The sequence below is a fragment of the Neobacillus paridis genome, from assembly GCF_016765675.1.
Taxonomy (GTDB): domain Bacteria; phylum Bacillota; class Bacilli; order Bacillales; family Cytobacillaceae; genus Neobacillus; species Neobacillus paridis.
The window spans coordinates 1-50,737 of record NZ_JAESWB010000171.1; the positions used below are offsets into that span (position 1 = coordinate 1).

General features: G+C 41.5%; 36 protein-coding genes and 2 riboswitches. Of the genes, 12 read left to right on the plus strand and 24 right to left on the minus strand.

What is annotated here, in order from left to right:
* Positions 1 to 59: 59 nt before the first annotated feature.
* From JK635_RS12805 to JK635_RS24285, 5 genes are all read right to left on the minus strand, one after another.
* Positions 60 to 1,607, minus strand: coding sequence for a recombinase family protein (locus JK635_RS12805; protein ID WP_235888082.1), 1,548 nt, complete (start codon positions 1,605 to 1,607; stop codon positions 60 to 62).
* 57 nt (positions 1,608 to 1,664) lie between these two features.
* Positions 1,665 to 1,868, minus strand: a complete 204-nt coding sequence (locus JK635_RS12810; RefSeq protein ID WP_024833073.1) for a transposon-encoded TnpW family protein — start codon at positions 1,866 to 1,868, stop codon at positions 1,665 to 1,667.
* Positions 1,869 to 1,943: 75 nt separating this feature from the next.
* Positions 1,944 to 2,843 carry a phage major capsid protein gene (locus tag JK635_RS12815; protein ID WP_202654366.1) on the minus strand — a complete coding sequence of 300 codons (900 nt, stop codon included), beginning with the start codon at positions 2,841 to 2,843 and terminating at the stop codon, positions 1,944 to 1,946.
* Between the two features lie 271 nt (positions 2,844 to 3,114).
* Positions 3,115 to 4,011 (minus strand): DNA primase family protein, encoded by an 897-nt coding sequence (locus JK635_RS24280; protein ID WP_235888083.1) that lies wholly within the window; start codon positions 4,009 to 4,011, stop codon positions 3,115 to 3,117.
* Positions 4,008 to 5,417: a phage NrS-1 polymerase family protein gene (locus JK635_RS24285; RefSeq protein ID WP_235888084.1), complete on the minus strand. Its 1,410-nt coding sequence runs from the start codon at positions 5,415 to 5,417 to the stop codon at positions 4,008 to 4,010. Before JK635_RS24285 ends, JK635_RS24280 begins: the two co-directional genes overlap by 4 nt.
* A 649-nt stretch (positions 5,418 to 6,066) precedes the next feature.
* Here JK635_RS24285 and JK635_RS12825 point away from each other — a divergent pair.
* The 5 genes from JK635_RS12825 to JK635_RS12845 all read left to right on the plus strand — a co-directional run bounded on the left by JK635_RS12825 (position 6,067) and on the right by JK635_RS12845 (position 13,038).
* Positions 6,067 to 6,288: a helix-turn-helix domain-containing protein gene (locus JK635_RS12825; RefSeq protein WP_202654367.1), complete on the plus strand. Its 222-nt coding sequence runs from the start codon at positions 6,067 to 6,069 to the stop codon at positions 6,286 to 6,288.
* Between the two features lie 4 nt (positions 6,289 to 6,292).
* Complete coding sequence (locus JK635_RS12830; RefSeq protein ID WP_202654368.1) at positions 6,293 to 7,861, plus strand: type I restriction-modification system subunit M; 1,569 nt, start codon at positions 6,293 to 6,295, stop codon at positions 7,859 to 7,861.
* On the plus strand, positions 7,858 to 8,973 hold the full coding sequence (locus JK635_RS12835) for a restriction endonuclease subunit S (protein ID WP_202654369.1): 1,116 nt from the start codon (positions 7,858 to 7,860) through the stop codon (positions 8,971 to 8,973). Before JK635_RS12830 ends, JK635_RS12835 begins: the two co-directional genes overlap by 4 nt.
* Complete coding sequence (locus JK635_RS12840; protein ID WP_202654370.1) at positions 8,970 to 12,071, plus strand: type I restriction endonuclease subunit R; 3,102 nt, start codon at positions 8,970 to 8,972, stop codon at positions 12,069 to 12,071. Before JK635_RS12835 ends, JK635_RS12840 begins: the two co-directional genes overlap by 4 nt.
* Positions 12,072 to 12,141: 70 nt before the next feature.
* Complete coding sequence (locus JK635_RS12845; protein WP_202654371.1) at positions 12,142 to 13,038, plus strand: abortive infection family protein; 897 nt, start codon at positions 12,142 to 12,144, stop codon at positions 13,036 to 13,038.
* Positions 13,039 to 13,134: 96 nt separating this feature from the next.
* On the opposite strand, the gene JK635_RS12850 is transcribed toward JK635_RS12845, so the two are convergent.
* The 8 genes from JK635_RS12850 to JK635_RS12885 all read right to left on the minus strand — a co-directional run bounded on the left by JK635_RS12850 (position 13,135) and on the right by JK635_RS12885 (position 23,194).
* Positions 13,135 to 13,407 carry a hypothetical protein gene (locus JK635_RS12850; RefSeq protein WP_202654372.1) on the minus strand — a complete coding sequence of 91 codons (273 nt, stop codon included), beginning with the start codon at positions 13,405 to 13,407 and terminating at the stop codon, positions 13,135 to 13,137.
* A 149-nt stretch (positions 13,408 to 13,556) separates the two neighbouring features.
* Complete coding sequence (locus tag JK635_RS12855; protein WP_235888085.1) at positions 13,557 to 14,579, minus strand: protein-glutamate methylesterase/protein-glutamine glutaminase; 1,023 nt, start codon at positions 14,577 to 14,579, stop codon at positions 13,557 to 13,559.
* Between the two features lie 24 nt (positions 14,580 to 14,603).
* Positions 14,604 to 15,425, minus strand: coding sequence for a CheR family methyltransferase (locus JK635_RS12860; RefSeq protein WP_202654373.1), 822 nt, complete (start codon positions 15,423 to 15,425; stop codon positions 14,604 to 14,606).
* Positions 15,426 to 15,600: 175 nt separating this feature from the next.
* Positions 15,601 to 17,955: a methyl-accepting chemotaxis protein gene (locus tag JK635_RS12865; RefSeq protein ID WP_202654374.1), complete on the minus strand. Its 2,355-nt coding sequence runs from the start codon at positions 17,953 to 17,955 to the stop codon at positions 15,601 to 15,603.
* A 2-nt stretch (positions 17,956 to 17,957) separates the two neighbouring features.
* Positions 17,958 to 18,464, minus strand: a complete 507-nt coding sequence (locus JK635_RS12870) for a chemotaxis protein CheW (protein ID WP_202654375.1) — start codon at positions 18,462 to 18,464, stop codon at positions 17,958 to 17,960.
* Positions 18,465 to 18,480: 16 nt separating this feature from the next.
* Positions 18,481 to 20,526, minus strand: a complete 2,046-nt coding sequence (locus JK635_RS12875) for a chemotaxis protein CheA (RefSeq protein WP_202654376.1) — start codon at positions 20,524 to 20,526, stop codon at positions 18,481 to 18,483.
* A gap of 132 nt (positions 20,527 to 20,658) precedes the next feature.
* Positions 20,659 to 20,746: riboswitch (cyclic di-GMP riboswitch) on the minus strand.
* A 286-nt stretch (positions 20,747 to 21,032) separates the two neighbouring features.
* Positions 21,033 to 22,928 (minus strand): methyl-accepting chemotaxis protein, encoded by a 1,896-nt coding sequence (locus JK635_RS12880; protein WP_202654377.1) that lies wholly within the window; start codon positions 22,926 to 22,928, stop codon positions 21,033 to 21,035.
* 86 nt (positions 22,929 to 23,014) lie between these two features.
* A complete protein-coding gene (locus JK635_RS12885) occupies positions 23,015 to 23,194 on the minus strand; it encodes a hypothetical protein (protein WP_202654378.1) in 180 nt (59 codons plus the stop codon).
* Between the two features lie 298 nt (positions 23,195 to 23,492).
* Between JK635_RS12885 and JK635_RS12890 the strand changes: the two genes are divergently transcribed.
* From JK635_RS12890 to JK635_RS12915, 6 genes are all read left to right on the plus strand, one after another.
* Positions 23,493 to 24,041 carry a cytochrome b family protein gene (locus JK635_RS12890; protein WP_202654379.1) on the plus strand — a complete coding sequence of 183 codons (549 nt, stop codon included), beginning with the start codon at positions 23,493 to 23,495 and terminating at the stop codon, positions 24,039 to 24,041.
* 104 nt (positions 24,042 to 24,145) lie between these two features.
* Positions 24,146 to 24,907, plus strand: a complete 762-nt coding sequence (locus JK635_RS12895; protein WP_202654380.1) for an acyl-[acyl-carrier-protein] thioesterase — start codon at positions 24,146 to 24,148, stop codon at positions 24,905 to 24,907.
* 398 nt (positions 24,908 to 25,305) lie between these two features.
* Positions 25,306 to 25,914: a TetR/AcrR family transcriptional regulator gene (locus tag JK635_RS12900; protein ID WP_202654381.1), complete on the plus strand. Its 609-nt coding sequence runs from the start codon at positions 25,306 to 25,308 to the stop codon at positions 25,912 to 25,914.
* 135 nt (positions 25,915 to 26,049) lie between these two features.
* Entirely contained in the window at positions 26,050 to 30,303 is a 4,254-nt protein-coding gene (locus tag JK635_RS12905; protein WP_202654382.1) for a 2-hydroxyacyl-CoA dehydratase, read from the plus strand.
* Between the two features lie 303 nt (positions 30,304 to 30,606).
* Positions 30,607 to 30,816, plus strand: a riboswitch (cobalamin riboswitch).
* Between the two features lie 238 nt (positions 30,817 to 31,054).
* A complete protein-coding gene (locus tag JK635_RS12910) occupies positions 31,055 to 31,606 on the plus strand; it encodes an ATP:cob(I)alamin adenosyltransferase (RefSeq protein ID WP_202654383.1) in 552 nt (183 codons plus the stop codon).
* Positions 31,603 to 32,550, plus strand: a complete 948-nt coding sequence (locus JK635_RS12915) for an ABC transporter substrate-binding protein (protein WP_202654384.1) — start codon at positions 31,603 to 31,605, stop codon at positions 32,548 to 32,550. The genes JK635_RS12910 and JK635_RS12915 overlap by 4 nt, the downstream gene beginning before the upstream one ends.
* 142 nt (positions 32,551 to 32,692) lie before the next feature.
* Here JK635_RS12915 and JK635_RS12920 read toward each other — a convergent pair whose 3' ends face one another.
* Both JK635_RS12920 and JK635_RS12925 read right to left on the minus strand, forming a co-directional pair.
* The gene (locus JK635_RS12920; protein ID WP_202654385.1) at positions 32,693 to 33,217 is read right to left on the minus strand and encodes a CBO0543 family protein; all 525 of its coding nucleotides are present in this window, start codon (positions 33,215 to 33,217) and stop codon (positions 32,693 to 32,695) included.
* Positions 33,218 to 33,384: 167 nt separating this feature from the next.
* The gene (locus JK635_RS12925) at positions 33,385 to 34,740 is read right to left on the minus strand and encodes an APC family permease (protein WP_202654386.1); all 1,356 of its coding nucleotides are present in this window, start codon (positions 34,738 to 34,740) and stop codon (positions 33,385 to 33,387) included.
* A gap of 184 nt (positions 34,741 to 34,924) precedes the next feature.
* Here JK635_RS12925 and JK635_RS12930 point away from each other — a divergent pair, with 184 nt between their 5' ends.
* Positions 34,925 to 35,845: a Na/Pi symporter gene (locus tag JK635_RS12930; RefSeq protein ID WP_202654387.1), complete on the plus strand. Its 921-nt coding sequence runs from the start codon at positions 34,925 to 34,927 to the stop codon at positions 35,843 to 35,845.
* A 291-nt stretch (positions 35,846 to 36,136) separates the two neighbouring features.
* Here JK635_RS12930 and JK635_RS12935 read toward each other — a convergent pair whose 3' ends face one another.
* The 9 genes from JK635_RS12935 to baiCD all read right to left on the minus strand — a co-directional run bounded on the left by JK635_RS12935 (position 36,137) and on the right by baiCD (position 50,018).
* The gene (locus tag JK635_RS12935; protein WP_202654388.1) at positions 36,137 to 37,675 is read right to left on the minus strand and encodes an acyl-CoA carboxylase subunit beta; all 1,539 of its coding nucleotides are present in this window, start codon (positions 37,673 to 37,675) and stop codon (positions 36,137 to 36,139) included.
* Positions 37,676 to 37,730: 55 nt separating this feature from the next.
* Positions 37,731 to 38,516: an enoyl-CoA hydratase gene (locus JK635_RS12940; RefSeq protein ID WP_202654397.1), complete on the minus strand. Its 786-nt coding sequence runs from the start codon at positions 38,514 to 38,516 to the stop codon at positions 37,731 to 37,733.
* A 259-nt stretch (positions 38,517 to 38,775) separates the two neighbouring features.
* The gene (locus JK635_RS12945) at positions 38,776 to 40,416 is read right to left on the minus strand and encodes an AMP-binding protein (RefSeq protein WP_202654389.1); all 1,641 of its coding nucleotides are present in this window, start codon (positions 40,414 to 40,416) and stop codon (positions 38,776 to 38,778) included.
* Between the two features lie 15 nt (positions 40,417 to 40,431).
* Positions 40,432 to 41,574: an acyl-CoA dehydrogenase family protein gene (locus JK635_RS12950; RefSeq protein WP_202654390.1), complete on the minus strand. Its 1,143-nt coding sequence runs from the start codon at positions 41,572 to 41,574 to the stop codon at positions 40,432 to 40,434.
* 60 nt (positions 41,575 to 41,634) lie between these two features.
* Entirely contained in the window at positions 41,635 to 42,285 is a 651-nt protein-coding gene (locus tag JK635_RS12955; protein WP_202654391.1) for a TetR/AcrR family transcriptional regulator, read from the minus strand.
* Positions 42,286 to 42,632: 347 nt separating this feature from the next.
* Positions 42,633 to 45,449 (minus strand): cation-translocating P-type ATPase, encoded by a 2,817-nt coding sequence (locus JK635_RS12960; RefSeq protein ID WP_202654392.1) that lies wholly within the window; start codon positions 45,447 to 45,449, stop codon positions 42,633 to 42,635.
* A gap of 265 nt (positions 45,450 to 45,714) precedes the next feature.
* The gene (locus JK635_RS12965; RefSeq protein WP_202654393.1) at positions 45,715 to 46,299 is read right to left on the minus strand and encodes an HD domain-containing protein; all 585 of its coding nucleotides are present in this window, start codon (positions 46,297 to 46,299) and stop codon (positions 45,715 to 45,717) included.
* 124 nt (positions 46,300 to 46,423) lie between these two features.
* Complete coding sequence (locus JK635_RS12970) at positions 46,424 to 47,599, minus strand: C40 family peptidase (protein WP_202654394.1); 1,176 nt, start codon at positions 47,597 to 47,599, stop codon at positions 46,424 to 46,426.
* Positions 47,600 to 48,089: 490 nt separating this feature from the next.
* The gene (gene baiCD / locus JK635_RS12975; RefSeq protein ID WP_202654395.1) at positions 48,090 to 50,018 is read right to left on the minus strand and encodes a bile acid Fe-S flavoenzyme BaiCD; all 1,929 of its coding nucleotides are present in this window, start codon (positions 50,016 to 50,018) and stop codon (positions 48,090 to 48,092) included.
* Positions 50,019 to 50,737: the final 719 nt, after the last annotated feature.

A 50,737-nucleotide genomic window follows, 5' to 3' on the forward strand; every position in this document is an offset into this window, starting at 1 on the left:
AAGCATTAAAAGAGTTGGCCGGTTTTTAAAAAAGACAAATTTTCTATCAAGAGAGCACTCTAAATAAGTGAATCCGCTTTCACTTCTGTGGAGATAAAAAAACTGCCCACAAATACTTGACTCAAACGGTCGGTATTGAGGGTTTGTTCATTTGCTGTATCAATGGTATGCTTTAATTTAGTTATCCTTTCTTCCAGCGTCTTCTGTTCGGCTTCATATTCAGCCGACATCTTGTAAAAACGCTCTTCGGGAATTTTGCCCATCACATTATCCTCATATAGCTTTCGAATGATTTTGTCTATGTCAGCAATGCGAGTCTGTGCTTGTTCATACTCCTTTTGACTTTGGCGGAGTTCTTTGGCAAGTTCCTTTTCTGAATTATTCATAACTATACGGATGAATTCCTGTTCATGGTCTTTGGCAAAGGAGGTTACACGTCTTAAGTCCTCTAGCAAAAGCTGTTCCACTACAACATTGCGTATCTGATGTGAACTGCACATACCCTTTTTCTTGCGGTAAGTAGCACAAACGAAGTATTCCTTATCGTGTGTCCATCCCTTGCCTCTAACCTGATACAGCTTTGCTCCACAGTCGGCACAAAACATCATGCCAGAAAGCATTCCCATTTCACCTAATCGTGATGGTCTTCGCTTGCCATCTCTGATTTTCTGCACTGTTTCCCAAGTCCCCTCATCAATAATTGCTTCATGGGTATTTTTGAAAACCAGCCAATCTTCTGGATTGTTCAATATCTTAACTTTGCTCTTATATGACTTTTTAGAAGTCTTGAAATTTATCGTGTGACCTAGATATTCCATTTTAGCCAGAATATCTGCTACGGTACGAGCCGACCAAGCATATGGGTTTTCAGGTGGTCTTGCTGGAGTGTTAATACCCATTTTGCGAAGATGAACCGTAGGTGTATCAATGCATCGCTTTTCAAGTTGCTTTGCTATCTGCGTGGGTCCAAAGCCAGCCATGCACAGTCGGAAAATATCTCTGACCACCTCGGCGGCTTTCTCATCTATAATCCAGTGCAACTTATCTTCAGGGTCTTTAATATAACCGTAAGGCGGATTGGTGCAGAGCGGCTTACCAGATTGTCCCTTGGATTTGAACACGGCGCGGATTTTCTTGCTAGTATCCTTAGCATACCATTCATTAATAATGTTAAGAAACGGTGTAAAGTCACTGTCTGCTTGGTTTGCACTATCAATACCATTGTTAATAGCAATGAATCGTACATCTGCTTCAGGAAACATAATCTCTGTGTAATAGCCTACTTTGAGGTAATCCCTGCCGAAACGGGACATATCCTTGATGATAATCGTTCCGATTCTACCGGACTCTACATCTGCAATCATGCGGTTAAAGTCTGGTCTATCAAAAGTTGTACCGCTGACCCCATCATCCACATAAAATTCGATGTTGCGAAAACCGTTGTCCTCAGCATATTTTTTTAGAATTGCCTTCTGGTTCACTATGCTGTTGCTGTCTCCTGCAAGCTCATCATCACGTGAAAGCCTGCAGTAAAGAGCAGTAAGTTTTGCTTCTTCAAATGCTAATGTTGATTTACGTATAGTGCTAAATGTTGACTGTCTATTCATTTTTATCCTCCATTTCCGACAGTCTTCAAGCGGTTTAGCACTATGTATATTACCGTACTACCTTGAAGAAGTCGAGTTGATTTCCGTGGGTTTATATGAACTATCTGATAACTTTGAAAGGCTTTTTGCGTTGACTGTAATCAGTCGTTTCAGCTTGGAATATGCACTTTCCTTTGCTGAATCACTTACTCGTGATTCCACCACATAGACCGTACCTCCGATATCGGATTTGGTTGTGCGGCTGTTACTTTGATTCTCCATATCGTAACCTCCTGTCCTATGTTTTGAAGGAACTGGCACTGAGCTGAATTGATGACTCAGTGCCTAATCCATTATTTAAGCTTTTATTTGTAATATTTTCAGAGCATCCGGTTGAATTAGCTTGCCATCCAATCTCTCGTAAGCAGAAAATCCAATTTGCCCCTGCAATGCATATAACTCATTTAATTTTTTTATTGTTATTGGCTGACGCTCAATCAGCCAGTAATAAGATAAATCTCCAATTACAATGCTTTTTGCTCCTGCTGATACTGTAGGCATATATGGAGAGGTAACTACAGGCTTTCCGAAGATGGTGTTATCTGAAGGATTCCACAGATAACTGCCGCTTGTATCCTTAAGGGTTCTAAGAAGCATAGCTGTATTATCGTGCATGATAAACACAGCGTTATTTCGGTATTCATCTTTTAATGAAAAATACAGAGAGATAATCTCATCAAAAGAGATGGTAGCACTATCTGCTGTAGTTACATCTCCATCTGCTGTAAGGATACCTGTTGGCTGTGTTGTGCCATTTCCATTAAGCAATGCATTTTCCTCAGCCTTGCCAAAACGCTTCGCAAAATCACCCATCAGATATTTTTCTAGATTAAAGTTCATATCGGTGACGAATGAGCGGTTTAGCTTGACAAGAGATGCCAGCTTGTATGATTTCACCAGAAACTGTGTAAATGTATCGGCACTTTCAGGGATTGGATCTCCGTTTTCAACCCAATCTGCTGTACCCGTTGAGGATACCGCTTGAATTTTACCTTCTGCAGAAGATAGATTGATAACAGTAGCAAATCTGCGGAATATATTCTCCTTTGCCAAAGCAGTGTTAAAGCCTTCTCTGAACTCATCTGGTGCGACATAGGCTCCTGCATTATCAAAGCCCTCGCTTAGATTTTGATTATTTTCTTCTTTTCCTTTCATAACATTCCAAAACGCTCTATTATAAGTTGTTGATGTTGCCATAATCGTTTACCTCCTAAATTTTATTAAATGTGGGGTATATACCCTGTTTGAAACCGCGTTTTTTTACGCGTTGCCCCACGCCCGTTATCCAGATGAAAAGGTGTGGAGATTTGACCTCCCCTAGGGCAGGTATTAACACATGAAGTTGTATCCAGTGGTTTTAGTGGTTTTAAGCTTTGTAGCAAGATGTAGCAGGTAAAAACTAAACTCTCTATACGAGAGCGATTTTTTATATAACCTGTTTTTCTTGCTACAAGCTGCTACACTGTGTTTAAATAAGAAAAAATTCTTCTTCTGTCAGCTTATATCCGATAAGCATTGTGGTCATTCCACCACCAGAACGTGGTCGTTTCCGTTCTACACGGGCGATAGCTGTTAATGCTTGTTTGAAGTTTCTTGCATTCTCCGAATAACATCCATTGGCACTACACCAACGCTGATACCGGGCATACACTTCGGATGTCCGCACCTCACTGTTAGGACTTTCCTCCAAGGCATCCTCTAAAAACAATGCTATTTTATCGCTGTCACGTTTATAAGCCTCCGTTGCTGTCTTAACGGAATCAGGTAAAGTCAAGCCTTCCTTCTTTAACAACTGATAGCCTTCAATTAGCCAGTTAAGGATAGCACTCTGATTCTTTGGTTTGGCGAATTCACGTTTTAGGTTTTTATCCTGCTCGCTTTCATCGAAGTGTCGTTCAAAAGGAATAATCACCACTCTGCCACTGGAAAACAGCGTCATATCCGTAATAACTGGCAGATAATTGGTGTTGATATACAGCTTAAACTTTGGCGAAAAGTCAAAAGAATTCTCATGTAGAAACCTTGCGTTGATGGTGTCACCACCCGTCATGCTTTTTACCTGTGCAGCATTTAGGACAAGTCCTCTGCTAGGTTCGGAGATATTCACAAAGCGAACTCCTGCAAGCCGGGCAATATCTTCACTTGGACTTGAACTGTTATTGTTCTTTTTCAGACTGATAGTCTCTGGCCTTGCGGTACAGCCATAACTGCCTAATACCTTAAGAATGCTCTCACATAGCGTACCTTTACCGTTTCGAGTTGTAGCACCATAGAGAACAAACAGGCATTCATACCGAGTGTCTCCGCTGATACTGTACCCAAAGGCTTTTTGGAGGAATTTTGCCTTTTCCTCATCTCCGCTCATAATCTCATGAATAAATCTATCCCATCGCTCGCTTTTGCTTCTGGATCATATTTAACGCCAGATATCTTTGTGAGTCTGTCCTCGCTGTTGTGGGGATGAAAATCCATGGATATTAAAAACAAGGTGCCATTAGCACAGTTGAGCATAAGCGGGTCTTGGTCAAATTCAGCCATTGATATGGGATATACGCTCTGTGCATCTTTAAGTACCGTTTCTCGGTATCTTCTTGACTGCCACTTACTGCAATAGTCAATGTATGCCTTTCTTTGATGTTCATCCTGAATAGTCAAAGCATAGGTTAGTAGTTGGTTAGCCAATGATTTACACATTTCCATTACTTTGAGATTACCGACATCAGGAATCCAAATACCATTCTCGTAGCAAAACCACATCTTCCTTTCGGGAACATAGCGGGCAAAAGATTTATAATAATCAGCAAACAGCCTGCTTGCCCCAATATCCGTCCAAGGGTAGCGATCGTTACTCTCAGGCTTAAAGCCAGTAAGGGAACATTCACCAAAATCTTCTGTAGTTGATGAATGTATACCACCTGGTTTATATATTTCAGTAGCATTTGCGATAGCTTTTTCTATGGTTATCATTCCATAAGTACTGCCGGACTGTGGTCTATTCCATTTATCCCGCATTAAGCCGCTTTTTTGGAAAAGTCTGTCCATCTGCCCAATATCCCTGCCACACCAAAATGCCAGCATACCGCAAAGTGCCAAATCAGCTTCACTGGCAGAAGCATAACCAGATGTATCTCCCTGCCACAATGCTTTGAACCTTTCTCCGTTTGACGATTTTAATGCCTTCTCAATAACAGACTTGTCAGACAGATAGGATTTACTTTCTGTATCCAGTAGTTGCTTCACAGGGGTAGGACGCAGCATATATTTGTCTAGTATCATCTGTAGTTCATTCGATTTCTTCGGTATATCACCATCTGCAAATACATTGCCCGTTACGGTAACAAAGCGGTTTGTTGCTCCAGCCACATAGACCTCAACTCCCAGCTTTCTGTTGTTGATATAGTATTTTGTTTTGTCAAAGTTAAAGCCTGTGGCCTTAAAGAAAATATGCAACCCTTTTTCAGATGGACTGTGTTCCATATAGCAACCACTGAAAGCGTCTACAACACTTTGGGAAATAGGCTTAAGCTTACCGCTGCTATCAAAGCAATCATCTAAGTCGATAACACATATGTCATTACCTACCAAAAATCCGATACCGTCATAATAACTTACAGCAGCTACCGCCGAACTAAAATCTTTAAAAGTACCCTGTTTATCTGCTTTTGCCCTTTTTCCTGTTACTGGGTTATAGGGAACTTTGGTTTTTCTGCCACTTCTTTCCTCATATTTCCAACAGCAAAACTGTGGCTTACTTTTAAGTATCTGTGGCAAGTTCTCATATTGTGTTTTCAGTTACTTCACCTCCTTGACTTTTATAAATGATCCGAAACGCTACGGTTCCAGAGGGTTTGCCTTGTATGACACAACCTCGTTATCTTTCAAGAATTACGCTCGGAATTATCGTCATGGCATATTCACCTTGAAGTATCTCTTGCATTTCGGGGTATTCAGTTGTCAAGGAGCAGTGAGAGAAAAACTATGCTTTTATTGGGGGATTATTTTTCCTCTCACCTTATAGCCTTGGTAAAACACATTAATTGAGGATTTTCTAAAAATATTTTTTCTTCCTCATCCATAAGCGAAGAATCCTATTGATTCGAACCCCTAAAATAAAAAAAACAGCCTGTCTTTTTTCTAAGGTAAAGACGGCTGTAATGATTGTGCTTTTGCTCAAATTTGAGCGAAAGTGGTATTAAATTTAAGAAGGCTTAATGTTATAACTTTGACTTTGGTTTTACAAATAGACTTACAGACATTTTTGTCTAAAAGTATAAAAATCAAAAATAAAGGCATACACAACTATCATTCTATCATTATCTTTGTTAACATTGTAAAATTACTTCACAAACACAGAATTATCATGTTATTTTTGAAGAAAATGTGCTATAATGGAAAAAACATATATAAAGAGGTGACCAAAGTGTCCGTTAGCTATAAAAAGCTTTGGAAATTGTTGATAGACCGCGATATGAAGAAGAAAGATTTACAAGCTGCTGCGGGAATAAGTCCATCGTCAATTTCAAAGCTTTCTAAAAACGAATATGTCAGTATGGACGTTCTTGTAAAGGTTTGTACGGCACTTGGCGTTGATTTTAAAGATATCATGGAATTAGTGCCCAATATGGTTGAAGAAAGGAAGTAGAGTTATGGAAAATAACAGAAAAGAACAGGAACGGGCGGAATTACACCGCACGATATGGAATATGGCAAATGATCTAAGAGGCAGTGTAGATGGATGGGACTTTAAGCAATATGTTCTAGGAATGCTTTTTTACCGTTACATATCTGAAAATATTACTGCCTATATTAACGCCGGAGAATGGGAAGCTGGTAATAGGGATTTTGATTATACCAAGTTATCCGACGAAGAAGCAGAACAGGCACGAGAGGATTTAGTTAAGACAAAAGGCTTCTTTATTTTACCCAGCGAGCTTTTTGAAAATGTCCGAGCTCGTGCAAAGGACGATGAAAACTTAAATGAAACACTGGAACAGATTTTCAGTAATATAGAAGCATCTGCCCAAGGAACAGAGAGTGAAGATAATTTCAAAGGCCTGTTTGACGATATTGATGTTAACAGCAATAAGCTAGGAAACACTGTAGTAAAGCGTAATGAAAAGCTGGTTAAGCTAATGAATTCTGTTGGAGAAATGAAGCTGGGAGATTACAAAGACAATACCATAGATGCATTCGGTGATGCTTATGAATTTTTAATGGGTATGTATGCATCCAATGCAGGAAAAAGTGGTGGTGAATACTATACGCCGCAGGAGGTTTCTGAACTCCTTACCCACTTAACATTAGTAGGAAAAACTGAAGTCAACAAGGTATATGACCCCGCTTGCGGTTCTGGCTCTCTACTGCTAAAGTTTGCAAAAATCTTAGGAAAAGAAAATGTACGTCAAGGTTTCTTCGGTCAAGAAATCAACATTACAACCTACAACCTGTGCAGAATTAATATGTTCCTGCACGATATTGATTATGACAAATTTGATATTGCCCTTGGTGACACGCTAACAGATCCGCAACATTGGGATGATGAGCCTTTTGAAGCCATTGTATCAAATCCACCTTACTCTATTAAATGGAAGGGCGATAATGATCCTATTTTGATTAACGATCCCCGTTTTTCTCCAGCGGGAGTATTGGCTCCTAAATCCAAGGCAGACCTTGCTTTTATCATGCATAGTCTTTCTTGGCTTGCAACAAACGGAACAGCGGCTATCGTTTGTTTCCCCGGTGTAATGTACCGCGGAGGCGCTGAAAAGAAAATCAGGCAGTACCTGATTGACAATAACTATATCGACTGTATCATTCAGTTACCGGATAACTTGTTCTATGGTACCAGCATTGCTACCTGCATTATGGTTCTAAAGAAATCTAAATCAGAAAATAGTACCTTATTTATCGATGCATCTAAGGAATTTGTCAAGGTTACGAATAACAACAAACTAACACAGGAAAATATTGAGACCATTCTTAACGCATTCAAAGATAGAAAAGATATAGAGCATTTTGCTAGGCTTGTGCCAAACAGCGAAATTGCTGAACAAGATTATAACCTGTCTGTTTCTACCTATGTTGAACAAGAGGATACGAGAGAAAAGATTGATATTGTCGCCCTCAATGCTGAGATAGAAAAGATTGTGGCGAGAGAGCAGGTTTTGAGGGAAGAAATAGATAAGATTATTGCGGAAATTGAGGTGGGCAAATGAGTAAGTTAGATGAATTGATTGCTGAACTTTGTCCAGATGGAGTGGAGTATGTGCGACTTGCGGAATGTTGTGATATAGAGGACAACAAACGGAAGCCTGTTAAATCATCATTACGCATACCAGGTGACACCCCGTATTATGGTGCTAACAATATCCAAGATTATGTTGAGGGGTATACGCACTATGGACAATATGTACTAATTGCAGAAGATGGCTCTGCAAGTCTTGAAAATTATTCTGTACAATATGTAGATGGTTTCTTTTGGGCTAACAACCATGTCCATGTTATAAAAGGCCGTAAGGATTTAGATACCAAGTTTTTATATTACTACTTAACAAGTTTTAATTTTATCCCCTTCTTGACCGGAGGAACAAGAGCTAAACTAAATAAGGGGAATATGGAGGAAATCCAAATCCCCGTTCCCCCTCTGCCTGTGCAGCAGGAAATTGTCCGTATTCTGGACAATTTCACAGAGCTTACAGCAGAGCTTACAGCAGAGCTTACAGCAGAGCTTACAGCAAGAAGAAAGCAGTATGAGTATTATAGGGATTTGCTGCTGACGTTTGATGATGATGTGCCAAAAGTAAGGTTGGATAAGGTTACGACAATAACGAGGGGAGTTCGTGTCGTAAAAAGCCAACTTACAGAAACTGGAACATATCCAGTTTTTCAAAACAGTATGACACCTTTAGGTTACTACGAAAAAAGTAATTTCAATAAAAACACAGTTTTCATAATCGGTGCAGGTGCTGCTGGAGAAATAGGTTATAGTAAAATAGATTTCTGGGCTGCAGATGATTGCTATTGTCTAACTTGTTCAGACCGTTTGCAAAGCAGATTTCTATATTATGCAATACTGTGTCAAAAAAGTTATCTTTTATCAAGAGTTAGAAGAGCAAGTGTACCACGATTGGCTCGTTCTGTTATTGAAAGACTAGAAATTCCCGTCCCCCCTCTCAAAGAACAAGAGCGCATCGTATCTATCCTAGACCGCTTTGACGCTCTCTGTAACGACTTAACCAGCGGCATTCCTGCTGAAATCGAAGCACGGCAAAAGCAATATGAATATTACAGAGATAAACTGTTATCTTTCAAGGAGGTGACGGGATGAGCATTTACAACATCGTTGCCAGTACTGATGAAGCAACGGTTGTTGCTGAATATGCAGCTGAATATAATGTCCGTCCTGAAAAGTATCAGAGCGAGGCAGAACTTGAGCGGGAGTTTATCAGGCAACTAACTTCACAAGGATATGAATATATTTCAGTACACAATGAAGCTTCATTGATAGAAAATCTCCGAAAGCAACTTGAACTGCTTAATGATTTTACATTTACTGATAGTGAATGGGATAAATTTTTCACAGAATGTATTGCCAATACAAATGAAGGAATTGTTGAAAAGACCAGAAAAATTCAGGATGACCATATCCAGATTCTAAAACGTGAAGATGGAACAACAAAGAACATATACCTTTTGGATAAGAAGAATATCCATAACAATCGTTTGCAGGTTATTAATCAATACGAAGAAGTGAGTGGCAAGCATGAAACCCGATATGATGTAACAATCCTTGTAAATGGACTTCCACTAGTTCATGTAGAGTTAAAGCGTCGTGGTGTTGCTATCCGTGAAGCTTTCAACCAGATAAAAAGATACCAGCGTGACAGCTTTTGGGCGGCTTCTGGTTTATTTGAATATGTACAAATATTCGTAATCTCCAATGGCACCCATACAAAGTATTATAGTAACACCACAAGAAATGCTCATATCAAGGAGCAAAGCAGCAGTGAACGTCGAAGAAGCAAAAAAACAAGCAACAGCTTTGAATTTACCAGCTTTTGGGCAGATGCAAATAACAAAATTATTCCTGACCTTGTGGACTTTACTAAAACATTTTTTGCCAAGCATACCCTCTTAAATATACTAACAAAATATTGTATCTTTACTTCTGAAGATCTGCTCCTTGTAATGCGTCCTTATCAAATAGCTGCTGCAGAACGTATATTATCACGTATTGTAGTATCAACCAACTACAAGAAGATGGGCACAACTGCAGCTGGAGGATATATTTGGCATACAACAGGCTCTGGTAAGACATTGACCAGTTTTAAGACAGCCCAATTAGCTTCTGCCTTGCCTTACATAGACAAGGTACTGTTTGTTGTTGACCGTAAAGACCTAGACTATCAGACTATGAAGGAATATGACCGTTTTGAAAAGGGGGCAGCTAACGGTAATACGTCCACAAGAGTTCTTCAAAGACAATTGGAGGACAGGGATGAAAAAGGAAATCCTCATGAATACAAAATCATTGTAACCACTATTCAGAAGTTGGATATATTTATACGTAAAAACAAACAGCATGATATTTACAAGAAACATGTGGTATTGATTTTTGATGAGTGTCACCGTTCCCAATTTGGTGAAATGCATCAAGCTATTACGAAGAGCTTTAAGAACTATCATATCTTCGGCTTTACGGGAACCCCAATTTTTGCTGCCAATGCCAGTTCAGGAGGTAACCCACTGCTTCGTACAACAGAGCAGGCTTTTGGAGAAAAGCTACATACTTATACCATTGTAGATGCCATCAATGATGGGAATGTTCTGCCTTTTAGAATAGATTTTATCAATACCATTAAGATGCCTGATTACGTTAATGATAAAAAAGTCTATAGCATAGATAGAGAAAAAGCCTTAGCAGATCCACAGCGAATCAGTGAAATTGTTTCTTACGTTCTTGAACACTTTGATCAAAAGACGAAGCGCAATAGTTATTACACATTCTCTGCGAAATGGGAAGAAGCAGATAAGCACAACCCTAAAAAGATGATAGAAAAGCGTGAAACAAGGCGAGTTGCCGGTTTCAACTCCATATTTGCTGCTGCATCCATCCCAATGGCAATCAGATACTATAATGAGTTTAAGAAGCAGATAGCGGAAAAAAACCGTAACCTTACCATTGCAACTATTTTCAGTTTTAGTGCAAATGAGGAGGAGCCAGATGGACTGTTGCCTGAAGAGGATTTTAATATGGAAAACCTTGACCAGAGCTCCAGAGATTTTCTTGAGGCGGCTATCCGAGATTACAATTCCACATTTAGCACAAATTACGATACTTCCTCGGATAAGTTCCAGAATTATTATAAAGACCTCTCTCTTCGTGTAAAGAATCGGGAGATCGATATATTGATTGTTGTTAATATGTTCCTTACTGGCTTTGATGCAACAACTCTGAATACACTATGGGTAGACAAAAATCTGCGGCAGCATGGACTTATACAGGCGTTTTCAAGGACTAACCGCATCCTAAACAGCGTTAAGACATATGGTAATATCGTTTGCTTTAGAGATTTGAAAGAAGAAACAGACAAAGCCATTGCACTATTCGGCAATAAGGATGCAGGCGGTATTGTACTGCTAAAAACATTCGATGAATATTATAAGGGATATGATGAAAAAGGTGAACACAAGCCGGGCTATGCTGAACTGATTGCAACCCTTACAACACAGTATCCCCTTGGACAACCTATTCTCGGAGAAGAAGCTGAAAAAGACTTTATACGGCTATATGGAGCAATACTTCGACTCAGAAATATTCTTACTTCCTTCGATGACTTTGAAGGAAACGAGATTTTATCTGAAAGGGATTTTCAGGACTATCAGAGCATTTATATTGACCTGTATCAGGAATATAGAAAAGGTGCTGATGGTGACAAAGAAACTATCAATGATGACATAGTTTTCGAGATTGAACTGGTCAAACAGATAGAGGTAAATATTGACTACATCCTTATGCTTGTAGCCAAATATCAAAAATCCAACTGTAAGGATAAAACCATTCTTACGACAATTGATAAGGCTATCAATTCGAGTATTGAACTTCGAAGTAAGAAAGAGCTTATCGAGCGTTTTATTGAGCAAGTCAATGTATCGACCAAAGTGGATGAGGATTGGCGTAAATTCCTCCATGAGCGTAAGGAAGCGGATATTACAGCAATTATAGAAGAAGAAAGATTAAAGCCTGAAGAAACCCGCCGTTTCATCGACAATGCTTTCCGAGACGGAATGCTTAAAACGACCGGTACAGCTATTGATAAAATCATGCCACCTGTATCCCGCTTTGGCGGAGGCAGAGCCGCGAAAAAGCAAGGAATTATCGAAAAACTAATGTTATTCTTTGAGAAGTATTTAGGGTTGGTGTAGCAAATAATCAATACAGCAGATTAAATAAATTGATAGGTTACTATAGAATAAATATTGTGAGGTGAAATGATTGGATAAAAAGCAAAAATCTCCATTTGAGCTATTAAGAAATAAGGCTATTCTAGCTATTTTAGACGGTGATTCTCAATTTGGAGAAATAGATGATGTAGAGATTTCAATGCCTTATTTAAGTGGCCCGACTATAGTAGAAATTTCCCAATTATTTGGACTGTCTGAAACATACGGATGGAATGGAGGAGCATTAAGTAGATGGAATTACTTAGATAACCTTCTTAAGCATGGAATTGAGACTAACCGAATTAATGATATTCTTTCCTATCTACTTTCAAAACAGCAATTTACAGATAAACTTAAAGGGAAAACACCAGATCAGATTGAAGAGATCTATAATTATATCGTTAAGACAGTAATAGAACAGATTAATGGAATACTTTATTTTGGTGGCAAAAAACTTACTATCATCAATCAAAGATTTCATATTATTCCAATAAATTCTACGATTAAAGTAACTACTCCTCAAGTAAAAAACATTGATCGAGAATACATTAAAGATATTTCTGAGAGGGCAATGCTTGATGTGGTAAATGGAAGTTATGACAGTGCAATCACTAAATCTAGAACATTATTAGAAGAAGTATTTTGTTATGTTATCGAAAACAAGAATGAAACGCCAACAGACAGTGGAGACATAGGTAGGCTTTATAAGCAAGTAAAAGGGTTATACAATATGCACACAGATAAAAACCTTGATAGACGAATCAATACACTACTTTCAGGTTTGGAAAAAATCGTTTCATCTATTGCTGAGATGAGAAACAATAATAGTGATGCGCATGGTGTTGGAAGTCAAAGAATTAGTATATCTGAGCATCATGCTAGACTTCTTGTAAATTCTGCAATGACTATGGCTGAATTTATACTTTCAGTGGGAAATAATACAAAATAATAAAGAGACCAGCCACATCAAGCCATTAAGTTTAAATGTGACTGGTCTTTTACTTTTACCCCGCTTGAAGCTGTCAGTTACGTTTTTCTTCAATCCCTAAGTGAACGCTTCTTTGGCCGCTTTTATATTCAAAATAAATAAGACCGCCAAAATCAAAATAAGATCTAAATCCATCACGAGTCTAGCTGAGGTATTTTTCTTGACTAAATACGTCATTAAGACTAAAGCAGGAATAGCGACAACGATTAATACTTTTACTGTTGCAAAATTGCCTTGTAATAGATTGATAGGAATATCAATTGCGAAGAACAACCATGTTGCCTTAATAATGAACAGGTTTCGTTGTTTCATTACCTCTAGATTATTCAATGAACTCCCCCCTTTCTATAGGAATATTTTACTATAATTTAAGGTAGTTCAACATAACTTCCATTAACGCCGCCTTCATTTTTTTGAAAAAAAGCTCCGTCTCGATAAAATCAAGGCGGAGCATGATCCTTTTTATTGAAAAAAATAACCTAAATCATCGAATATAAAACATCGGGAATGGCGGACAGGCTTGCTTGTTTTTCCACTGCACCGATTTCAAACGCCACTTTTGGCATTCCATAGACAACGGAAGTTTTCTCATCCTGGCCAATCGTTCGGGCTCCTTTTCGCCGCATCGCCAGTAATCCTTTTGCACCATCATAGCCCATACCGGTTAAAATAATGCCAATCGCCTGCTTTCCCACTTCTTTCGCAACGGAATCAAAGAGAATATCAATTGAGGGGCAGTGGCCGTTCACCTTTTCCCCACGGAAACACTCCACTTTATACTTGGCGCCCTCTTTTTTGACGCGCATATGCCTGTCACCGGGGGCAATTAGCACCGTGCCTGTTTCAATATAATCCCCTGTCTGCGCTTCCTTGACAGATAGCGGCAGCTCGCTATTCAGTCTCTCCGCAAACATCGTCGAGAACAGCGGTGGGATATGTTGCACAATGACTATACCAGGCAGATTACTTGACAGGGATTTTAATAGATTCAAAATCGCTTCCGTTCCCCCGGTCGAGGCACCAATGGCAATCAGCTTTTTGGTGATTCCAGTTGAATGGACGGGATCAGGTGACTGCTTGACTGTATTTCGCCGCGGCAATACCTTTGCCATGGAGGCAATCTTAATCTTCTCAATCAATTCTTCAATAAAAACCTCTACATTATTGGCCTCTCGCATATTTGGCTTAGCAATAAAATCAACAGCTCCAGCGTTTAATGCATCGAAAACAGCATGACTAATCACACTGACAACAATCACGGGTATCGGATATTGCGGTAATAGCCGATTGATGAACTCAATGCCATTCATTTTGGGCATCTCAATATCACAAATCATGATATCTGGCTGATATTGCAAAAGCTTATCTCTAGCTTCAAAAGGATCCGCTGCTTTTGCGATAACTTCTATATCAGGATCTGTCGAAATCCCGCGTGAGATAACTTCTCGGAACAAGAGAGAATCATCAACTACTAATACATTGATTGTCTTTTTTATTCTCATAGAATCATCTCCAATTTTCTCCAGTCATTCTTTTTGATACACGGAGGGAATAATGTAGTGAAATTTCTGATACTCTTTGTCGATTGATTCGGAATGGCCCATAAACAGATAGCCTTTTGGCTCTAACCAATGATAAAATTTATCGATTAATGCTAATTTTGTTTGATGATCAAAATAGATCATCACATTTCGGCAAAAAATGATATGAAACTTTTTTTTAAAAGGAAAAACTGGCCTCATCAGATTAAACCGGCGGAAGACGATCTCTCTTTTTATGTCATCAATAACCTCAAATTCCTCATTATTATGCTGAATGAGATAAGTTAAGCGCCAGTTTTTAGGAAGGGAGGCCACCGCTTGCTTATTGTATATTCCCGTTTTAGCAATCGATAAGGCATTCTCGGATATATCGGTTGCGAGAATTTTTCTATCCCAGAGCTTTTTTTCGTGGTTAAGATACTCATCAATTAACATCGCCAGCGTATACGGCTCCTCACCTGTTGAGCAGCCGGCACTCCAAATTCGCAAATCTTTTTTAGGCAAGGATGGGAGGAGAGTCGGAAAGACCTTTTCTTTTAAAAAATGAAAATGCCCGGCCTCCCTCATGAAAAACGTATGATTCGTCGAAATTTTATTGATTAAGGTGGTCAGAGCTTCGCCACTCTTGTCAGAAAGAAGATAGTCATAGTAATCGGAAAAGGTATCGATCTGTAATTGTTGCAGGACGGGGCTCAGTCTTCCTACTAAAAGCACTTTCTTTTCTTCTTTCAGGTAAATTCCGAAATTGGCTTTAATATAAGCGGCTAATTGTCGAAATTCTTTATCTGTTATCGTATACGGGAACATTTCATCACTCCCAGCCAATTTAAATGAAAACTTGCCGACTGGCGAGTCCTTAAGGACGGTTCATAAGGCGTAGTTGAATTTAGGCGACATAGGAAAGAATAAAGATTGGAAAAATTCCCTATTTGTTAAAAAAGAAGGAAGGAAAGAGCCCAGCGACTCTCTCCTAAAATAGGCTTCAATATTTGCCAAATTCAGTATCACTTAAGTCAATTTCTGTTTTTTGTCTCGTCGTGGCGCTCTCTGCATAGGCAGCTTGAGTTTTGGCTAAATTGGCCTTTTTCTTTTCAGATAGTTGTTCAAGCATGTTTAATAATTCCGGATTTAAATCTTCTATCCCGGCATGATAGGTATTATTGTAATAACCCTTTCTAATTGTAAATTTTTGCACTTGTTCTTTTAATATTTGAGCTTGGCCGGATAATTGCTCGCTGGCTGCAGCACTTTCTTCCGAGGTAGCTGAATTTTCTTGAACGACTTGCGAAACTTGCATAATTCCTTGGTTGATTTGATTGATGCCCACTGCTTGTTCATTGGAAGCAACATCGATATTATTGACGAGGTGAGCGACTTTCGCTACATCATCAACAATTTTTTGCAGTGCTGATGCTGTCTCATTCGCGATCCTTGTTCCATCTTCCACTTTCTTGATGGAGCCTTCAATCATTTCTGTTGTTTCCTTTGCGGCATTGGCCGATCTGGCGGCGAGATTGCGAACTTCCTCAGCAACCACGGCAAATCCCTTGCCATGCTGGCCGGCTCTTGCTGCTTCAACCGCTGCATTTAATGCTAAAATATTGGTTTGGAAGGCAATTTCATCAATAACCTTTATAATTTTTGAAATATTTTCCGAGGCAATGTTGATCTCATCCATCGCCTTTAACATTTCCTGCATCTGCTCGTTGCCTTGGGTCGCATTCGCTTTCGTCGATTCTGCCAAAACGTTAGCTTGGTTGGCATTCTCGGCATTTTGTTTCGTCTGAGAAGAGATTTCCTCAATCGATGAAGTTAATTGTTCAATCGAGCTCGCCTGTTCGGTTGCCCCTTGAGACAGAGAAACACTTGATGAGGAAACTTCCTTAGCACCGCTGGCAACTTGCTCGGCTGCTGTCTGGATATTTCCCATTACCTCATTAAAGGAATTAATAATGTTATTTAAGGAATCTTTGATTTCTGCAAAATCTCCTTTGTAATCATTGATGATCGCAACATCTAAGTTACCGTCTGCCATTTCTGCCAAAACTTGGGAAATTTCTGTTACATAGCCTGATAATGTAGCACCCATGCCGTTTAACGAGTTTTTGATCTTAGCATGGTCGCCTTTGTATTCTCCCTTTACGCTGACGTGAAGATTTCCTTTTGCCATTTCATCCAAAACAACAGCAGCTTCTTGGATTGGTTCCAAGATGGCATCGATGAGGCCGTTTAAGCCTTCCATTAGTTCCGCCCAGTCCCCATGGAAGAGTTCGATGTTGGCTCTTTCACTAAGCTTACCTTCATTAGAGGCAACAATCAGTTTCCTAATTTCCGCATTCACGTCTTTAAGATTCTTTCTCAATGCTTCGATATGATCGTTAATAAATGCTTTTTTACCCGGGAACTTTTCCAGTTCGGCATCGAAATTACCGTTGGCAAACTCGGCGATGCAAGCCATCGCTTTTTTCTTCACGTTAATGTGTCCTCTAACCATCGTATTGACGCCTTGGGCCATGATCCTAAAGTCACCCTGGAACTCTTCTTCCGGTAAGTAAACATCAATATCCCCGGCATCATGTTCGGCCGACATCTTGGTCATTTCGGCGATAAATTGTTTAATATTTTTTCGCAAACCTTCGATATGATCATTAATGAACGCCTTCTTACCCGGGAATTTTTCCAGATCAGCATCGAAATTACCGTTGGCAAACTCGGCGATGCAAGCCATCGCTTTTTTCTTTACACTGATATGATTTTTTACCATGTTGTTAACGCCTTGAGCCATTGTCTTGTAAGCACCGTTGAATTGGCCATCGGGAATGAACACATCAATATCCCCAGCATCATGCTCTCTAGACATCTGGGTCATTTCATGCATTAAGGTTCTAAGTGTTTCAACAACCTGTTTCAAGCTCCGTGACAGGATATCCTGATCAGACTTCACTTCTGCATGGATATCGAGATCGCCGGAAGCAATTTTATTTGCAGCTTCGGCTTGATTACGAGTTGTGGTCAAGATTTTTGCGAACGATGTCATTAATTGGCCAAATTCATCTTGACGCTCAACATCAAGGTCTACAGCAAAATTCCCCTCTGCTATGTTGTTGGCACTATGAATCAGGTTCTGAAGCGGTCTGCCAATCACGCCAGAAAGGAATAATCCCAGGAATAAATTCAAGAGGATGGCAGCAATGACGATACTAGTAAATAAAGATATTTGACTTAACTGATCTCCATAATTGATCGCAATCAGACCAACGATAACGGTTAAAAAGGCATTGAGGGAAAAACAAAACAATATTTTCGACTTCATTTTCACGTTTCTTAACCAGTTCATTGCTAATGCTCCTTCCCGATTGTTTCTAAAGTTTGGGCTTCGTCAGTATTTAACAGCTTGGTGCAATCCAAGATTAATTTCACGTCCTCCCCTACGGTGCCGACACCCATCACATATTTGTTTCCTTTTTGATGGATTTCAGGTGGAGCGACAATTTCGCTGTCCGGTATCGAAAGAACCTCCGATACACTATCGACAATCAGACCAATTGATAGATCATCAACATCAATCACCACAATGCATGTCCGATCGTTGTATGGTTGAAATGGCTTTTTAAAGCGCAGCCGAATGTCCATAACGGGAATAATTTTCCCCCGCAAATTGATGATTCCCCGAATAAAGTCTGGCATCTCGGGAATTTCGGTTATTTTCTGGATGCCAATGATTTCGGTGACATATTTAATTTCAATTCCATAACATTCATTTTCAACAATAAAGGTAAGAAATTTGTCCTTCTGCGTATCCTCCTCCCATGTTTCCACCTCTTGAGATCCTATTTCTGTCATCATCTACAGCTCCTTTCGTTCAAATTCTAGTCTTCATTAACCCTGTTACATCAAGAATTAAGCTAATACTTCCATCACCTAATAGTGTACAGCCGGAGATAGTTTCAATATTTTTGATTCTTTTTATATACGGTGGCAGAGACTTGACCACGACTTGCTGCTCACCCAATAATTCATCAACAAAAAGACAGATACACTGATCCTCCTGTTCCACCATAATCAGAATCCCTTCATGTATTTGAAGTTTATCCGCTTTCGTATGATAAAGCTGATGAAGCCGAAGAATCGGATAGCATTGACCGCGAATCATGATCATTTCATTCCCATCAGGATCGGTGATAACATCGTTTTTCCCCGGTCTGAATGATTCCTTAATCACCGTTGTCGGTAAGGTATAATAGGAATGACCGACTCTTGTATTCATCCCGTCGATAATTGCCAGGGTCAGCGGGATTTTAATAGATATGGTTGTACCTTGATTGGGCACACTGTCGACGGAAACAGAACCACCTACGGCTGAGATGTTTTGGACGACGACATCCATTCCTACCCCCCGTCCGCTAAATTCGGTGATCTTCTCCTTTGTCGAGAAGCCCGGAAGGAAAATCATCTGGTAGATCTCTTTATCCGTCAGCTCTTCTTCGTTTTTATGTAGTAAATGACTTTTCTTCGCTTTTTCGAGAATTTTATCGCGGTTTAAGCCTTTTCCATCATCCTTTACCTGAATGATCACTTCCCCACCGGCATTTTTGGCTTCAAGAGTAATCGCCCCTAATTCCGGCTTACCGCTTATCCGCCGCTCTTCTGCCGATTCAATCCCATGATCCAGGGAATTTCTAACTAAGTGCATAATTGGATCAGAGATATGCTCGACAATACTTTTATCCACCTCCGTTTCTTCCCCAATTAATTGCAGGTGAGCGGTTTTGCCAAGCTTTTTACACATATCATGGACGACCCGGTGCATCTTGTGAAATGTGCTTGTTAATGGGACTAGGCGAATAGCCATGACTTTATCTTGAATTTCATTGGTAATCTTTTGCAGGTGCCTTGCCGCTTTCTGAAATTGTTCCAGCTCAAGACCGTTCAAATCAGGATTTTGGGTGACCATCGCTTCAGCAATCACTAATTCGCCCACTAAATCCATTAGTTCATCTAATCTCAAAACATTCACATTGATAAAACTGGTGTGCTGGCTATTGAGTCGCTTTTCTTCAATAGACCTTCGCTGATGTGAATAATTGCTCTCATCAGCACTTGCTCTCTCTTCTTCTCTGTTAATCTGTGAAATCTTCAACTGCTGTAAAAAACTAGACTGAGAAAGCAGCTGCTCAATTTCCTCACGAGATTTTTCTGTCCGAATAAATATCTGAAAGCCTTGATTTCTAATCACCTCACTGGAAACGATAAATTCCTTTTCGATCTCTTCCGGGATATGATAAAGTTCATTGGCAATGTCTTTTAATCGATAGACAATTTGAAACGCACGGACATTCTCCATTTCACAGCCAGCTTCAAAATAGACCGTTATATGGAATAGGTTTAAATCATCATTGTTCCTGTCACTCAACATCCGTTCGATCATATCAGCAGCCTGCCGGTCTTGCCTTTGTAGATCATTTCCCTGCTGACTCTCGCCATTTGTCGCAACTCTGCTATTTTTCAAATTTGATAAATAGGATTTGGCAGACTCAATCAAAGAAGAGGCTTCTCCATCAACCGTATCAAGGTTTTTGGCTTTTTGAACCTCAACTTTAATGAAGTCGATGCTATCCAAAATCAAATCAGAAAGAGTGGAGAAATCGATGAATTGAGGTTTTTCTACCCTAATAAAAGAGAAAATATCTTCTAATGAATGGGACAATGCTGCAATATTTTCATGATGCATCATCGCCGAAGAACCCTTTATCGTATGCATAATCCGAAAAATCTCATTCACGGCATTTTTCGAAAAATGTTTGGCTTCCTCACTTTCCAGAATTAGTTCTTCTAGTTGTTCCAGCAGCTGAGAGGTTTCCATAATATACATTTCAAGAAACGAGTCATTTTCTGTTTGGTTCGGCATATTCTCCCCCTCTTTCCTCTATTAATTTCTGCTAACAATGTATGAAACATTTTTCCTGAGAACAAACAGAACTCTATATAAAAAGAAAAAAGCTATCCAACAAATGAATAGCTTTTCCGCAAAACTTAGCTATCCGGTAACCTGTCAACCATCGCATTTAAATTGCATTAGGCACATGGCTTTGCGTCCCTACCTTTCAGAAGGTTTGCCTTTATCGAAACGGAGTTAAACTCTAATCATAGTTAGGTACATAGTCCTAAATTTCAATATACAAAGTGTGAATAAAGGATGCTGTGAAAAATGTCACCGTAATATTACTAAAACAACAAATACATAAAAAATTCACATAATAAACCAATATTACTTAAAAAATTCATTATCAATGATAGAAAAAGGCAACGCCCGTTGTTTCGGGTTCGTTGCCTTGTCCATTATTCCATGTGGGAGATTGTCCAAAAAAATCCAAATTTTGATGTGTTTGAAGCAGACGAGATCCATTTCAAGCATCATTTAATTTTATCAATTTGGTTGTTTACTTCAGTAATTGCTTTTACAACTTCGTCGGATTGTTTTGTTTGAACTTGGAAAATTTTATTTAATTCTTCTGCTTGTTTTAGATCGTTTTCGATTTCCAAAGCCATTTCTTTACTAGATTGTAATTGATGACGTGCAGCAGCCACTATTATTCCAGTCATTTCTTTCAAGCTATTAATATTACGGACAATTTCCGCTTCAGTAATCGATTGCTCCCGGGTTGCATTTTTCACCGTATTAGATTGGTTCGTAACATTTTCTGCTGCCTCTACAATCTCCATGATGCCTTTCGCCTGTTCTGCAGTGGCAATTGAAATTTGCTGTACTTGGTCACTTGCTCCGGAGATACCTTTCACCATTTCCTCAGCAGTGATCGATTGTTCCTTCGTCGAATGCGTCATTTCCGACGCCTTTTTCTTCACATTCTCAACCGCTAGGGTAATCATTTCACTATTCCTCGTCTGTTCCTCTGTCGCTTTGGCAATCTGATTCATTTCCTCTGTTACATGCGCAATCCCTTTGACAATCTTCTGAATGGCTTCGGTTGTTTTTTCCGCAAGCTGGTTGCCAACCTTGACTTTATCTGCACCATCCTTAATGGAAGTAACAGCAACTGACGTTTCTTCTTGAATTCCCTTGATTAACTTCGAAATTTCTTTCGTTGCTTGGGCGGAACGCTCGGCTAATTTCCGCACTTCCTCCGCTACCACAGCAAAACCTTTTCCGTGTTCACCAGCACGGGCAGCTTCAATAGCAGCATTCAGTGCCAAGAGATTGGTCTGATCGGCAATATCATCGATTACTTGAATGATCATGCCAATTTCATCTGAACTTCTTCCCAGTCTTACCATCACTTCGCTGGCCTGATTTATGACTAATGAAATTTCCTTCATGCCATGTAAGGTTTTATTCAGAGATTCCGTTCCTTCCAAGGCATCATCTTGAACGGTGTTGCTTAACTGGTTCACCGTTTGGGCGCTTTCGGCGATTTGCTTAATCGAAACGACCATTTCTTCCACTGCATCTGCCGTTTGTTCTGCGTCATCCGTTAAGCTTTCTGCACGCTTGCTTACACCTTTTATGGACTTACTCATTTCTTCGATTGCTGCTGAAATTTGATCAACCGTTGCCCCGGCACTGCTGACATTTAACGCAACTTGTTCAATCGAGGTCATCATCTCTTGAATGGCGGAAGAGGTTTGCTCAGCAGAGGCTGAAAGGGTATCTGCACTTGATGCCACGATGTTTCCCGATACTCCCGCTTGTTCGATTGCAGCCGAAATTTCATCGATACTGGAACTGGCTCCATTGGTATCTGACGCAAGCTTCTCGACAAAGGCCAATAATTCTTTTGTATTAGCACTTGAGCTGTGCATATGCTCCTCAAGTATTTGAACCTTATTGGCGGTTTCATCAATCAACTTTTTAATTTCCATAACAGATTCGGTCGTAATATCTACATTTTGGATAACCCCAACGACAGAACGACGGATCCGTCTGGTAATGATGAAGGCTACAACAATACAGAATAGCTCTGCTAAAATGGACACAATAATAATTTGCTTTGCCGCATTAGCTGACTGGTGCTCTGCATCCGCAATGATTTTGTTATTATCTTTTTCTACTCTTTTTGTTAAAACATCTAAAGAAGCGATCGTGCTGCTTCCGCTTTCCGTCATGGCTGTTAATTTTCTTTGTGCCTCCTCTTTGTCGTTCCTTTTAGAGGCTTGAAGAAATGATGAAAGATCAGAAGCATAGGTTTCAAAATTTTTATTAAAGATATTCAATTGGTCATTATTCTCTTTGTTAATAATGAACTGATGAACTTCTTTAATATCTTTTCTAGCATCAGCAATCTTTATATTCATGAGGTTTTCCAAATTTTCTCTGCCTTTATCACTGGCATCCAACGAATAATTACTAGAAAACATGCCAATATAAAGGACATCTTCTTTTAAACTTCCAGCAATTGAAGCTTTTTCATTTGCTGATTACCAATTTGATGAATTTTACTTGTTGAATCACTTATATATTTATAGGAAAAGGACGATATAAACACAATCACTAAAAATACAATAATATAACTGCTCCACAATTTGATCCCCATTGAAAACAGATTTTTCTTTTTCTTCATTTTACCGTCTCACTTTCATTCTGAGATATAGATTCAATATATTATATCAAGCTAAAAAAACGCCTTCAAAGGAGGAAATTGGCATTTTATTCTTTTCAGAACATTTTGTGTGTCAGAAAAATGACATTTTTGATTTCACTCAACGGATACGAATATAAAGGGCTCGTTTTAGAAGAAAATCTTTAGCAGCTGCAATTCACAGCAAAAAGAAGTTCAAAAATTCTCTTACTTTTTCAGACATTTTTCATTTTGGACGGTTAGGCTAAAGATAATAAATCTTACGAAAGGAGTTCCTTCCATGAATTATAAAGTGATATTCATCGGATTGTTGTTTGTTTTTGCTCTTGGTTTTGTTTCAGCAGGAAGTCACCTTGTTTCAGCCGATGATGATTTCGATAAAAAGTATGAACATCATGAAGGACACGATAAAGATGAAAAAGACTATGAGGATATTGGTAAAACGGTTGGCTGGGGAACCGCTGCAGCGATAGGAGCAGCGGGACTGATTTTTCCAATCAGAAGATCGACGAAATTCATGGTAAAAAATTTCCCCGATAGGAAGAAGCTTTTTATCTCCCTCTCTAAGTTTTTTGGAAAATATCATCTTTTTATCGGAGTTATTGCCTTGGGCTTAAGTATCACTCATGGTGTTGTCATGTACTTAGACAAAGGTGAACTGGAAGGTGAAGGGATGATTGGCTTAGCCGCAGTTATCTTAATGGCAATTGCCGGCATCGTGGGGGCAGTCTTATTTAAAAATAAAAAAGCCAAAACTCTGCGAACCGCCCATACAGGTGTGATCGCTTTGGCTATTCTAATCGGATTGATTCATATTTTTGCTTCATAACTACGTGTGCCCTAGAGTTAGACAGGCCCTGGCTCACCGGTAAACTGCTTGTTTTTATGCCGATATGGTACAATAAAAAGACATGATGCAAAGGAGTAATGGAGATGGAATCTGTATCATCGATTTTTAAAAGACAGTACCATATCGACCTTAGAGATGTTGATTTCAACAAACAGTTAAAGTTAAGCACCCTTTTCAGTTACTTCCAAGATATCGCTAGTTTGGCTTCCGCGGACCTTGGTTTTGGAATTGAAACGCTGGAGAAGAAATTTGGGGTAGCTTGGATTTTAACCCGAATTCGCGTCGATATCCTCCGGATGCCCAATTGGGATGAGGAGATTACGATTGAAACCTGGCCCTTGGAACCAACCAGGGTGGAGTTTGACCGTGATTACCTTGTCAAAGATGCCAGCGGGAATATAATCATCAAGGCTGTATCCAAATGGGTGATTATGGATATAAAAGAGCGAAAAATTAAACGAAGTGACCTCATTCAGATTCACTATCCGGAGAAAATAACGAAACGAGCCATCGCGGGAAAGTTAGCAAAACTAAAGGATTTTGGCAAGTTAGAACCAGTGTACGACAAAGTCATCGGATACAGTGACATCGACTTTAATGGTCATTTAAACAATTCCAAATATGTCGACTACATCATGGATTGCTTTCCGGTGGCAGATCACCAAAACTACACGATTCAAACCATTGATCTCAATTTTAATCAAGAAGCATTGCCTGGTGATTCGATCACGCTTTTTAAAGACACCTCAGGAGTGGATGAAAATGTCATATACATAGAGGGTGTCAATCAAACGGACGATAATGTGGTATTCAAATCACTCATTACGATTAAAGAAAACAGTTAGGCTGATCCTCCCACCTGCGGAGCGTTCACTGCCTGCTTATGAAAAAACTGCTCCGCCAATCTTAGAAAAACAGGATCATGTCTTAAATGAGAGGTTTTAGAAAAAACTAAAACCTCTTTTTTATTTCTTTTGATTCTCAGTTGACCTGAGCTAACCTAGACCTTTTTCGGATAGGTAAATCGCTCCTTGCTGCCCGAACAAATCTCCATTTTCGTTTTTTGGGTAACTAGACCCCAGCTTGGCCCACCCTCTGCTGATTCCATTAACCATTACCACTAGTGGCAAAGTTTGCTAAAAAGTTCAAAAAGTTGTCATGAACACCTTGTAAAACATTGGTATAGTTAGATTAAACAGTGTTTAAAACAATGTTTAAAACACAACAGAAATCGGGGATAAAAATGAATAATATCACAGAATCGGAATTCACAAAGAAGGAGCTTATTCTCAAAGCGACTTTGAACCTGATTAAAAAACAAGGCTTTGAAGGCGTAACGATGAGGAAAATTGCTTCTGAAGCAAAGGTAAACGTTGGCCTTGTCAATTATCATTTCGGTTCCAAAGATAAGTTAATCAATGCGGTGATCCAAATCCTCGTCGATTCCCTAAAGGAAACGTTCACCATATTGGATGATGATTCGATCGAACCAAGACAGCGGTTAAAGCAATTTCTGCTTCAATACATCAATGCCTATTATCAATATCCCTTTATTGCACAGCGAATGCTTGTCGAAGGGACCATCATTTTTGACAGTCAAAAGGAATTTATCCATTTTATGAAAGCATTCGGGATAAAGAAAATGCAGCATACGGTTGAACAATTAATCGGCAAAACAGAACCGGAAACGCTCATTATCATTATGTCTCATCTATTAGGGGCAACGTTTTTGCCTGCGTTGATTGAACCATTGTATGAAAAAGTGACCGGTTTTCGGTTTCCTGAAATGGAAAAAAGAATTGATCTTTTATTGGATCGCTATTTTTCCGATGCAAACTCAGAAGAGACATGATTTTCCTAGTTGCCCGATGATTATTTTTCGTGAAACAAACTAATAAAAAGGTGTGTTTCTCAAGGAGGATTTTGCTTTTTCTTTTACCAAAGCAAGCTTATAAAAAGACATGATGTTTTCAAGGAGAGGGGAACCATGGAACTGAAAGTTGGCCTTGATGTTGGCTCAACAACAGCCAAACTCGTTGCCTTAAACAACCAAAATGAAATTGTCTTTAAATTTTATCAACGGCATTTTTCTGATATCAAAACGACCACGTTAAGATTGTTGCGTCTGGTGTCTGAGCGATTTCCTTATGCAAAACTGAAAATGAATGCCAGTGGTTCATCAGGCCTTGGATTATGTGAACCGCTGGGTATCCCGTTTATTCAAGAAGTCGTTGCCTGCACGGAAGCGGTAAAATCGACCGAAAATGATATTGATGTCATTATCGAGCTGGGCGGTGAAGACGCCAAGATCATCTACCTTACAAACGGAATTGAGCAGCGAATGAACGCTGCCTGCGCCGGCGGAACGGGGGCGTTCATCGACCAAATTGCCACCCTGCTAAATACAGATGCCGCTGGATTAAATGAACTGGCAAAAGGCGCAGAAAAAATCTATCCGATTGCCTCAAGATGCGGTGTATTTGCGAAAACGGATATCCAGCCGTTGATAAATGAAGGAGCCCGAAAAGAAGATATCGCTGCATCTGTGTTTCAGGCGGTCGTCAATCAAACCATCGCCGGACTTGCAAACGGCAGACCGATTCGCGGCAATGTCGCCTTCTTAGGCGGTCCGTTAACTTTTTTATCGGAACTGAGAAAGAGTTTCATACATACCTTAAAGCTGACCGGTGAACATATATTATACAGTCAGGACGGGCATTATTATGTCGCGATCGGGGCGGCCCTGGAAAGCAATAATAATGAATCAATTGAAGTGGACAAACTGATTCAAATCCTTGCGAATATGGATCAAGCTGTCAATGTCGACCAGTCCAAACGGCTTGAGCCCCTCTTCCGTTCAAAGGCAGATTATGAAGCATTCAAAAGCCGCCATTCCTTGGCAAAAGTAAAACAAAGTCCGCTGTCAGCCTATTCCGGTCACGCTTTTTTAGGGATCGACGCCGGGTCGACGACAACGAAAATGGTGTTAACCGGTGAAACCGATGAAGTGCTGTTCCGTTTTTATGAAAAAAATAAAGGGAACCCGATTGGAACCGTCCGTGAAGGCTTAACGGCTCTGTACCAAGCGCTGCCGGTGGATGTGAAAATTGTCCGTTCCACCGTAACCGGATATGGCGAAAAATTAATTCAGGCAGCCTTTCGGATTGACGATGGGGAAATTGAAACGGTGGCCCACTATACTGCGGCAAAGCAATTCCAGCCGGATGTCGACTTTATCATTGACATCGGCGGCCAGGATATGAAGTGTATCAAAATCAAAAACGGCGTGATTGACCAAATCTTACTGAATGAAGCATGCTCGTCAGGCTGCGGCTCGTTCCTCGAAAGTTTTGCAGAAACGTTGGAAAAAAGTGTCCAGGAGTTTTCTGAAATGGCCTTAATGGCGGAGGCACCAGCCGACCTCGGGTCACGATGTACCGTGTTCATGAATTCAAAAGTTAAACAATTGCAAAAAGAAGGCGCCAGCATTCCCGACATTTCCGCCGGCTTGGCACATTCGATCATTTCCAATGCGATTTACAAAGTCATTAAGCTCAAATCAGCCGAACAGCTCGGCAATCATGTGGTCGTCCAGGGAGGAACCTTCCTAAATGATGCCGTCCTTCGCTCGTTTGAAAAAATTACCGGTAAACAAGTTATTCGTCCGGATATGGCGGGATTGATGGGAGCCTACGGCTGTGCCCTGATTGCCAAAGAAAGATGGGATGGACAATCGGTGTCTTCGCTGCTACCGGTGGAACAGCTCGGCAATTTTACCCTGCAAACGTTCCACCGCCGCTGTGGTAAATGTGAGAATAACTGTCCGATTACCGTGAATAAATTCTCTGACAAACGGTCCTTCATTACGGGGAATCGCTGCGAGCGGGGGGCCGGAAAGCAAAAGCAAAAAAGTCCATATCCCAATTTAGTTGAAGAAAAATTGGATAAAGTATTTAACCGTGTCTGCCTTGAAGGCGATGAAGCGGAAAGAGGAAAAATCGGCCTGCCCCGTGTGTTAAATATGTTTGATAACTATCCGTTCTGGCACCGCTTCTTCACCGAATTAAGTTTTGAGGTGGTTTTATCGGACCCTTCCAGTAAGGCCATTTTTGAAAAAGGGATTGAAACCATTCCGTCAGAATCTGTCTGTTATCCAGCCAAGCTTTCACATGGTCATATTTTGAACTTGATTGAAAAAGGCGTCAAGACCATCTTTTATCCGTCCGTTGTTTTTGAAAAACGGGAAAATCAGGCCCAGCAAAATCATTACAATTGTCCGATTGTGGCCTCCTATCCTGAGGTGATCAGGGTGAATTTGGAGAAAGTCTTTATTGATAATCAAGTAACATACTTAAACCCATTCTTAACGATCGATCATCCTGCCGCACTGTTGAAAAATCTGAGTGAATGTTTTCAGGACATTCCAAAAGTCGAACTCAAAAGGGCTCTTAAGAAGGCCCAGGCTGAAAAAGAGGCCTATACCGAATGGCTGCACAGACGTGGCGAGGAAGTCATTGCTCAATTACGCAAAGAACAGCGAAAAGGGATTGTCTTTTCGGGGCATCCGTATCATATTGACCCTGCGATTAATCATGGCATTCCGGGTGAGATCAATAAATTGGGGTTCGCCGTGTTAACCGAGGACGCGATTGTCCAGCTGGCTCCGGAGGATTTGGAGGTGGATGTCGTCAATCAATGGACCTATCACTCCCGACTTTATCAGGCGGCAGATGTGGTTAAAAAAGAACCTTGTCTCGAACTGCTGCAGGTTACCTCCTTCGGCTGCGGGCTGGACGCGATCACAACAGATGCGGTACAGGAAATTTTGGAGGAAAGCAATCAGTTATATACGTGGATAAAGATGGATGAAGTCAGCAATTTGGGAGCAGCACGGATTCGTCTTCGTTCCTTAAACGCAGCCATTGAAGAGAGAGAAAATCATCCAGAATTACAGCATAAACAGAACACAGCGAAAATCAGACCGCCTAAATTTGCCAAAGGTGATAAAAAAAGATACACGATCCTTGCACCGCAGCTGCTGCCCAGTCATTTTGATCTGTTTGCCAAGGCGTTTGCTCTCGATGGATATGATTTAAAAATATTGCAGGATGTCAAAGATGCCGATGTCGAGGTTGGATTACGCTATGTCAACAATGATGCCTGTTATCCGGCGGTCATCACAATTGGTCAGCTTGTCGGCGCTTTGAAGAACGGAGAATACGATTTGGACCGAACCGCTGTGATTATGTCGCAAACCGGCGGCGGCTGCCGGGCAACCAACTATTTCGCGCTGCTAAAGAAGGCGTTGCGGAATGCCGGAATGCCTCAAGTTCCTGTGATCTCCTTAAACGGCGGCGGGATGGAGAAAAAGAATCAGCCGGGATTTAAGATCTCCCCTACGCTCGCCAAATCGATGGTAATTGCCGCCTGTCTCGGTGATTTGCTCATGCGATTGAAACTTACCGTCAGGCCCTATGAAAAAGTCACCGGCAGCACCGAAAAAGTTTATCAAAAATGGCTAGAATCCAGCAAGCAGCTGTTAGAAGCGTTCTCGATGCGCGCATATAAGAAAGTGATTAATGAGATCATTGCCGATTTCAGCGAAATTGAAATGATTCCAGAGCGAAAACCGCGGGTCGGAATCGTGGGTGAAATACTTGTTAAATTCCACCCATATGCCAACAACCAGCTGATTGAAACCATCGAAAAAGAAGGCGGCGAAGCCGTTGTTCCGGACTTTATTGATTTCTTCTTATATGGGCTTTACAACCGGAAATATAAGGTGGAGCACTTTGGTAAATCCAAACTGAATATTGCCATTGGAACAGTAGCGATTCAATTGATTGAATATTATCGCAGTCCGATCCGTGAGGCTCTGTTAGCAAGCGAGCGCTTTGAAGCTCCACTAAAAATTTCCGAAGTGGCGGAAAAAGCATCACGCTTCTTAAGTATCGGCAATCAGATGGGGGAAGGCTGGCTCTTGCCGGGAGAAATGGTTGAGTTAATGGACTCCGGCGTTGATAATGTCGTTTGCGTCCAACCGTTTGGCTGCCTGCCAAATCACGTTATCGGCAGAGGCATGTTTAACGGCATTAAGAAGGAATATCCAAATGCCAACATTATTTCGATCGACTATGACTCTAGCATCAGCAAAGTAAACCAGGTCAATCGCATCAAGCTGATGATTAATATCGCTAAAAACAAACTAAAACAAGAAAATGATCTAATCATGAAATCATGACAATGGCTGTCAGGCACTCTGTGAATTTTTCACATAGTGCCTTTTTCCTATTGACGCGCTGCTCCTTTCAATTGGCGGGTTGCACTTTTTGATTGGCGCTTTTCCCGCTCCTATTGGCGCCTTGCTCCTTTCAATTGGCGTTTTTCCCGCTCCTATTGGCGCGTTGCTCCTTTCAATCGGCGTCTTATCCGTTCCAATTGGCGCACCTAAAATTAATACCACAAAAATTTCTACCAATCTCCAAGTATTCCACAAATTTCTTTATTTTTCAGCAAATAAAGTGTACACTATTTCTTAAGTGAATATAGCTTGCAGGGAATAGGTTGCTAATTCGTTAGCTTAATAGGGAATCCGGTGAAATACCGGAGCTGTTTCCGCAACTGTAAGTGCTGATGAAATAAGAAATAGCCACTGTTTGTCAAAGAGTCAAAGACTCAACTTCAGGCAAATGGGAAGGTTCTTAGAGTAAAATGATGCACAAGCCAGGAGACCTGCCTATTCTTGAACGTATTATGCTCTTCGGAAGATAAGAGGATTGTACGGCAGATTTCATCTGGTTCTTACATATTTTAGCAAGAATCTACAGCCGGCCAATTTTTTATCTGGGCGGCTTTTTTGTATTTAAAAACAAATTGTCGGTCGGATAACTTAAATAAACAAACCATCTTTATATATTTGTCTTACTCTTCTTCCGAGGAACTTGATATCGCAGGTGTTTCACAAAAATAAAATTACAAGGAGGAGAGTAATCATGCCAAAAAAAGACTTGCGATTTCTTTGTTATCCCTTTATGCGTGAGTCAGCCTCGACCGTCGATTTTGAAATCCGGACCGATTCATTAACGACGAAAATTGGCTTGGCCGCGTCATTAACAAAGGATATCCCGATTATCCACGAAGATTTACTGTATCTGCTTCCCATGGCCTACCATCTTAATGGCTCAGCACGGGGAAAGCTTGCCATTCAAGAGAAAGATTTAGAACGATTAAGCATGATGTATGATTTTTATGAAGCTGAGGTGAAAGATCGCATTGATCAGTTCCTGCTTCCTTATGGAACGACGGCCGCCTGTGTTCTTCATACTTGCAGGAGTGAAGCCAAAAAATCTGTCAGAGCTCTACATAAGCTGAGTCTCGAAAAAGAAATTCCGGAAATTCTGTTCGACTACACTCACTTGCTGGCGAATGTCCTGTTTTTGATGGCGGTTTATACCAACAAGCAGAACGGCATCCGAGAAATTCCATTTATCAGTAAATCCTATCCAGTAAGACAAAAAAGGAACTTGGAGGGTCAAAATCAATGAAAAAGAAATATTTACTCAGCATATTAACTATGATCATCATGATTGTTTTTGCAGCTGGCTGTCAGTCAAATGAAAAAAGCACGGCTACTGCTAATCCGCAAAAGCCCGCAGCAAAAACAACTTCGTATTCGGTAACGGACGACAGAGGGAAAAAAATTACTTTTAAAAAGGTTCCGGAAAAGATCGTATCCTTGCAGCCAAGCAACACGGAAATATTATTCGCCTTGGGTGCCGGTAATAAAATCATCGGTGTGACTGATTTTGATAACTATCCAAAAGAGGCAAGTAAGATTGAGCGGGTATCTGATTCTGTTAAAATGAATGCTGAAAGAATTATCGAACTCAAGCCTGATGTAGTGTTGGCCTATACAATTGGAGATAAAAACGCGCTTAAACCGCTGGAAGATGCCGACATTCCCGTTTTTGTGATTCAATCGGCTACTACTATTGAAGATGTCTATGGCGATATCGCACAAATTGCTGAGGTCATGGGGGTTAAAGAGAAAGGCGAACAGCTTGTTGAAGAGATTCAGTCACAAGTTAAACATGTCGAAGAAAAACTACAAGGCATAGAGAAACAAAAGCGGGTCTACTTCGAAATCAGCCCGTCACCAGACATTTATACAACCGGAAAAAATACATTCCAGCAGGAAATCCTGCAAAAAGCAGGGGTGGAGAATGTCTTTGCTAAACAAGAAGGCTGGGTAAAACTTTCAGAAGAAGATGTGGTCAAGCAAAACCCCGAGATCATTGTCACGACGGTGAATTATACAAAAGACCCGATTGGCGAAATCAAAGCCCGAAAAGGGTGGAAAACGATCAATGCCATTCAAAAAAATAACGTCTATCAATTAGACCCGGACATCCTGTCCCGCCCAGGCCCAAGAATCGGCGAAGCAGTAGAGCTGGTAGCTAAAACTGTTTATCCTGAACTATTCAAGTAGCCTGGAGGAACGAGGGTCTTCCCAATACTCTTATACAAAAAAATAATGAGAACCAATCATATTACAAAAGCTGGTTGGTTCTCACTGTTTACAATTTTAGGTATTTGCTGAAACGATTGCCTTAAAAAAACGTTAGGGTATTTCACCTAAACACGTCGTTCGGAACATCAAATATTTTCCACAAAAACAAAACAAAGACGAAAGAGAAAAGCCATGCCAGCCATGGACGGGTATAGTGGACTCTAAGGGTGATGAACATAACGACATTAAACAAGATGGACCAGGCAAGATTCCATCCATTGTAATACTTGATTAGGTTAAAAAAGTTATCGACTAATTCATTAGCAATGTAAAGCAATACCCAGCCGGTAATATACAATATTTGTTTGATTCTTTTTTCCGGAAATTTGGATAAGTAAATAAACGTGGTGGTGGGATATTTAATAGCCATAATTGAGAAAGAGACATGGGCATTAGTCAATCCGATATTTTCATCGATTCCTTGCGGGTTATACTTCCACATCGGGTAACAGTCAGATAATAAATAGAGATATAAAAAATCCCCCAGCAAAAAGAACAGATAGGTAGGATAGTACTTATGCCAATTCTTAAGGTCACCCCATTTAAAAAATGCAAACAGCCAAATTAATGCGTAAACTACATTCAAAATGCAACATCCTCCAACATTATTACTAACTATATTATTTCCACTATTTTCCTAAAATAACATTTTTTATTAGACATACAAAAAAAGTGCCTGCACCACCCCAAAATTATCGATGAATCCCCGACAAATTGCAGGCAGTGACAGGCACTTATCCCCAATCACTCGTGTTATGTAAGTGATGAAGTCTGATCAGTCTCCTCAAAATTCACTTTTGTGATATTCGTCTTAAAGATCTTCAATTGAATAACCATATAAGTTAAACCAATGATGACCCAAATAATCCCACCAATCAGGGCATCCGCGCTTAGGTGATACCACAAGATTCCCGTCGTTCCGGCTCCAAGGAGCGGCATGATGACATAATTGAAAAAGTCTTTTCCTGTTTTATATTTCTTTTGGTGAAAGACGAAATGAGCAAGTACTGACAAATTGACGAATGTAAAGGCAATGAGTGCGCCAAAATTTATAACGGATGCGATTAACTCAAGTGAAGGAGTAATCGCTAGCAATGAAACAATACCGACCAAAATAACGTTAAATGCCGGTGTGCGAAATTTCGGATGAACATAACCAAAAGCCTTTTTCGGGAGAACCCCATTGCGCCCCATTACATATAGCAGCCGAGAAACACTTGCATGTGAGGCAAGCCCAGATGCAGCTGTTGCGGCAAATCCCCCTGCAACCAAAAATATTTTGAAAATCGTGCCGCCAACGAACAATCCAATCTCAGGCAGAGTGTTGTCGGTTACTTTAAAGTTTGCTAGATTGGGGAACAAGGCTTGGGCGAAAAAGGATGAAACTAGAAAAATCGCTCCACCGATTAAAACCGTTAAAATGATCGCTCTTGGCAGTGTTTTTTCATCAACCGCCTCTTCGGCGTACATCGTTATCGCATCAAATCCAATAAAGGAAAAACAGACAACGGTTGCCCCGGCTAAAACCGCTCCGAGTTGTACATTGGAATGATATAAAGGTGTTAAAGTAAAAATGGTTCCTTGGCCCATTCCATTGGTAAGCTTAATAGAGGCAAGTACGATAAAGGCGACAATCAGGAAGAGAGAAAAAATGACCAGAGTTGCATTTGCATTAGAGGTTTTACCCATACTCCAGACATTTAAAATCGTGACAATCGCAACATAGGAAACCACCCATATCCAAGCCGGGAGATTAGGAAAAAATGATTCCATATAAAGGCGAATAATAAGGGCATTTACCATTGGGAGAAGAAGATAATCAAGTAAGGCTGTCCAGCCAACCATAAATCCCAGATATGGGTTCATCGTCTCTCGCGTATACGTATAGGCTGATCCGGCACTTGGAAATACTCGTACCATTTTTCCGTAGCTAATCGCCGTGAATAACATGACAATTAAAGCAGCTAGGTAGGCCATAGGAACAACGCCATTTGTTTCATCCGATACAATTCCAAACGTATCAAACACAACGGTTGGTGTCATATACCCCAATCCAAGCCCGACAATTGCCCATAGTCCCAGTGAACGCTTAAGTGTTACATTCTCCAATTGCACCACTCCCCCTATTTTTAAAACTTTCTTACTATTATAACAATTTGACAGAGTTTTAACAATAATCAGAAATTTTCATTCCATTGGAGTGGAATCTCTACAAGCAGTGACAGGCAGGTTCATCTTTTGGACATGTCCCTCCAATCCACCTCATATATTGATGGAAGAAGGATGTGAGTTCATGGTCCAGTTATTTCTTTTTTTACTTTTCATAGGATTGTTTATTTACGGCATGACACTGTTAAGGTCAGGTCTTTTTAATCTATCTGCAGATTCTTTGAAAAAATGGATTCTGAACGTAACGGATACCCCCTTGAAAGGGGTTTTAGTAGGAATTATTATCACTATTTTGCTACAAAGCAGTTCCGCCGTTTTGATTATTACCGTAGGATTCGTCTCAGCCCGGCTGCTTACCTTCCCGCAATCAATCGGAATTATTTTAGGATCCAATATCGGCACCACGATGACAACCGAATTAATTACCTTTAATATTGAATCCTATCTTATTCCGATCGCGATTATCGGGGCTATTCTTGCCCTTATGAAAAAGAAAAATCTGCGTAGCATGGGATTGATTTTATTAGGAATTGCTGTTGTGTTTTCGGCGATTCGCGGCTTTGAATACTTGGCTGCTCCGTTAAAGGATATGGATTTGATTAATGAATGGCTGCTGACCATCGATAAACACCGTTTGTATGCGGTTGTGACGGGTATCATTCTTTCAGCCATTATCCAGTCGAGTACAGCAACAACCGCGATTGTTATGGGGTTTCTTACAGCAGGAACGATGCATTTAGATACAGGGATCGCAATTGTCCTCGGGGCCAATATCGGAACTTGCGTTGATGTTTTTCTCGCTTCCATCGGGTCAGGTAAAGAAGCGAAACTAACCGCTTACGCTCACATCTGGTTAAATGTCCTAGGTGTAGCTGCTTTTTATCCTTTTATTGGCGGCCTCGCTAGTCTAGGAGCTCAGCTTTCCAATCAATCGGACGCACAACTCGCCCATATCAGCGTGATCTTTAACGTTATATCTTCCTTAGTTGTCCTTCCGTTCACAAATCAATTCGCCAAGTTTATTACAAAATTACATGGTCGGTGACGTGACTTTTTCATTTCTGCTTTCGGGCAACTAGACCGCTCCTGGCTGACCGAAATGGCTCCTTTTTTCTGTTTTCGGGCAACTAGACTGCTGCTTGCTGACTGAAATGTTTTCTTTTTCTGTTTTCGGGCAACTAGACTGCTGCTTGCTAACTGAGCGGATAACTATTTTCATTTTTCGGTAACCTGGCAGCCACCTCCCTCTTCCAGCTCAAAAAAACTGCCTGTCACCGCCCGGATACTGGAGATATCAGTTCAACCGTTTCCAGACAGGCAACAGGCATATTTTTAATCAAACAGGATAAACCCCATGTTTACGTTCCGAAAATACCAGATACTTAGACATATAGAATTCTAAACGAGTGGCCAGTTCTTCGCGAAGACGATTGGGTTCGACGATATCATCAATAATCAGATCTGAAGCGAGCCGGTAAATATCGATATCCTGACGATATTCTTCGCGTTTTTCGGCGATGAAGGCGGCGCGCTCCTCCTCTGGTAAACTGGCAATCTTATTGGCATATACCGCATTAACGGCAGCTTCCGGCCCCATCACCGCAATCGCCGCCGTTGGCAGGGCGATACAGCAATCCGGTTCAAATGCAGGACCGGCCATGGCATACAATCCGGCCCCGTAAGCTTTACGGACAATGACAGTCATTTTGGGAACAGTTGCTTCACTCATTGCCGAAATCATCTTGGCGCCATGGCGAATTATACCTGCCCGCTCCACATTGGTTCCAATCATGAATCCCGGTACATCGGCCAAAAACAACAGCGGAATATGGTAGGCATCACATAAATTAATAAACTTGGCCGCTTTATCGGCGCTGTCATGAAATAGCACGCCCCCTTTTACCCGCGGCTGATTGGCGATAATTCCAATCGGCTGGCCGTTGATCCGCGCAAGGCAGGTAATCAATTCCGGAGCAAATAATTTCTTTATCTCACAAATGGTATCCGCGTCAACAATGCGCTCAATCAATTGATACATATCAAAAGGGGCATTCTGATTCTTTGGAATAATTTCCTCGATTGATTTTTCGAAGGAAGTTGGCGGCTTTGCTGCTGCTTTCTCCGGTTTTTCGGAAAAATTATTCGGGAAATAGGTAAGATAGTTGCGGGTAAAAGCGATGGCTTCATCCTCACTTTTGGCTAAAACATCCCCACAGCCGGAAACGGAGCAATGCATCCTAGCACCGCCCATCTGTTCCAGTGTCACTTTTTCACCGATCACCATCTCCGCCATCCTTGGCGAGCCCAGATACATCGAGGCGTTGCCTTCCACCATCACCACGATGTCGCAAAAGGCAGGGATATAAGCTCCCCCGGCTGCCGATGGACCAAATAAAAGGCAAATTTGCGGAACTTTCCCCGACAATTTAACTTGATTATAAAAAATCCGGCCGGCTCCTCTTCTTCCCGGGAACATTTCCAATTGATCGGTAATTCTTGCTCCGGCAGAATCGACAAGATAGAGCAGCGGACAACGCAGCTTTTCCGCTGTCTCCTGAATGCGTATGATTTTCTCCACGGTCCGCTGTCCCCAAGAACCTGCTTTTACAGTTGAATCATTGGCCATCACACACACGGTTCGGCCATGAATTTTCCCGATTCCGGTGACAACTCCGTCCGCCGGAAGGTCTCCGGCGAGTAGATTGGCGAACATCCCGTCCTCCGCTTGAAGACCGTTATCCAATAATAATCTGAGACGATCGCGGACAAACAATTTCCCCTGTTCCCAATTCTTTTTATGATATTTCTCATGCCCCCCTTTTAATACGGTTTCTTTCCTTTGCTGGTAATCTGATTTTGTATTGACTTCGTTCAATTATAGTTCCTCCTTTTGGCGGCCAGGCACCATCTGAAGATAGTAACTGGATCGTTTATTTCCCTTTATATTGAGGAGCCCGTTTTTCGGCAAAGGCTCGCAGTCCTTCCAATCTGTCCTCGGTGGGAATCAGGGCATCATAGGCCAACTCTTCTATTTTGAGGCCGGTGGCTAAGTCCACTTCCAGTCCTTTGTTAATCGCCAGTTTGGCCTGCACCAGCGCAAGCGGCCCATTTTTCACCATTGCAGCGGCAAGCTCCAGCGCTTTTTCTCGCACCTCTGACTGGGGAACGACGTATTCGAGCATGCCGACTGCCGCCGCCTCCTGGGCCGATAATCGTTTCGCCGTGTAAATTAATTCCTTTGCTTTGCCCAGACCGATTAATCGGGGCAGGCGCTGAGTTCCTCCGGCCCCGGGAATAATCGCCAGGGAGGTTTCGGTAAGACCAAGTTTGGCTTCGGCTGCCCCGATCCGCAAATCGCAGGCAAGCGCCAGCTCCAGCCCGCCGCCAAAGGCCGCACCATTCATCGCGGCGATGACCGGCTGCGGCAACTCTTCAACCTCTTTAATCACGGCACCAATGAGACGGACTGTCTGTCTTACCTCGGAATCGGTCATTCCCTTCCGCTCTTTTAAATCGGCACCAGCACAAAATACCTTGGTTCCAGAACCGGTCAAGATCACAACTCGAACATCTGGATCATGTCTAATGTCAGCTACTGCTTCTTGAAGATCATAAAGCATCTGTTTGGAAAAAGCGTTTGCCGCTTCAGGACGGTTCAATGTGATCCAGGCAATTCCATTATTCAGCTTTTCTAGCTGTACTGTTTTCACGGCCATTTCCTTCACAACCCCCCTCCTTTCTACAAGATTGTCAGCTTGCTAAACTTGTTTTTCAATCCAGCTGCTTAAATGAAAACTCGTCGACTGGCGAGTCCTTAAGGACGGTTCATGAGGCGTAGTTGAATTTATGCGACATAAAAAAGCATAAAATTTGGAAAAATTTTATACTTTCTTATTAGTCCACTATGCAGGGCAAAATCAACGCTGCACCACAAAGAATGAAAATAGTTATCCTTTCACGGTAGCTAAAAATTTTTCATTGGGTCGGAATTAGGTCTTTCGTTTGCTCAATAAGTTTGTACTTTTGAATTTTTCCCGATGCGGTCATTGGGTAAGAATCGGTAAAGAATATATACTTTGGCACCTTTTGACGGGATATCCTTTCTTTGCAGTACTGTCTAATCTCCTCTTCTGTCGCGATGCAGCCCTCTCTCAAAATAATCCAGGCACATACCTCTTCGCCAAATACCTTATCGGGAACGCCGACAATCTGGGCATCGAGAATTTTCGGATGGGTGTAGAGGAATTCTTCAATTTCCCGCGGATAGACATTTTCACCGCCGCGGATAATCATATCCTTTAGCCGGCCGGTGATGCGGCAATAGCCGTTTTCATCCATAATCGCCAAATCGCCTGTATGCAGCCAGCCGTCCTCATCAATCGCTTCCCTTGTGGCATCGGGGTTTTTATAATAGCCTTTCATCACATGGTAGCCGCGCGTGCATAGTTCCCCTTGTTGGTTAAAGGGCAATTCACGGCTGGTTCCCGGCTCAACAATTTTCACTTCTACATTTGGCAGTGCTTTTCCGACTGTTTCCACCCGCAGTTCGACCGGATCATTGGTACGGGTCTGGGTAATTACCGGCGATGACTCCGTCTGACCATAACAAATGGTAATTTCCGTCATGTTCATTTTATTCATCACGTTTTTCATCACTTCAACCGGGCAGTTGGAGCCAGCCATCACCCCGGTTCTCAACGTAGACAAGTCATATTTCGGGAAGTTAGGATGATTGAGCTCGGCGATAAACATTGTCGGCACCCCATGAAGCGCGGTACATTTCTCCTGTTCCACAGTTTGCAGCACCACTTCGGGATCAAACTCCTGAACCGGAACCATCGTCGCTCCGACACTAACAGCGGCAAGCGTTCCGATCACACAGCCAAAGCAATGGAAAAACGGGACAGGAATACAGAGCCGGTCCTGCTGGCCTAGTTCCATGCAGCGGGCGATATTGTAGGCATTATTGACCAGGTTGCTATGGGTCAGCATGACACCTTTCGGAAATCCCGTTGTTCCCGACGTATATTGCATATTAATCACTTCGTCCGGTTTCAATGACCGAGAGCGCTCCTCCAGCTCTTGAGCGGTAACACGATCAGCCATTTCTAAGATGTCTGTCCACCTAAAGGTGCCTTTATATGTTTTTTCACTTAAGACGACAACATTTTTTAACAGCGGCAGCCTTTTTGATTCCAGTTTTCCCGGCTCACAATGTTCAAGCTCCGGGCAAATCTCATAAATGGTATCAATATAGGAATTTCCCCGATAGTTTTCGATTAAAAATAATGTGGTGGTGTCTGATTGTCTTAATAGATATTCAAGTTCAGCCGTACGATAATTCGTGTTGACGGTGACGAGGACCGCTCCCATTTTACCGGTAGCAAATTGCAAACTGACCCATTCCGGGACATTCGTTGCCCAAGCGGCAACGTTCTCCCCCTTTTGAATTCCAAGACCGATTAACCCTTTGGCGATTCTTTCACAGACAGCATGAAATTGTTGGTACGAATACCTCAGTCCTCGGTCCGGATAGACGAGGGCCTCATGATCCGGCATTTCTGTGGCACGATCCGCTAACAATTGTCCTACGGTTTTACGAATTAATTCAGACATCCTATCTCCTCCTGTTTAGCATCCTATATGGCGGGCAATGACTAAACGTTGAATCTCCGAAGTTCCTTCGCCGATTTCCATTAATTTAATATCACGCAAATGTCTTTCGACGTCATACTCTTTCATATAACCGGAACCACCATGGATTTGGATTGCCTGATTACAGACGCGGAACCCGGCTTCCGAAGCAAATAATTTAGCAAACGCTGCTTCTTTTCCGAATGGTTTTCCTTGATCTTTTAACCAGGCAGCCTTGTAAACTTGATTTCTCGCTAACTCAATTTCCATTGCCATATCGGCCAATTTAAATTGAATCGCCTGGAATTTAGATATGGTTTGGCCAAACTGAACCCGTTCTTTTGCAAATTTTAATGCTTTTTCATAGGCGGCCTGGGCGATGCCGACAGCGAGAGCGGCAATCGAGATTCGGCCCCCATCTAAGGTGTATAAAAACTGGCTGAAGCCCTTTTTCTCATCGCCAAGCAGGTTTTCTTTGGGCACGCGGACGTTGTCGAGGATGATTTCACATGTATTGGAGCCGCGAACCCCCATCTTGTCATAATTGCTGGAGATCTTCACGCCCGGTGTGTCTGTTGGGACAATAATTGCGGAAACAATGTTTCTTCCGTCCTCTCGCTTTCCTGTGACAGCGGTTACAATTACTTGTCTGGAAAAACTAGCATTGGTAATCCAACATTTCTCACCGTTAATCACCCATTCCCCGCCATCAAGGACTGCTTTTGTTCTCGTGCCACCAGCATCCGAGCCGGCATTTGGTTCGGTCAAACCGAAAGCGCCCAGTGTTTTCCCACTGGCCATCGGAACGAGCCATTCCTGCTTTTGCGCTTCTGTTCCAAAATAATAAATCGGACTTGCCCCTAAACTGGTGTTGGCCGCATAGTTCAAACCGGTTCCGCCACACGCCTTGCCAATTTCCTCGACAGCAATAACATAAGAGATGGTGTCGCCACCGGAACCGCCATATTTTTCCGGAAACGGAATTCCCAGCAACCCTAATTCCCCTAATTTTTCAAAAGTTTCATAGCGCATTTGCGCTGTCTCATCGACTTCACGGGCAAATGGCTTGATTTCCTTTTCAGCAAATTCGCGTACCATTTCTTTGAGCATTTGCTGCTCTTCGGTTAACTCAAAGTTCATTATTTTCCCCCTCGATTGTTGTCATTAATGGGATCCTGCAAACGGACTAGTCGGTTTGTTTTATGCCTCAGCCGTCAGAGTGTGATTTTTCAGTAAAAAAAGTTGCACAACTTCCTGTTTCTTCCCTTTCTCGGATAAGAGAGAATGGAGCAACAAATCATTAAAGATCTGGGCAATCGATTCAATCGATAACCGACCGTCTTTGTTAAACCATTTATATGTCCAATTAATCATCCCAATGATGGCCATGGCCGCAATATCAGCTGGCACCTCAGGGCGAAAATCGCCGCTAGTCTGACCTTCCTCGATGATTTGGACAATGATCCTGCGGTACTGATCGCGTTTTTCGTTTATGCGTTGGGAATATTCTTCAGTCAAATAAGTACTTTCTTGATAAAAAACAGTAATATGAGGTTTGTATAAATCAAATACTTTGGTGAAAGATTGAATGGTAGCACATAAGCGTGCTGTCGGTGTTTCAAAATGATGATTATTCTGTACGTCTATTGCTTTTTCAAGAACATAGGAGATAAAAACGTCGTGGATGTGATAAAGTAATTCATCTTTTGTTTTAAAATTATGGTAAAACCCGCCTTTGGATGTTCCAGATTGTTCAACAATCTGGTCTACGGTCACCCCGTGGTAGCCATTTTTTTCAAATAGCACCAAGGCCGTGTCAATAATCCTTTCCTTCAGTGATTTCTTCTTCACTTTCATCCCCCTTCTGAAAAAAATAGTAACATATTGATTTCACTAATTCAATATATTTTCCGAAAAGTATATCTATTCAGAATTAACTACTCTATTAACATTTTTGCAAATCCTATCATCAAAATTGAAAACTCGCTGACTGGCGAGTCCTTAAGGGCGGTTCATGAGGCATAGTTAAATTTATGAGACGTGGAAAAATTTTATACTTTTTTATAGCCCATCATGCAGTGCAAAATCAACGCTGTACCACAAAGAAAGAATGAAAATAGTTATACTTTCATAGTAGCCAAAAAAAGAATCTCGTGAAATTGTTCTCGTTCACGAGATCCTTGGATTATTTTTAATGTTTAACCATCATGATGGGTCAGCCTTCGGGAAACAGCTTTACGAATTTCTTCAATCATGAGAATGATCGGCGGCACACAGAAAAGGAGGAGCCAATTCTTTGTCCCAATTGGTGCTGTCCCAAAGACGTCCTGTAATAAAGGAACGTACATAATGAGAGCCAGAAAAAGGATTTCTGCAGCAATTCCGATATTTATGATAGGATTTTTCCAAAGTCCCTTTTTAAAAACAGATTGTCTTTCCGTACGACAATTCATTACGGCACCAATTTGACTAAACACAATACCGGCCAATGTCATCGTCGTTGCCACCAGATAAACATTGCTGCCCTTTTCCGCCCACCCTGCTGCTGAATATCCATGGGAAAAGTTGACAAAGAAATATCCACACATGGAAATGACTGATGCCAAAATCCCATACCAGCAGAAAGCTTTGAAGATAATCCGTTTATTTAATAAGGGTTCAGCCAAATTTCGCGGCGGTTTACGCATAATTCCGCTTTCCGGTTCTTCTGATCCCAAGCCTAATGCCGGAATTAGATCGGTACCAAGGTCAATAAATAAAATTTGCATAATCGTTAACGGCAATGGAATCGTCCCTCTTGAAAATAAGAAGAACGCCGAAGGGACCGCTTCCGGCATATTGCTATTTAAAATATAGAGCAGGAACTTACGAATATTGTTATATACTGCACGGCCCTGTTCAACCGCCTGGACAATCGAAGCAAAATTATCGTCAGTTAAGATCATATCTGCTGCTTCTTTGGCCACATCAGTTCCGGAGATCCCCATAGCAACTCCAATATCCGCTTTCTTAAGGGCCGGAGCATCATTGACGCCATCACCAGTTACGGCTACGACTTCGCCGACTTTTTGTAAATTTTCAACAACACGATACTTTTGCTCAGGGGCAACGCGGGCAAAAATAATTTCCTCTTTTAATAATTTCCTTAGCTCTTCATCGGATAGATTTTCTAATTCGACACCGGAAATCACCCGTGGAGAATCGCCCCTTACAATACCAATTTGTTTAGCGATACTTTCAGCTGTTAATCCATAATCACCAGTAATCATCACAATTCGAATTCCCGCTTGATGGCATTTTGCGACCGCATCAGGAACCTCCGGACGCGGCGGGTCAGCCATCACAACTAAGCCGATAAAGGTCATTTTTCGTTCGATATTTTCTACTGTATACTCACTAACATCAGCCGGGAGATCCTGGTCATCTTCTCCGATATAGCGGACCGCTACGGCCAAAACACGCAAACCCAAACGGGCATACTGATCATTTGCGGCCATCACCGTTGCTTTGAACTCAGCCGTTAACGGAGAAACCGCTCCATTTACGTTCACTGTTTCACATAAATCGATTAATTCTTTTGGGGCACCTTTTGTAAAAGCTACTCGGGTTTTTCCATGAACCTGTGTGTTAAGTTCGTGAATTGTTGTCATTCTTTTTCTTCTCGAATCAAAATGCAATTCGTAAATTCGCGGCAATTCTCTTTGCAAAAAGTCCACACGGACACCGGCTTTTTCAGCAACAACACCTAAGCAGGCTTCAGTCGGGTCTCCGAGAACCGTGTAATGCGGATTATCCTGATTGGGTGGAATCACTTTGGCATTACTGCAAAGGCTTGCAGCGGTAACAAGCAAATTTAATGCTGAATCATTAGCTGCGGAAATTTCTCGGCCGTTATCGAGAATTTTACCTTTTGGAGCAAATCCGCTACCCGTCACCTTTAATTCTCTGCCCGGCAGCCATATATGGTTAACGGTCATTTCATTTTGCGTCAGCGTTCCTGTTTTATCGGTACAAATAACGGTGGTACAGCCCAGTGTTTCAACCGATGAGAGGTTTTTCACCAAGGCATTTTTCTTGGCCATTCGTTGAACACCCTGTGCCAAAGCCAGGGTAACCGTGGGCGACAGTCCTTCTGGAATAAAGGCAACGATCATCCCCAGAGCGAAAATAAACGATTCCGCCATCGGATTTTTCACAAAGAAAATCGCCAGCAAAAAGAATGTCAAACCAAAAGCAAAGGCAATAATGGAAATCTGTTTTGTCAGCCGAACCAGTTCTTTTTGCAGTGGACTTAATTCTTCAGATACATTGAGAGTTAAATCGGCAATTTTACCAAATTCCGTATTCATGCCGGTCTTGACGACAACAGCTTGTCCGGAACCGCTGGAAACCGTACTTCCCGCAAAAATTAAATTGGGGATTTCAAAGCTTTCTAAATCTTTCCTCTCGACAGCATCGGCATATTTTTGCACGGGATGGGATTCACCTGTAAGTGCGGATTGATTTACCCGTAAATCACTGGACATAACTAGGCGGGCATCCGCCGAAATTTTCTCACCTTCCTCGATCAATATCAGATCACCCGGCACAAGTTCCTCTGCCAAAATTTGCTGCTCTTGTCCATCACGAATTACCCTGGCGTACGAGGAGATTAAGCTTTTTAAGGCCTCTGTTGCCTTCCCTGCCCGATATTCCTGAATAAAACTAAAGATCCCATTAATCAGATTGACACACCAAACGGCAATCCCCAATTGCGGCATTTGAGCAATAAAAGCAATGGCGCCGCTGACCCATAGAAGAATGGCCAGCATACTGGTGAAGTTGGCGAGAAATAACGGATAAAGTGATTTTCCTTGTTTCTCTTTAATGGTATTTTTCCCGTAAAGGTCTAATCTCTTAGTGGCCTCTTCTGTTGTCAAACCTTCCTCATTTGTTTGCAATTGTTCAAAGACTTGATTTGGAACCAATTTAGCTATTGTTTGATCAACCGTATCAAACTCTAATTTCTCATTCATTGTTAGTTCCCCCATTTACAAACGTATTAAGAAAATTCGCTAGAGGCTAGTTTATTCTGTTAAAAGTGTTGTTATTGATGTAAAACAATGGAAAAATATTTTCCTACTATTATAGTACTCCCACTTATGCTAGGTGTAAATCGATTTGAAAAAAGGTTCATAATCGTTCACATAGCTGTTGGGCTAACAGAAAAAAGCATGGCACACCCATGCTCTCTGTTGTTTTTATTCAAGGTTACTCTTTGCCGGTTTTAGTCTTTGAACTCTAGTCAGCTGATGGATCCTTCGATTTCTCCCCTGTCGTTTTTTGAAGTGTTTCTTGGTCGACTACTGTTCTTATTGCCCGAATAATAGGATCAAAGTTTGCGTATTTTTTTCCATATTCCAGATTGAATTGATAATCAAAACCTTTCGGATTTTTTCCTTGGTTATGCTGAATAATGGTTTCAATTTTATCCAGTGCTTTAACCAATTTAGCTTCTTTTGTTTCAGCTTGATTATATTCTTGCCACAATGCTAAAAACTGTTCTTGTATTTTTGGCGAAAGTGGTTCGATCATTTTGTTTAAAGCAAATTCTTCCCTTTTTAATTTTTCACTGGTATTTCCAGTCTCCTTGGCTGAAATATCCCCTTCATAAGCTTCCCCTAAATCATGGATCAAAGCCATCCGCAGCACCTTATTAAAGTCGACATCGGGAAAAGAATCCTCCAGTACGAAAGTAAAAAGGCACAGGCGCCAGGAGTGCTCCGCAATGCTTTCGTGCCTGCCAGTGCTTGTCCATGCTGTTCTGGTATTGTTTTTTAATCGTTCCAGTTCTTTGATAAACGAAACAATATTTTCCTCCTTCATCTATTAGCTCCTCCAATTACTGTATTTTTTAGTTTGAAATAAAAAGAGCCTAATTCCAAATAGTTGGAAAAGGCTCTTTATTTTTCATTTCAAAATTAGCTATGCATCTCTTAAAGATCCTATGTTAATGCAATACTCTTGTAGCAGTAGTAAATTTAGACGGATTAAATGGTGCAATTCTTACAACGTCACCCGTTTGCGGTGCATGAATATATTGCCCGCCCCCAATATAAATGGCAACATGATGAGCCGGGTTCCCTCTAAAGATTAAATCTCCCGGTTGCACTTGGCTTAAAGGAATTTGTTGACCAACATCTTGCTGGGCTCTTGAAACCCTTGGCAGGCTGATGCCAACAGAACGAAATACATATTGAACGAATCCTGAACAGTCAAATCCGCTTGGTGATGTTCCACCCCAAACATACGGAACTCCCAGATATTTTTTAGCATTCGCAATAACAGCGCTCGCTGATGCCGAACCCGTTACTTTGACAGGTGGGGCCGATGGTGTTGACGGTGTTGACGGACTGGAATTGGACGATCCGTTATCGGAAGATTGCGGACGGTCTTGCTGTTGCTGAGCTGCTTCAGCTCTCTTTTGCGCTTCTCTTTGTTGTGCCTCCCGCTGCTGCGCTATTTTAGCCAGCCGTTCAGCTTCTTGTTGAGCAAGTTGATTTTGTTGGCTTTGCAATTTGTTTTTGGCATTCGCCAATTCTTTGAAAACTTCTTTTTTAGCTTCTTTAATTTCTTTTTGCTCGGCAGCTAAGTCAGCTTGACTCTGTTTTAAATTTTCTAATTCATCGCTTAGTTTTTGTTCTGCATTTTTAAGTGCCTGTTCTTTTTCATTCAGACCGTTTAAAAGATCTGTATCACTTTGCATAATCTCTGAAATAGCTGTAAAACGAGTTAAAAACTCCGAAAAGTTATCGGATGAAAGCAATAGTTCTGCATATGTAACGAGGGAATCTTTTCCTTCTGCCTGAAGACTTTTTAGTCTTTCGGAATAGATCTCTTTGTGAATCTCTAAGTCTTTTTTGGCTTTTACAATTTCGGCCTCAGTATCCTTTATTTTTGCTTGTTGTTTTTTAATATGATCATTTAATTCTTGACTTTTCACCATTGCGACGGTGATTCGGTCATCCAATTTCTCAATTTTCATTTCGAAGTCCTCGATTTGGCTCTTGGTTGCTTCGATTTGATCTTTTGTCACTGTCGCCGGTGCTGCAAAAGCAGGTGTTACTTGAATCGTAGTGGCAAGGACGGCTACGGATATCGTGTACTTACATAATTTCTTAATCATACAAAATCTCCTTTTACTACTAATCATTCAGTCAATTAATCTATGTACTAGTTTATCTGCCAAGGGAGAGAATTACAATAATCCTGTCGGTAATGTAATATAATTGTAATGTTATGTAGAAAAAATAGGAAATGAGTCGACCGTACAACTGCCACCAAAATGATCACTTGGTGCCGGAGCCGAACCTAGAAACTATGACTACTTTAGCGGCACGGATAAAGCCACGACGAATCTTTTGGGGCCGGCCCAGCTGAGGTGATTTCTGAATTCTGTTGGAGGCAGTCGCTGTCAAATAATTTATATTTCACGTTAAAGAAGGATGCCACATTTTAGGCATCCTTCTTTAAATATCTTGCTGCTAAACACCTTTCTAGAATAACATGTGAGCATAAAGGAAGCTGATTGGATATCATTTATATGAGCTCACTAATGAAAAAAATTACAATATCAGCAAACAGTGACAGTAAATTCAGCGCGAATATTACTTTGGTTAAACAGCATGGGCCAGTTTTGCTGCTTCAGCGGTCGCATCAATGGCTCGACGTGGCTTAAGGGCATCGCCAATGCAATGATACTCAATACCGAGCCTATGGCAGCATTCCTCCAGCTCCGGTAAAGAGGTACTCTGCGCCCCCACCGCGACCGCAACAGCGTCACATGGCAGTATTTCCGTTTTTCCCTCATGCTCGACGACCACGCCTTCAGGCTTAATTTCTACGCACTTCGTTGACGTAAGCATGTCCACACCGGCACCATAAAGGTTTTCCATGACAATAATTTTGCGAGTGGAACCAAGATCCGCTCCGATTGTGTCAAGCATTTCAATAACCGTGATCTTACAGCCGTTATGAAGCAAATATTCAGCTGTCTCCAATCCTACAAGACCGCCGCCAATGACCACAACATGGCCGTCTGGAATCCGTTCACCTTGGAGAATTTCCGGATAACTGTAGACATTCGCTAATTCAGCTCCCGGAACTTTTAATTTGATCGGCATTGCCCCAGCTGCATTGACAACGATATCAGGCTTTATTTCTTCAATAACAGCAGGCGTTAACGCTGTGTTCAGCCGGACATCCACCCCCATTTTTTGCAGTTGCTGTCCCCGGTGAATAGCAGCAGCTTTCATTTCTGCCTTTCTTGGGGCGAGGCCTGCCAAGATAAACTGACCACCAAGCGTGTTGGATTTTTCAAATAAGATTGGATTGTGTCCCCGTTGCTTCAGTATCGAGGCAAGTTCCATCCCCGCCATACCACCGCCGGCTATTAGCACAGTCTTAGGTGCGTCAGTGGAAACAATTGCATATTCCGCTTCATGCCCGCAAGCAGGATTTTGCAGACAGCTGATAAAAGGAATATCGGCCCGCTCGTTGGCGTCATAACACCCTTGGTTGCAGCCGACACAACGGACGATCTCATCCACCCTTCCTTCTCTTGCCTTATTGCAAAACTCAGGATCCGCAATTTGTCCCCGCCCAATGACCACCATGTCCACCTTGTCACTTTCAAGAATCTCTTCAGCAAAGGCAGGGTCGTTGATACGACCTACACCGATCGTAAGCATTCCAGTCTCCTGACGAATTCTGGCAGCATTTTCAATGTTGAAGCCCCATTGTAGGTCAATAGGCGGCACCTCATACTTAAGGGCGGCGGAAATAATGTTCCCCCGTGAAATATCTAAAACATCTACGCCTGCGTCCTTCGCCCACTTGCAAAATTGAATGACCTCTTCAATCGTAAGGCCACCTTCAAGATAATCATCATGTGCGTCGATCCGCATCAATAGAGGCATGTCTTCAGGCATCTGTGCCCGGATTGCCCTAATGACGGCCAGCGGAAAGCGGGCCCGATTTTCTAATGAACCGCCGTACTCATCTGTTCGCCGGTTAATCCCGCCCGAGAGAAATGAATGCAAAATGTAATTGTGTGCCATGTGAACTTCTATGCAGTCGAAACCGGATTCAACGGAACGGCGAGCAGCCTGGCCAAAGCACTCGGTCAGCTCGGCAATTAACTCATGGCTTGCCCCGGGAACCGTATATTCAGGCGAGAGCTGCATATCACTGGCGACAATGATCATGGCCTTCGGGTCACTAGCGACAGCGATACTGCCTTGCCAGAGTTGAATACAAGTCTTTCCCCCCGCTTCATGAATAGCTTGATTAAAGCGCTTAAAACCAGGAATATATTTATCTTCTGCTATCGAAAAAAAGCGACCAGGTGTAGATGGTGCGTGTACGCCGGTGCATTCCATAATATTTAGCCCTGTCCCACCTTTTGTACGCGCTACATGAAAATCGATCAGCTGGTCGGTCATACTGCTGTCTGTTGTGAATTTCGTCCCCATAGCCGGCAAGATAATGCGATTTTTTAGTTCAAGCCCCTTAAGCCTGATCGGTGAAAACAATTTAGGAAACATCTATATTTCTCCTTTCGCCATGCGAAGTATTTCACATTAATTTTACACTCATTTTTCAGGAAAGAGAGGGCAAATTCAGCAAAATTATTTACAAAATAAGGACAAATATAGTTAAGGTAATCTCATTTTGTGAAGATGCGGATCAGCCCTTTCAATGAACGGTTTTCGTTGGCGGTTCCCGTTTTTGTGCACGTTGAATCTTCCCATGAACACTTTTCATTTGCTGCTCTCCGATTTCGTGCTCGTTAGACCTTCCCATGAACACTTTTCAAAGGTGGTTCCCTGTTTTTGTGCTCGTTGGGTCTTCCTATGAACACTTTTCATTTGCTGCTCTCCGATTTGGTGCTCGTTAGACCTTCCCATGAACACTTTTCCTTGGGAGTTCTCCATGTTTGTGCCCGTTAGACCTTCCCATGAACACTTTTCAAAGGTGGTTCCCGTTTTTGTGCTCGTTGGGTCTTCCTATGAACACTTTTCATTTGCTGCTCTCCGATTTCGTGCACATTAAACCTTCCTATGAACACTTTTCCTTGGGAGTTCTCCATGTTTGTGCCCGTTAGACCTTCCCATGAACACTTTTCAAAGGCGGTTCCGATTAAGTCCGTATAATTGTGTAAAAATAATGAGTCATTTTATTCACTTTTGGCAACACTGTTTTCAACCACGATAAACAATGAAAAGAGGAATAAAAATGACTCAAGTACAGTTTAACCTGAATA

Coding starts and splice junctions, on each gene's coding strand:
- JK635_RS12865 (WP_202654374.1), bottom strand. CDS start 17,955: ATGAACTGGTTAAGAAACGTGAAAATGAAGTCGAAAATATTGTTTTGT.
- JK635_RS12900 (WP_202654381.1), top strand. CDS start 25,306: ATGAATAATATCACAGAATCGGAATTCACAAAGAAGGAGCTTATTCTC.
- JK635_RS12870 (WP_202654375.1), bottom strand. CDS start 18,464: ATGATGACAGAAATAGGATCTCAAGAGGTGGAAACATGGGAGGAGGAT.
- JK635_RS12880 (WP_202654377.1), bottom strand. CDS start 22,928: ATGAATATAAAGATTGCTGATGCTAGAAAAGATATTAAAGAAGTTCAT.
- JK635_RS12950 (WP_202654390.1), bottom strand. CDS start 41,574: ATGAACTTTGAGTTAACCGAAGAGCAGCAAATGCTCAAAGAAATGGTA.
- JK635_RS12945 (WP_202654389.1), bottom strand. CDS start 40,416: ATGTCTGAATTAATTCGTAAAACCGTAGGACAATTGTTAGCGGATCGT.
- JK635_RS12890 (WP_202654379.1), top strand. CDS start 23,493: ATGAATTATAAAGTGATATTCATCGGATTGTTGTTTGTTTTTGCTCTT.
- JK635_RS12805 (WP_235888082.1), bottom strand. CDS start 1,607: ATGAATAGACAGTCAACATTTAGCACTATACGTAAATCAACATTAGCA.
- JK635_RS12895 (WP_202654380.1), top strand. CDS start 24,146: ATGGAATCTGTATCATCGATTTTTAAAAGACAGTACCATATCGACCTT.
- JK635_RS12840 (WP_202654370.1), top strand. CDS start 8,970: ATGAGCATTTACAACATCGTTGCCAGTACTGATGAAGCAACGGTTGTT.
- baiCD (WP_202654395.1), bottom strand. CDS start 50,018: ATGTTTCCTAAATTGTTTTCACCGATCAGGCTTAAGGGGCTTGAACTA.
- JK635_RS12860 (WP_202654373.1), bottom strand. CDS start 15,425: ATGTTCCCGTATACGATAACAGATAAAGAATTTCGACAATTAGCCGCT.
- JK635_RS12855 (WP_235888085.1), bottom strand. CDS start 14,579: ATGAGAATAAAAAAGACAATCAATGTATTAGTAGTTGATGATTCTCTC.
- JK635_RS12930 (WP_202654387.1), top strand. CDS start 34,925: ATGGTCCAGTTATTTCTTTTTTTACTTTTCATAGGATTGTTTATTTAC.
- JK635_RS12810 (WP_024833073.1), bottom strand. CDS start 1,868: ATGGAGAATCAAAGTAACAGCCGCACAACCAAATCCGATATCGGAGGT.
- JK635_RS12815 (WP_202654366.1), bottom strand. CDS start 2,843: ATGGCAACATCAACAACTTATAATAGAGCGTTTTGGAATGTTATGAAA.
- JK635_RS12885 (WP_202654378.1), bottom strand. CDS start 23,194: ATGAAGAAAAAGAAAAATCTGTTTTCAATGGGGATCAAATTGTGGAGC.
- JK635_RS12915 (WP_202654384.1), top strand. CDS start 31,603: ATGAAAAAGAAATATTTACTCAGCATATTAACTATGATCATCATGATT.
- JK635_RS12970 (WP_202654394.1), bottom strand. CDS start 47,599: ATGATTAAGAAATTATGTAAGTACACGATATCCGTAGCCGTCCTTGCC.
- JK635_RS12875 (WP_202654376.1), bottom strand. CDS start 20,526: ATGCCGAACCAAACAGAAAATGACTCGTTTCTTGAAATGTATATTATG.
- JK635_RS12905 (WP_202654382.1), top strand. CDS start 26,050: ATGGAACTGAAAGTTGGCCTTGATGTTGGCTCAACAACAGCCAAACTC.
- JK635_RS12830 (WP_202654368.1), top strand. CDS start 6,293: ATGGAAAATAACAGAAAAGAACAGGAACGGGCGGAATTACACCGCACG.
- JK635_RS12835 (WP_202654369.1), top strand. CDS start 7,858: ATGAGTAAGTTAGATGAATTGATTGCTGAACTTTGTCCAGATGGAGTG.
- JK635_RS24280 (WP_235888083.1), bottom strand. CDS start 4,011: ATGAGCGGAGATGAGGAAAAGGCAAAATTCCTCCAAAAAGCCTTTGGG.
- JK635_RS12910 (WP_202654383.1), top strand. CDS start 31,055: ATGCCAAAAAAAGACTTGCGATTTCTTTGTTATCCCTTTATGCGTGAG.
- JK635_RS12965 (WP_202654393.1), bottom strand. CDS start 46,299: ATGAAGGAGGAAAATATTGTTTCGTTTATCAAAGAACTGGAACGATTA.
- JK635_RS12940 (WP_202654397.1), bottom strand. CDS start 38,516: ATGGCCGTGAAAACAGTACAGCTAGAAAAGCTGAATAATGGAATTGCC.
- JK635_RS12960 (WP_202654392.1), bottom strand. CDS start 45,449: ATGAATGAGAAATTAGAGTTTGATACGGTTGATCAAACAATAGCTAAA.